This window comes from Nitrosomonas sp. (assembly GCF_024282095.1).
Taxonomy (GTDB): domain Bacteria; phylum Pseudomonadota; class Gammaproteobacteria; order Burkholderiales; family Nitrosomonadaceae; genus Nitrosomonas.
Genome location: NZ_JAMWZS010000008.1, coordinates 1 through 57671, shown reverse-complemented (window position 1 = coordinate 57671; position 57671 = coordinate 1). Strand labels below are relative to the sequence as shown.

Below are 57671 nucleotides of genomic sequence, written 5' to 3'. Positions count from 1 at the left end.
CTTAAGTCGTTAGAATCAAAATAATTAATAGCACCGCTATGAAATCATTGGTCAAATTCTTAAATAAATCAAACTTACCTGGAATAACGTTATGAAAATTCTTGTTAATTTCAAATCTGGATTTAAGCAAACATTCATTGTTCCCAAATGTATGCTCGCAGTGGAGTTCAGAAATATGGCTAAAGCAATTGGTGGCAGTATAGAAAGTATTGAATTTTCATTACCTCCCCGTCGCCAATCAAGTATCTCTGGATCAGATTTCCGAGAAGGAATACTTCAACTCCCTGACAGACATTAAATTACACTGATTCGCCCCGTTCGCTTAGAACGGGATATCATCATCCATATCATCAAATCCACTGGCACCCTTGGCTGAAGAAGATCGATTAGGAGCAGAATTGTCTTCTTCATGATCAGGTGATTCGAAGCTACCGCTTCCTGATCGATTGCCCAGCATTTTCATATCGTTTGCAATAATATCCGTCGTATAACGTTCCACGCCGTTTTTATCCGTCCATTTTCTGGTTTCCAGTCTGCCCTCAATATAAACAGAGCGACCTTTCTTTAAGTATTCTCCTGCAATTTCTGCAAGTTTGCGATAAAACGTCACACGATGCCATTCAGTCTTTTCCTGCTTTTCACCATTCTTGTCTTTCCAGGTATCCGTCGTCGCTACTGTAATATTGGTCACTGCATCACCATTTGACATGTAGCGGGTTTCCGGGTCTTTTCCCAAGTTACCAATGAGTATGACTTTATTGACTGATGCCATTTATGTTTCCTCCTCAAGCAATTTAATCACTTTTTCTTCATCAAAGCCTTCCATATCCACTTTTAGATAGGCGACGCCTTCGTTAGCCAGCACCAAGGCTTCATATACACCTGATATTGCCGCAAGCTGACGTGATAACTCTCTGGATTTATCCAAATCCATTTCTTGCACATGATACATCTTGGAACGCACCGCAGCTGGGGCTTTCATCGTGACTGCAAGTATCAACCATACGATCAGTAATGATCCGCAAAATGTGTATAACGCGTAGCTTCCATACACTCCAAATAAATAACCACCCGCTGCTGCTCCTGCAAAAGCACCCAAAAACTGCGTGCTACTGTAGACACCGATCGCTGTTCCCTTTGCACCAACCGGTGCAATCTTCGAAATCAGAGATGGCAAGCTGGCTTCCAGCAAATTGAATGCCGTAAAAAAAACCAATAATGCAAAGGCTGTACCCCAGATTGAATCAAAGTTAATTGCCAGCAATATCTGTCCTATCAACAACATAGCGATAGCCGCAATAAATACAAATTTTAACTTTGCTTTTTTCTCGGCGTAAATAATTGCCGGAATAATTAATACAATCGACAACAACAGAACCGGTAGATAAATCTGCCAATGATCGTCGGCTGCCATCCCTGCCTGGCGTAAAGTGAGTGGCACAACCAACCATAACGCCATCAACGTGGCATGTAAAGCGAAAATGCCGTAATTTAAACGCAACAACTGTGTATCGCGCAATACGCTGCCAAAACTTGCAGGCGATGCCTCCGTATCCGAATGAAAACGGCTGATTTGCGGATCAGGGATAATTTTGTTGACCACAATCATTGCTAGCAACGCTAATACGCCCGTCATGGCAAAGATTCCTGGCACACCGATCCATTGATTCAATACTGGAGCGGCAATTAAAGAAATGGCGAAAACAGTGCCAATGGTCATACCGATGGTTGCCATAGCTTTAGTGCGATGTTCTTCGCGTGTAAGATCCGCTGCGAGCGCCATCACAGCAGCCGAGATTGCGCCGGCACCTTGAATGATACGTCCCAGTATTACCCAGTAAATATCGATTGCGACAGCAGCAATCAGACTGCCAATCGCAAACAAAATCAAACCCAAATAAATGACGGGCTTACGCCCGATACGATCCGACAACCAACCGAAAGGAATTTGCAAAATGGCTTGTGTCAAGCCATATGCCCCTAGGGCAATGCCGACCAGCGTGTAGTTGTTTCCACCGGGCAAGTCTTCAGCATAAAAAGCAAATACCGGCAAAATGATAAATAATCCAAACATTCGCAAGCCATAAACGCCTGCCAGACCGATGGTCGCGCGCAGTTCCTCTGGAGACATTTTTTCAGATGAAGTTGATGCAGACATGAATCAGGTTGTGATATTTCCAAAAAGTTGGGTATATTAGCAGGTTGACTCATACATAGATAGTTCATGGAATCCATAAAAATACGCGGGGCGCGCACCCACAATCTGAAAAACATTCAGCTCGATCTGCCACGTAACAAGCTCGTTGTCATTACCGGGCTATCAGGGTCGGGCAAATCCTCACTGGCATTCGATACGCTCTATGCGGAAGGTCAGCGCCGCTATGTGGAATCACTTTCAGCCTATGCGAGACAGTTTCTTCAACTCATGGAAAAACCCGATGTTGATTTGATTGAGGGGCTTTCACCTGCAATTGCCATCGAACAAAAAGCAACTTCGCATAACCCACGCTCGACGGTAGGCACAGTGACTGAAATTCATGATTATCTGCGTTTGCTGTTTGCCCGGGTCGGTGATCCGCACTGCCCAGAGCACAATATTATCCTGACCGCACAAAGCGTTTCGCAAATGGTCGATCATGTGCTGCAACTTCCACTTGACACGCGCTTGATGATTCTTTCACCGTTGATCGTGGAACGCAAAGGTGAACAGGTTGAGTTATTTGATGAGCTGCGCGCGCAAGGTTTCATCCGCTTACGGATTGACGGAGAAGTGTATGAAATTGATGCAATGCCCAAATTGCAGAAAACTAAGAAACATACGATTGAGGTTGTCATTGATCGCCTGAAGGTTGCTCCGGATGCCAAGCAACGGCTTGCTGAATCATTTGAAGTGGCATTACGCCATTCCGATGGACGTGCGTTAGCAGTTGAAATGGATACCGGCCAGGAACACCTTTTTTCCGCCAAATTCAGTTGTCCCGTGTGCAGTTATTCGTTGTCCGAATTAGAACCCAGGTTATTTTCATTCAATAACCCATTGGGCGCTTGTCACAAATGTGACGGTCTGGGGCAAATCACCTTTTTTGATCCAGCGCGCGTAGTCGCTTTTCCACATCTTTCACTGGCCGCAGGTGCGGTAAAAAATTGGGATCGACGCAATCAGTTTTACTTCCAACTATTAACAAGTCTCTCCAAACATTATGAATTTGACTTGGAAACGCCATTTGAAAATCTGGATGACTCTATTCAGAACATCGTTCTGCAGGGCTCCGGTAAAGAAAAAATACATTTTTCCTATTTAACGGAAGGGGGGAAGAAGCACCAGGAGACACATGCTTTTGAAGGAATCATCCCCAATCTAACAAGGCGTTATAAGGAAACAGAATCGCAGACCGTGCGTGAAGAGTTATCAAAATATCTCAATGCACAAACCTGTCCGGAATGCCAGGGTACGCGTTTATGCCGGGCTGCGCGTCATGTGCATGTTGCCGGGCAGGCGATTTTTGAAATTAGTGCTTTCCCGTTGAAAGCAGCCAAACTATTTTTTGACCAAATCCAATTATCAGGTCAGAAACAATCGATTGCTGAGCGGATCATCAAGGAAATTTCCAGCCGCCTGCAATTTCTCAACAATGTCGGATTGGATTATTTATCGCTGGATCGGTCGGCGGATACGTTGTCTGGCGGTGAATCCCAGCGTATCCGCCTCGCCAGTCAAATCGGCTCCGGCTTGACCGGTGTCATGTATGTTCTGGATGAACCTTCCATTGGTTTGCATCAACGCGATAATGGTCGCCTGTTGGATACGCTTAAAAATCTGCGTGACCTCGGCAATAGCGTCATTGTGGTTGAACATGATCAGGATGCCATACAAATTGCGGATTATGTGGTGGATATGGGGCCCGGCGCTGGAGAGCACGGTGGCTTTATTGTCGCTCAGGGCGATCCGCAAGCTATCCAGGAAAATAGCGATTCTCTGACCGGCAAATACTTATCGGGGAAATTATCGATCAAAATACCGGAGCAACGTCACGAGCTGATTAAAGATCGAATACTGCGCATTGATGGTGCATCCGGTAATAATCTCAAAAACGTCACACTGAATCTACCGGTAGGATTGTTTGTCTGTGTGACTGGCGTTTCTGGATCCGGCAAGTCGACGCTCATTAATGAAACACTGCATCGCGCAGTGGCCCGGCACCTGTATGCCAGCAATGCCGAACCCGCACCCTATCAACACATTGAAGGTCTGGCTTTTTTCGATAAAGTCATCAATATGGACCAAAGCCCTATCGGACGCACGCCCCGTTCCAATCCTGCGACTTACACTGGGCTATTTACACCCATCCGCGAGTTGTTTGCCGGTGTACCACAGGCGCGCGAACGCGGTTATGCGCCTGGCCGGTTTTCCTTCAATGTCAAAGGCGGACGATGCGAAGCGTGTCAGGGCGATGGCGTGATCAAGGTGGAAATGCATTTTCTGCCGGATATCTATGTCACCTGCGACGTATGCCATGGCCGACGGTATAATCGTGAAACCCTGGAGATTCAGTATAAAGGCAAGAATATCAATGAAGTACTGCAGATGACTGTGGAAAATGCATTTGAATTTTTCAATGCAGTACCGGTCGTTGCACGTAAATTACAAACACTTCTGCAAGTGGGGCTTGGCTATATTACGCTGGGACAATCCGCTACGACGCTCTCCGGTGGTGAAGCGCAGCGGGTAAAGTTATCGCTGGAGCTTTCCAAACGTGACACGGGACGTACGCTGTATATTCTGGATGAACCGACTACGGGTTTGCATTTTCAGGATATTGATCTACTGCTGAAAGTGTTACACAGACTGCGGGATCATGGTAATACCGTGGTAGTGATTGAGCATAATCTGGATGTCATCAAAACTGCGGACTGGATTATTGACTTAGGGCCGGAAGGCGGCGACGGCGGCGGTTGTATCATCGCTGAAGGCACGCCTGAAGCAATCGCAGCCAATAACAACAGTTTTACCGGCCATTACCTGCAACCCATGCTCGCAAAATGAATCCGCGCAGCTGCTTGCTGGAAAGTTTCTCAGTCGCGGTTAAAGCAGCCGATCCGCTGCATATCATACCACAACATCTACCGGATCCTCCGCGAGGTCGCACGCTCGTTGTCGGTGCTGGTAAAGCATCTGCGGCTATGGCGTTGGCGGTTGAGAATTCCTGGCCTGCCAATGCGCAACTGGATGGTTTGGTTGTCACCCGTTATGGGCATGCACTCCCCACGCATAAAATCAGGGTGATCGAAGCCGGGCACCCCATTCCTGACGAAAACGGGGAACTGGCATCACGAGAGATTTTGGCTGCGGTCAAAGCGTTAAAATCCGAAGATCTACTACTATGCTTGTTCAGTGGCGGGGGATCCAGCCTGCTTTCTCTACCGATCGTTGGTGTTTCATTGCAGGAACTCCAAGAGATTACTCAGCAATTATTGCGATGTGGTGCCAGCATTCAGGAGATCAACACCGTCCGCAAACACTTGTCGGCCATCCAAGGCGGCAAGCTGGCTGCAGCTTGCAAGGCTCCCATACTGGCGTTAATTATCTCGGATGTGACCGGAGATGCAGCAACCCATATTGCTTCTGGTCCCTGCGCACCAGATCCAACCACCTTCTCTGATGCACTGGCTGTGCTTGATCGCTACCATTTGGATGTATCGCCAGCGGTCAGGCAGATTTTATTGACAGGAGCGGAACGCGCAGTCGATGAAACGCCTAAGCCCGATGCTTCCATTTTCACCCATGTTGAAAACAGAATTATTGCCAATGCTCATCAATCACTGATGGCAGCAGCGGATTATTTCCAAAGTCTCAACATTGCCACCTTGATACTCGGCGATACAGTAACTGGGGAATCCCGGGAAATTGCCAAAGGCTATGCAGCGCTTGCCAAAGAAATCCGCTTACATCCGCAATTGTTAAAGGCGCCAATAGCGCTGTTATCAGGTGGCGAAACGACAGTCACTATCCGGGGCAAGGGACGCGGAGGTCGTAATTCAGAGTTTTTATTGTCACTGCTGATTGAGCTTGCTGGTCTGGAGAAGATTTATGCACTTGCTTGTGATACCGATGGGATAGATGGCACAGCAAACAACGCCGGGGCACTCATGACGCCTGATTCACTCATTCGCGCCAAGGCGCTTGGATTGAATGCTGCCGCATTGTTAGCCAATAATGATGCTTATACATTCTTCCGGCACCTAAATGATTTGGTGGTGACTGGACCGACCTATACCAATGTCAATGATTATCGCGCCATTCTTATTCTTTAATCGAACAGGCGCGACCAACGAAATCGGTTCGTGGATTCCGATCAATTTGTATGGATGATAAGATCAATCCCTGCTGAAACCATCTTTTGATGACGTACTCATAAAATTCCTGATTTCTTGGTGTTTGATAAGTCAAAGCCAATTTTTTGCCGCGCTCTGTAAGCACGACATGCCCTAAATCCAGGTAATTATTTGCATCATGCTGGAAACCTATTTTTGTCGGCTTACCGCAGTAAAATAGCCGTGTATGCTTACCAAATCCCTTTTTAACGAAACCATTGGTGTCGAAAATAAGTAAACCAATTGCTTCAAGATGTTTTAATGTTGCTGATGTAATCCCTTGTTTTGTATAAACCACATCCGCCACGTCAAAGATCAGTGGCAATGGACCGCCCTGGATCCACAAGAATTGACACAAAGCTTCAAAAAGTTGGCGGTCATTTTGGTTCAAATCCGATGTAAGATTTATGTTACCGTTAGATAAGCTATTTTCTGCGTGAGATGTTCTGAAGGTAATGAATTGCACAAATGTTGCCAATAAATTACTTATTTTCATACCTGAACTAATTCCCGGATTTTTCTTCCACTTTCTCAAGCGTCTTTTCGGTAGGTTGGGATTCTGTTACGGATGAATCCTCCCGAGAATTTTCTTTAATCTCTTTTGCTGTCGTATCGGTTTTATCTTTATGTTTCGGCGTATCTTTTACCTTGCGAGATTTAATCTCCTTATTGATCTCAGCAAGAAATGCAATATTATCTTTACGCTGTTTTTCACTTTTATACCAAGATGCACATGTGACCGTACCCATAATTATTAATAGGACATTCATGACATCAATGCCATCAAGAAAGAAAAATGCTACTCCGGTTGAAATGGCAAATGCCCCTAAGAATGCTGTAAATAACCATAATTTTGAACCGGATCCTGAACTATTATTTCGACTGTTCCATGCTTCAAGGCTATCACGCGTAGTGATCAGTTCTTCATCAGTCCATTTTTTCATACTCATAACTACACAATCTCCGCTAAAAGTTTTTCAGTAATTTCCTGAAGTATAAATTTACAGCAGGAAAAAGACTAATCAGATTTACTATATTTCTTTCTAAAAATAAAAAAGGCACCAATTGGTGCCTTTTTTATTAAGTCAACTCTGCTGATTAGAAATTGTGACGCATACCCACTGAATAGGTATTGCTATCTCTGAATAATGAATTTCTATCATCTACCATTGCGCGTTGGTAACCGCCAAAAAGGCTAGAGCGTTTGCTGAGATTATGTATCAAACCAACCGTGAAGCTGCTCACTTCGCGTTTTGCTGCGAGAGCAGTTGCATTGGCATCTGTCATACCGCCTTGAGCGATAAAGCTGGTGTTGCCCCAATCATACTGACCACCCGCAAACCACAGATGTCCATCACCACCCAGATTCATCGCTGAATTACACTGTCCGCGTGAATCACCCAAGCCTGTTGCTGGATTGCCTAATGCAGCAGCATTGGTACAACTTGCTGCACCCACCGCGTTGCTAACTCTTTCGTATTGACCGCTGAGTTTGAAGTTTTGGAAACCCCACATCAAACCACCACGCCACACATGCTCATTGTTAGTCAAACCTAAATTTGTTCTTTGACGGGTACTGATGTTATCACGAGAGTATCCACCAAACGCACCTAGGTTATGTCCTGCTACTTTCGCTTCATATTTACCTGCGACTTGGAAGTCCCATTCACCATCTTCACCACCAGAATTAGAGTTGCTTCCAGCGTAAGGGCCTGTTGCAGCGATAATGTTAGCTGGGTCTAATCTGTTGGAGTCGCCTGGCATCAATATACCTGCGAAGCTGAAGCCTTCAACTTTTGGTGAATCATAACGAACAGCACTGTTCACGAAACCATTCGCACCTGATCCTAAACCATTGGCTGATGCAGTCATGGTACCGCCGCTGCCGGAAGCTTGCAGAGTTGTGTATGAAAATGCATCAATGGTATTACCACCGGCAAAATCTTTAAATGGAGATTGAACGCGACCAAATTTCACTTCACCCCAGTTGTCGTTAGCCAACCCAACCCATCTTTCCCGTGCAATACCTAGAGCACCACTGCCTGTACTGAAGCCATATTCAACATGTGCTTTCGCTTTTAATCCACCGCCCAAGTTTTCGGTGACATGCATACCCCATCTTGATTTGCCGGTATCATCACCGATATGGGCTTGACTACTTTGTTTATCGCGGTTAACCGTAGCATATTCAGCCTGAACACTACCGAAAAGTGTTACATTGGTTCCTTGTGCTGATGCAACCATTGGGACTGCAAGTGCACCGGCTACTGCCAGCGAAATAAGTTTCTTCTTCATACGGAAGTTCTCCTTTAATGTTAAAGCGACTGGGGGTGTCTCTTTTTGCCTTGCTACACTCCGATGGAATGTACCCCGTTGTTCGGACCCTCCATGTTGGAGGGTTTGATTGGATTGTGCCCAACACGGAAGTGTATCGCAAGGAAAACAAGCAAATTTTGTAAATTAAATAACAACTATGTTGTAAATAGACAACATGGCTGTTGCTTTTCTGGCTATAAGATTTGCTTATTTCTTTAATTATCAATTAAATACAATGCATTTGTCATCTTATTCAAGATAATTCCGGTCTTGGACCCAACAGACCTGTATTGTTTCTAATTGAATCTGCTGTTTTCTGTTCAGGAATTTAATTCAATAGGCAGTATCTTATTGTATTTATAGATGTATTTGTGGTCATTTATTCACAACTACTGCGCAATTAGGGGATGATATTGATTGATCAGACCTGAAGAAGATTTAACTTGCGATTCCCCGTGGTCTTGCCACGGGGATTGTTTGTGCAGCATTTGGACGGGTTGCCCTCCTTGGTGGCTTATCCTCGAAAATTTTGTTGGCAGCTTTTTCAGATTCATGCAGATACTTTTTGTGCGCGCCATCGATGACTGCTTCGAAATGTGTCATTTCGCTCTGGTTCGCAGGGGCGGTGTGAATTTTGCGCACATCATCCGCCAGTTTTGTCCTGCTTTTCGCCGTGCAAAGATCAATTGGTCAATTCTGAATTAGCAGAAGGAAGCAGTTTTTAATTAGCATCAATATCTTGTCATCACGGTAAATTTCATTTATTCAGAGAACGCGAAATTTATTACTATTTCATTTTCTTATGATTGTGATAATTCAGCTTATTAGTTTAGACTGCAGTAATTCTAATTTTGATTTGTGAGTATGTATAAATGGATGAACCGAAAGTGAAGAATGAGGGTTGGGAAAAAAATTTATTAGAAAATATTGTCTTGGCATCCGTACGTGAGCAGCGTCGTGCACGTAATTGGGGGATATTTTTTAAGTTATTATTCTTTATATATATTTTTGCGTTGTTATTTGCTGCATTAGGGTGGATTGATAATGGAAAAATACGAATCACTGATAAACATACAGCACTCATTGACTTGCGAGGAATCATAACTGCGGATAGTGCTAGTAGTGCTGATAAAATCAATGCCAGCCTGCAATCTGCGTTTAAAGACAAGAATACTCAGGGAGTTATATTACGAATTAATAGCCCCGGTGGAAGCCCGGTGCAAGCGGGTTATATTTATGATGAAATAAAGAGACTGCGGGTTAAATACCCTGAGATACCGCTTTATGCAGTGATTGGGGATATTTGCGCTTCAGGCGGTTATTATGTGGCTGCTGCTGCAGATAAAATCTTTGTAGATAAAGCAAGTTTGGTAGGTTCAATCGGTGTTCTAATGGACGGTTTCGGTTTTGCCGGCACTTTAGAAAAATTAGGTGTTGAGAGGCGTTTACTAACGGCGGGTGAGAATAAAGGATTTCTTGATCCTTTTACACCGATGGATCCAGTTCAGAAAAATCATGCGACAGCTATGTTAAAAGAAATTCATGAACAATTTATCCATGTAGTGCGGCAAGGTAGAGGCGAACGTTTAAAAGATGCACCGGATATATTCAGCGGTATCGTATGGACGGGGCAAAAAAGTATTGATTTAGGGCTTACTGATGCGCTAGGTAGTGCGGAATATGTTGCACGTGAAATAATTAATGCGGAAGTATTGGTTGACTTCACACCTCACGAAGGTTTTGCAGATTTATTTGCGAAACGATTTAGCCAAGTTGCACTGAATATTCTGGCTAATAGTGAGTGGTCTTTTAGATAAGACCAGATCCTAAAAGTGCTTGAAATCGATTCTTTATTCGTTTAACGTCTCAGCTAATTGCCAATCATTACACTGATTCTGGGCATCCGTCGGTCAGAAAGGGGCAAGCAATATGTTCAATTTAGGTTCTATGCTCAATTTAGGCTCCACCGAGCCGGTCATAGGTAGAGCGCATACTGTCGTGGAGTGTCCGGCCGGTGAAATTTTTCGGTATCTTGGAGACGGCCTGTTCGAAAATTATCCCAAATGGTCGCCAGAAGTTAAAGAACTTCAACAGATCACCCCAGGCCCGGTAAAGTTAGGAACCGAAGGGCGGCAAGTGCGTATCGACCAAGGGCGTCGTACCGAATCGAAATTTAAAATTTCTACGTATGAGCCCGGCGTGCGTTTAACACTGGTCGGGATTTCCGATCCTTTTCGTTGTACGTATGAATTACAGGTTATCAATCCTGAACATTCAACCAAACTGACATTCTCTTTTGAGCTGCTTGAAATTCTGGCGATCATGCGACCTTTCGAGGGATTAGTCCGTGCTGCCATCAAGGATGGCGCTGAGCGAACGGTCCAGAATATCAAGCGCTTGGTGGAAACGGAAAAATCCATGAAAGCTTCCACCCATCAAGAATTACTGTGAATCATGCGGCACAGCGAGCAACCTGAGTATCTACCAATAAATTAAATAATAAATACTTGCGATTGGTGTATTGGGTAAGCCAATTAAAGGTAAAGGAGGATTGATGGCACAAGATGCTTTTTCCAACATTCGGGCGCCGCGAGTCGATGATCGTCCGGTATGGGATGTGGTTTTTGCGGTATATGGTTATCCGGCATTGCTGCTGGCGCATCGACTAAAAGTTTTTTCTTTGCTGGCAGATGGTCCGCGTACATTAACAGACATTTGCGATTCTCTCAGTATCAAGCAACGTCCGGCAGAGGCTATCTTGACCGCAGCTACCGCATTGGGTTTTTTATCGTTGCAGGAAGAGCGTTATTCTCTGACCGTAGTATCAGAGGAATATTTACTGGAAAATAGCCCCAATTATTTCGGATTTTTCTGGGATCTGATGATAGACAACTATCAGGTATCTTCCTTCGCAAGCTTGGAAAAAGCAGTGTTGACAGATTCTCCACAAGCTTATGGCGGCGGTGATATTTTTAAGACCCATGAAGAACAAATTGAATTGCTGCATCGCTTTACGCGCGGCATGCATAGCATCAGTATCACATCAGCATTCGTTTGGCCCGAGGTCCTGGATTTTTCCCGGCATCGCGTGATGCTTGATGTTGCGGGAGGTTCTGCGGCACATTCGATTGGTGCAGCAATAAAGTTACCCGACCTGAAAGTAATATTTCTGGATTTTCTTCCGGTATGCGAGCTTGCCCAGGAATATATTAGTCAGTATGGCTTGCAGGAACGGATCAAAACACATGAAACCAATATTTGGAGTGATCATTGGCCTTCAGCTGATCTGCATTTTTTCTCAAACATCTATCACGATTGGGCACCGGAGAAGTGTCATTTTCTGACCGCAAAGAGTTTTAATAGTCTCGAATCCGGCGGGCGCATCGTCATCCATGAAATACTCTATGATGATCAGAAGACAGGTCCTTTCGCCTCTGCAGCTTTCAGTATGTTGATGATGGGCTGGACCGAAGGCAAGCAATACTCCGGTCTGGAATTATCATCGATGCTCAAGGAAATAGGATTTGAGGACATTCAGATTCACAAAGCTTTCGGCTACTACAGCATCGTAACTGGTCGCAAACCCTAGCTCTTGCTTGTTTCATTCCACCAGCATGGAGTTAGTTTAATTTTTGTTGGATATTAATCGGGGTCGTTTATCTGGGTAGCAAGATCCATCGCAAGACCCTTGAGTGTGTCACCATCGTCAAGTCCGTCAAGAAATCGTTGCGGAATACCGGAAAAGCCTACTTGAGCGCCGACAAGTGCGCCGGTAAGAATGGCGCGTGCCTGATTCTGTCCGCCACCATTGACCGCATGCAGCACGGCAGACTCAAAATTATCCCGAAAACGGGCGGCAAGATAATAGGCGGCAGGGAGCTGGTGATAGATGGCACAAGGCATGCCGTAAACAATCGACACCTTCCACGCCGGTTCTATGCGTATATCTGCATCAGCCGCAGCTTCAGCCATATAAGATGGCGTGAGCAGGGCATCTGGTGACGCGAATCGTCCGGCACGAGGCGGATCGGGATCACCCGGGCGGGGTGGTTGCAAATCGGCAAAGGTGACGGCATGGAAGGGTAGTTTTCCGGTTTTTACCAGTCCCATCAGTTTCCCGGATAGCGTTTTATCCAGCGCATGTCCTCTTACCAGCATACCCAGCACCGCAGCATACGCTACGGTCATCGAAATCACGGTATCATCGATCTGGGTCAGGCGGGTATTGCTTGCGACTGTGGTAGCAAGCTCGGTAGGCTGAAATGCGTAGCGAACTGCAAGCGCCAGCGTGCGCTCAATTGCTTCCGTGTCATCCGCATGACCGCCGGTTTGTCCCCACGGCAATTTCTGCTCCACCCGCCGCCGCCATGCTTCTCGAATTGATTGGCTGGTGTAACCGCCTGGTCCACCCATCGGCGTGCCATCGAGAAACGGGAAGAGGTCTTCATCCATGCGGCGGCAAAAATCCGCTTCATTGTATTCGCCCTGCGCAACCAGGGAGCGCAGCATGAGTGTGAGAATAATACCTGCTTGAGAGGGTTGGCCAGCTTTGCGTTCGCTATGATAGCGACCAGGTTTGGGATCGGTATAGGTAGTAATCCATTCGCCATAGTCACGCCGAAGCTCAGCGAGATCGTAATACCAATGAGGGCCAAGTGCCAATGCGTCACCGACAAATGCGCCCATGATGGCACCGGCAGCGCGCTGTTGAGTCATCGTGTCCGGCATGACGCTCTCCTAACGGGCTGTTGATTAAGACGGTTACTCAGGAATGACGTAATTACTGGCGGCGTTTCTTATCATTCTCAATCAGCGCATATGCTGAATGATTATGAATCGACTCAAAATTCTCCGACTCGACCACATAGGCATCAATACGCGCATCATGATTCAGCACTTCCGCGATATCTCTGACGATATCCTCCACAAACTTGGGATTATCGTAGGCCTTCTCGGTCACATATTTTTCATCCGGCCGTTTCAGTAAGCCATAAAGTTCACACGACGCATTATTTTCGGCAATCCTGATAACGTCTTCGATCCATACAAAACTGTTGGTACGCACGGAAATGGTGACATGTGAGCGTTGATTATGTGCGCCATAATTGGATATTTTCTTGGAACAAGGACATAAGCTGGTAACGGGCACCACGACTTTCATGGTAAAGAGGTATTCATTATTTTTAATTTCACCTATGAATGTCACTTCATAGTCCAATAAGCTTCTTACTTGTGAAACAGGTGCGGATTTATTGATGAAATAAGGAAAAGTCATCTCAATATGACCGGAATCCGTTTCCAATTTCTCGATCATTTCCCGCAAAATTACCTGGAATGACTCAACAGAAATTTCCCGTTCATGACCATTGAGTATCTCGACGAAGCGAGACATATGTGTGCCCTTGAAATTGTGCGGCAAATTCACATACATGTTGAAAACTGCAATGGTATGCTGTATTCCACCATCCTTATCCGCTACAACCACAGGATGACGTATGGCCTTAATGCCAACCCGGTCGATCGCAATACGCCGGGTATCGGGTGAACTCTGTACATCAGCAATCGGTAAGTCTATCTGTTTATTCATGTTTATCTCCTGTGCAACAAGATATGCCTGGCAGCAATCCGATCAAACATGACCGACTCCCAGAAACCTACTCAGGCAATATTGATCGCACTGATTTAATAAGTCCATTTTTGTCCAATCCGCAATCTACAAGCATCTGCGCAGGATCACCCTGATCGATAAAAATGTCCGGTAATCCTAATTGTAACACTTGGGCACCAATTCTCTGACTGTTGAGGGATTCTGTCACAGCACCGCCAGCTCCACCCATCACGGTATTTTCTTCCACGGTAACCAGCAGATCATGGCTGGCAGCCAGAGATGCCACTAGATCATCGTCCAACGGTTTGATAAAGCGCATATTAGCCACCGTGGCATTCAGTTCTTCTGCTGCTTCCAGACACGGTGTCAGCATGCTGCCAAATGCCAGGAAAGCAATCTTTTTCCCCTGTCGCCGGATTTCGCCCCGGCCGATCGGCAATGCCTGCATTTCCCTTTGAACCTGTACACCGGTTCCAGTTCCCCGTGGATAACGTACCGCTGATGGCGTGTCCAGTTTAAAGGCGGTATATAACATCTGCCTGCACTCATTTTCATCAGAGGGTGCCATGACAGTCATGTTTGGAATACAGCGCAAGTAAGACAAATCAAAACTACCCGCGTGTGTTGGGCCATCCGCGCCCACCAAGCCGGCCCGGTCGATGGCAAATACCACCGGTAAATTCTGGATGGCGACATCATGGATCAATTGATCATAAGCACGCTGCAGAAAGGTTGAATAAATCGCCACGACCGGCTTTAAGCCGTCACATGCCGCACCAGCCGCGAATGTCACCGCATGTTGCTCGGCGATACCCACATCGAAATAACGCTCAGGATATTCCTGTGAAAAGCGCACCAACCCGGATCCCTCGCGCATTGCCGGAGTAATGCCGATCAAGCGGGAGTCTTGTGCCGCCATGTCACACAGCCAATCACCAAATATCTGTGTATAGGCGGGCTTTCCGGCTGATTTGGCAACAATTCCTTTTTCCGGATCAAACTTGCCAACACCGTGATACAGAATGGGATCTTCTTCCGCCACCTTGTAACCGGCACCTTTACGGGTAACCACATGCAGAAACTGCGGTCCCTCCAGGAGCTTGATGTTGTTCAGTGTAGTAACCAGAACATCCAGGTCATGGCCGTCGATCGGGCCAATGTAATTAAATCCGAATTCTTCAAATAGCGTACCGGGTGTGACCATACCTTTGACATGCTCTTCCGCGCGTTTGGCCAATTCCAGCATGGGTGGCACGACACCAAGTACTTTCTCGCCGGCACGGCGCGCCGTGGCATAGAATCGTCCGGACATCAACTTGGCTAAATAGTTGTTGAGTGCTCCGACCGGCCGTGATATCGACATGTCATTGTCATTCAGGATAACCAGCAAATTGGCATCCATCACACCGGCATTGTTCAGTGCTTCAAATGCCATGCCTGCACTCATCGCACCGTCGCCGATAATCGCCACTGCACGCCGATCCGTCTTGTTTAATCGCGCCGCAACCGCCATACCCAGCGCGGCGCTGATCGAGGTACTGGAATGCGCGGTGCCGAATGCATCATATTCACTTTCATCGCGGCGTGGAAATCCGGCTATGCCGCCCTGCATGCGCAGCTTGCTCATGCCATCTCGCCGGCCTGTCAGAATTTTGTGCGCATACGTCTGATGACCGACATCCCACACCAACTGATCATACGGTGTATTAAAAACGTAGTGTAGTGCAACGGTCAATTCGACGGTACCCAGATTGGAAGACAAATGTCCACCGGTTTTTGCGACCGATTCAATCAAGAAGCTACGGAGTTCCTTGGCAAACTGCGGTAATTTCTTTTGATCCAGTTCACGTAATTGGGATGGTGAATTAATGATATCTAACAGTGGATACATTCAAAACCTGAAAATAAAAATAATGAGGAAAATGCTAGAACTTACGTTTAATTATAAAATCGGTTACTTGACGCAACCTTAATGCAGCTTCACCAAAACCATCTAAAGCCTGATCGGCATCATGCTGTAATTTTTCCGCCAATTCACGCGCTTGGCTAATACCCAGAATACTGACATACGTGGGCTTGTTATTTTCAGCATCTTTACCGGCGGTTTTGCCCAATGTGGCCGTCGTTGCTTCAGCGTCCAACAGATCGTCAACCACCTGAAATGCCAAACCGACACATTTGGCGAAATGATCCAGCTTACTCAACTGATTATCATCCAAGCGGTTGCTGCAACGGGCTCCCAGCATCACGGCAGCACGAATCAACGCACCGGTTTTATGGATATGCATGAACTCCAGTTCCGGCAGACTGAGTGCCTTGCCGACACTGTCCAGATCAAATGCCTGTCCTCCTGCCATACCACGCGAACCGGAAGCCAGTGCCAATTGTGTGATCATCGCTAATTGCGTCTCGGGCGTATCAGCCAGACGTTTTTCCGCCAGCAACTCAAACGCGAGTGTTTGTAAACTATCACCCGTCAACAATGCCGTGGCCTCATCAAATTCGATATGACAGGTAGGCTTGCCACGTCGCAGAATATCATCATCCATACAAGGCAGGTCATCATGCACTAGAGAATACGCATGAATAAGTTCTGTCGCCGCAGCAACAACCGTCACGCGTTCGACATCCGCATGTGCAAGTTCTCCCGCTGCAAAAGACAATAAAGGCCGCACTCGCTTTCCGCCGCCCAAGACAGCATAACGCATTGCCTTATGCAATCGAACAGGAACACAATCAGCGGCAGGTAATCGGGACTCAAGAAACGTTTCGATACTGGCTTGACAATTACTGGCCCAGCTTTGAAAGTCAGCGCTCATCACTGTCAGGTCTTGTAAAATTTTTTAACATGTCTGCTTCAAGTATTTTTACCTGTTGTTGCGCACCTTGCAGTGTATTCTGACAATATTGCAATAATTCAACTCCGCGCTGATAAGCTGAAAGGGAAGCTTCCAATGACATTTGTCCTGTTTCCATGGTTGCCACTATTTTTTCCAGCTCAGCCGATGCCGCCTCAAAACTTTCTGGCTGAGATGCCGCAGCATTTTTAGAAGACTTGGATACCATACATACAAAATTAAATAAATTAAGTGCTTCTCAGCTATTACAAAACAGGTAAAAATAACGCAATAAGCACTATCAGGTCAATTCAAATTTAGTAATGCGAGTTATTATCCCCCTTACAGGCTCCGCATCACTATCTGAAAAACCACATGAATCAACAGGTATGCGCAGTTATTAATTTTTTACAGGAACTATATGTTGCATATCAGCATAATTTTTTAGTTGGCAAGCTGTTAAACAGTGCAAAATAACAATATTGATACATAGATTTTACTATGGCAAGATAATGCGCTGCACAAACATTAACAGAATCAAGTAAGCATTCAATTAATTAACTACTTGAGTTTGTTTTTTCAATATACTTAAAACTGGATTGAGACGACCTTGGACGAAAATATTAATCAAATCACCGGATATTTTGAGACTGTACCGTTATGGCCATTTGTTTTGTTTGGCTTTTTGGGGTTAGTGGCTGTATTTGTTGAAATTCTTAATCGCAAACGCCGCGCCAATGCGATTGATAATTTTCGCTATACCATTGAAACACAATTGGAGCTTCTGTATCCAACCCATAAAGGCTGGCCCAGAAATATCAATACTTACCTGTGCTCTCGTCTACCCGAAATGCAGCAAAACTTTGAGGTTTTGCGCGTATTCATTCCACAGGATCGCCTGCTGAGTTACAACACGGATTGGAATAATTTTTGTGATTTCTGCCGGAATATCACTGATGAGAAGTGTGCTGTTGCTGAACAACCTTCAGCATCCGATCATGCTGCGCCTACCAAACAATCCACAAATAAGGAACCGGATCCCAAAGAAACTTTTCATCGATTGGTATCGAATTTACTCAAACATACTAATTTATAAAAAAACCTTCTTTTTTATCATACTTAACTGATGCAGTGAACTGGCTGCATTACTGATTTAAACTATTTAGCGAACCGATCAGTTATTCTTGATCCAATGATCATTCAAACGACAGCGCTCATCTGCTATGAATAAACACGATAAACCGGGCAATTCCAAAGTAACGGTGCGTCCGGTCATGTCTTATCGTGATATGGGCAAATTCATTGACGTACCTTGGCATGTTTATGCCGATGATCCGTTGTGGGTACCGCCTTTACGTTTGGAGCGGCGCTTTCACTTTTCCCGTTTCAATCCTTTTTTTAAACATGGCGAATGGCAAGCCTGGGTAGCCTTTCAAAATGGCCAAGCGGTTGGACGCATCAGTGCGCAGATCGATTCCTTGCACCAAGAGCGCTACGGTACAGACAGCGGTCATTTTGGCCTGTTCGAATGCATCGACGACGCAGAAGTATGTGCTGCACTGATGCTAAATGCAGAAGCATGGCTGGCATCCCGGCAAATCCGCCGAGTCAGCGGGCCATTCAACCTTTCCATCAATCAGGAGTGCGGCATTCTGGTCGATGGATTCGACACGCCGCCGGTCATCATGATGCCCCACTCACCGCGTTGGTATGGACGCTTGCTGGAAGAACAAGGGTATCAGCCGGTAAAAGATTTGCTGGCCTATAAAGTCAGAGTCGATTTTGAAATACCGCGTGTCATGCAGATATTGATCAATCGATTTTCTCCAAAAATAAAATTACGTACACTGAACCGCAATCAATTCGATGCGGAAATGGAAATGCTGCGGGATATTTTTAACGATGCCTGGTCTGAAAATTGGGGATTCATCCCCTTCACACGAGAAGAATTTGCTGAACTGGGCAGCAGTCTGCGTTTGTTGTTGCCCGATGAATTCATTCAAGTCGCCGAAGTCGATGGCAAGCCTTCAGCATTCATGGTGGGATTGCCTAATCTCAATGAAGTCTTGACTGAATTAAACGGTAGCCTGTTTCCATTTGGCTGGCTCAAACTGGTCAACAGAATCAGAAATCATCAGATCCGCACAGGCCGCATACCGCTGATGGGCGTACGTAAACAATTTCACAATACGCCACTGGGTCTGGCATTGGCTTGCCTGGTCATTGATGCGCCACGGCAAGCGGGAATCGCGCGCGGCATCCAGGAAGTTGAAATGTCATGGATACTGGAAGACAACGTCGCCATGCGCAGTATCCTTGACAGCATTGGCAGCGAACAATACAAACGCTATCGTATTTATGGAAAAACATTGTGAGCGCTGAATCCTATCCAACGCCGCAGCGTTTCGCCGCACTGGTTCTGGCTGCTGACCGCACCAATAAAGATCCCATCACGCAACACACCGGCGCAGCCTGCAAAGCCTTTGCACCTGTTGGCGGCGTTCCGATGGTTATCCGTGTTGTGGATGCGCTGGCAGCTTGCGATCTGATTACCTCGATTACTCTCTGCGGCCCTTCCGAATCCTTGCTCCTGCATTGTCCGGAATTAAAACAACGGATCGCATCCGGACAAGTAACCTGGCTGCCGAATCTGGATTCGCCCAGTCGCAGCGCTGAAAGCGGTCTCAGTCATGTACCGAGCGATACGCCGGTATTATTGACTACTGCCGATCATGCCTTGCTCACACCCGATATCGTGCAACGTTTTTTACACGACGCCCTGGCAACGCAGTGTGATGCTGCTGTTGGCACGATCAGGCAGCAAGACATCGCCGCCGCATTTCCAGGTTCAAAACGCACCGTCATACGGCTGCGCGACGGTGGATTCTGCGGCTGCAATCTGTTCATGTTCAATCCTCAGGGGCGGATGCTGGTCGGATTCTGGCGGCAAGCTGAAGAGCTGCGCAAACGTCCCTGGCGCTTGATCGGACAAGTGCTTGGATTCAAAATGGTACTGTCTTATTTGTTTGGGTCGCTCACACTACAGCAGGCATTAGCCGCCGTATCAGAAAAATCAGGGGTAAAAATACAGGCCGTTGTGCTTGATAATCCTCGTGCTGGCGTAGATGTTGATAAAGTAGAAGACTTAGTGCTTGCTGAGTCGATACTCAAAACCGATATATGAAATTAATTGAGCGGTACATCGCGCGCGAAATATCGCTGCCCTTCACGGTAGTCATTTTGATTCTGGTTGGCTTATTCGCCAGCTTCAGCAGCGCCCGGCTTTTGGCTGGCGCTGTTACCGAAACATTGGGCATCGCCGCACTGCTCAAACTGGTATTTCTAAAAACGCTGATTGCACTGGAAGTACTCATTCCTATTGCACTCTATATTTCTGTCATTATCGGTCTGGGCAGACTCAACAAAGATCAGGAATTGAATGTAATCCGCTCTGTCGGCGTCAGTGGTACGCGCATTGTCCTTACCGTACTGACTGTGGCAATACCGGTTGGTATCGCCAGCGGCATGCTGTCATCGTATGTACGGCCTTGGGCTTATGCGGAAAGTTACATATTGGACGCGCAGGCTGAAGCGGACTTAAATACCAACCGCTTTCAGGCCGGGCGTTTTTATGGCAGTGAAAAGACCGGCAGGGTGGTCTATGTGCGCAGCAAAAGTGATGTTGATCAGCAAATGCAGAATATTTTTCACTATATCAAGAAGCCGGACAGCAGTGAAATCGTCATTGCCAGGCAAGCTCGCCAGATTCAGCCAACAGCGGAAGAACTGAGACCGCATATTCAATTATCCGAGGGTGTGGTATATCAATTAACCAATGCAGCAAGCATTGATGAGGTCATTCAGTTCAGGAACATGACTTATTTCATTGATAATGACTTTGTTCTGAATTACCGGCGCAAGGCCGCCGCCACGAGAACGCTGTGGGAATCCGATCAGCCGCGGGATATTGCGGAATTGCAATGGCGCATTTCCCGCCCGCTTGCTACCATCCTGCTGGCTTTAATCGCGGTGACGTTTATTCGCACCACGCCGCGCCACGATAAAACCGATCGAACGTATCTGATCGCAGCGCTTGTTTTCGCCGCCTATTATAATTTGACCGGACTGGCCAAAACCTGGGTCGAACAAGGCGTTGTGGGTAGCGTGCCGGGCGTTTGGTGGTTATATCTGCTGATGTTAGTCGCGCTTGGCATCTATGCATTGAAATCAAAGCGCAAACGATTCCCGCGTCAATCATGATCATTTATCGCTATATCGTTTATCAAGTGGCGATCGGTTTCATGATTGCCACAGCGGTTTTGTTACCGTTATTCAGTTTCTTTGATTTATTGGATCAATTGGAAGATGTCGGCAAAGGCACCTATCGCATCAAAGATGCATTTTTATACACAGCCATGTTGGTGCCGCGCAGACTTATCCAAATTGCACCTTTTGTTGCTTTATTGGGTACAGTGATTGCGCTTGGAAAACTGGCAGTTCATTCGGAATTGATCGCTTTACGGGTTGCCGGAATTTCACCTCTGCGCATCAGTCTCGCACCTTTAAGCGTTGGTATATTACTGTTGCTGAGTGTCGCGATCCTAGAGCAATTTGTCGCGCCCCAGTTGCAGCAAAAAGCCATTACCAATCGTGCTATCGCGCTGGAGCTCAGTGCCGAATTAGGCAGGAATCTGGGAATCTGGACGCGCAATGAGCACAATATTCTGCGCATCGGCCAGATGATGCATGCCAAAAGAGCAGCCGATATTGAAATCCTGCAACTAGATCAGGAAGGTTTTTTACTCTCGCACACCCTGGCCCAATATGCAGATATCAAAGATGACGATAGCTGGGAATTAAACAATGTAATCGTCAGAACATTTAAAGACGACGAGATTTCAGCGACCCGTCTTGCTTCATTAAACTGGTCGTCGTTTCTAAACCCGGACGATATTCTAACCCTCACCAAATTACCCGAAAGCCTGTCACCGCTTGAATTGGTAAGGCATGTGGAATTCCTGCGCAGCACCGGTCAGGATACGGATTCGTATGCGTTGGCGCTATGGCGTAAATTGGGCAGTGCACTGATGACGATTGCAATGCTGCTGTTGTCGATTCCGTTTGTATTTGGATCGATTCGCACCGGCTTGAGCAATAAACTGGTGTTTGCTGCGTTGATCGGCATTGCCGTTTATCTGCTGGATCAAATTATTGCGAATACGGGTTTGATATTACGTTTAAACCCGGCATTCATCGCACTGGTACCGGGTTTTGCCATGATCATTCTAGCAACTTTATGGTTACGCAGAACTTTTTAACACGAATGGGTTAGTGTAGTATCAATGCCTATATAATTGCGCAGTCTTGTTTTATCCATGACAGATCTTTCATAACTCAGACAAAACCCAATCACTACAACACATGTCGACTTCAACCTATATCTATATCTTCGGTGAAATTGAAACCAAAATTTGGGGACTAACCGGCCGTGAGCGTTTGCAGCGCATGTTGAAAACGAGAGAACATATCATCCTTACTGAGGATGTAGAAAAAATTCCTTCCGGTGCTGCTGTATTATTCCTGAACGCCAATTTTCTGTTTGATGCCCGGGTACTCACCGCATTGCTCGGCATGGAGAAAAAAACAGCGCTATACAGCGACGAAAATTGTCCCGCCGCGATACGTACCGATGGCGATCAAGCGCAGCAATTACTCAGGAATCTCAACAATAACAAGAGCCAGAATTATCGCTTTGTGCTGCTGACCATTCCGCGCATTGGTTTGAAGGATCTGCAAATAGACTTCCAGCAGAATCTGAAAAAGAAAGATCCGCCTTATATTTTGCCCATCAGCGAAGAAAATCGCCCGTTATTGGAACAGGAGCTGTTTTCCGGGTCGTATAAGGGCGTGACCGATCTGGTCACCAAATGGCTCTGGCCGGTACCGGCATTCTGGGCGACACATTACTGTGTCCGGGAAGGCTGGCAACCCAATCATGTCACGTATCTCAGCGTCGTTTTGGCCGTGTTGGCTGGGGTCGCATTCTGGTTCGGGTTTTTTGGCATGGGTCTGCTCATGGGATGGTTCATGACCTTTCTCGACACCGTGGACGGGAAACTGGCACGTGTTACCGTGACGTCAAGCCGACTCGGCGATGTACTGGATCATGGTCTGGATATCATTCATCCACCACTCTGGTATCTGGCTTGGGGAGTCGGTTTGGCAAGCACGCTCACGCCCATTACCGGCTTGGGAATACTGATGTGGCTTATGTTCATCGGCTATGTCGGCGGACGTTTGTGCGAAGGCATGTTCCAGTTCTGGTTGGCACACTTTGATATGTTCATCTGGCACAAATGGGATTCCTTCAATCGGCTCATCACCGCCCGGCGCAATCCGAATCTTTTGTTGCTCACGTATGGATGGTTGACCGGCCAACCGGATTTCGGGCTTTTGTTGGTCGTTGCATGGCATTTGATCTCAACGGGTATACTGGTATGGCGCTTGATGACCGGCTGGAAAACCAAGCAAAAAGAAGGATCACTGAAATCCTGGCTGCAGGATATCGATCCGGCACGTGACCGGGAAATATGGGCGGTCAAAATATTCACGCGCGCCCCGATCAATCTCAAAAAGCCCTATCCGGTATCATCCAATTAATCGTTTATCACACCCAATGACATTACAAGCACGGATTGACCGCTTGAGAAGCGGGACAGCCAAAGTTGGTTGCCTGCTCAACCCACTGGGAGGCCAGACACGTAAATGTCAACCGGCTATCCGGCAGGCATTGAGCGAAATACCCGGTATCATGGTCTACGAAGCTACCGATGCGATCACTTTCAAAAGTGCAATTGATCAATTGCTCCGAGCGAATATCGATTTACTGGTGATTGTTGCGGGAGACGGTACGACGCATGCGATCCTCGGTCATTTGTTTGCTGCATTGGCGCCTGCGAAATGGCCTGTGCTGATGGTCATACCGGGCGGTACCACCAATATGACGCCATTGGATCTGGGAATGCGTGGCAAACCCGAACAAATCCTGCGCCGCTTGCGTGATTATCTATTACGGCCAGTGGAACCCAGGCTGGTACAGCGTCCCGTACTACGTATCGAGCAGGCAGGAATGGGGGCAATCTATGGCATGTTCTTCGCTGTCGGACTGATTGCACGCGGCGTCAAATTCTCGCGCAGCCCGGTCAAGCAAATCGGAATTACCGGCGGCATTTTTACTTCTTTGATCATGCTGCGCTCGCTCGCCGGCATGATGATCGGTATGCTATCTGGCCGCCATCAGAATGAATGGGCGCCGGTCACAATGACCATGATGCAAGCCGATGGGCGAACTCATCAAGGCACTTATCTGTTCGCACTGGTCAGTGCATTGGATTGCCTGTTGCTTAACATTCGTCCCTACTGGGGAAAAGAACCGGCGCCGCTGCATGTGACATTGGTCGATCAACACCACAAACGCTTGTGGCGCTCAATATGGCCGTTAATTTCAGGCGGCGGCGAAGTGCTGCGGGAAAAAGATGGTTATTACAGCCATAACACCCGTTCCTTAACGCTGCAAATGGATGATGAGTATATTGTGGACGGTGAATTGTATCGATCTGCCAGTACCAACAAACCGCTACGGATTACTGCCACCAATCCTGTGACATTCTTAGTGCTGGAAGGCGCTGTTAAGACTATGACTAATACTAAAGCCACATCCACCGAACAACTGCCCATCCGGCTACTCAACGAAGTCGCTTGGGAAAGCAACAAGGCGGTATCTCCCGATCTCGTCCCGTTGGTGGATGTGCTCATCATGCGCTTTGGCGAGTCACTGGATGCCGTGATTCTGTATGGCTCCTGCTTGCATTCCGCCATTAGCCTGGAAGAAGGCATTGTCGATTTGTATGTCATCGTGGATAGCTACCACAAGGCTTATCCCGAGCGCTATTTGGCCAACTTAAACGCTTGGCTGGCACCGAATGTTTTTTATGTGGAAGTACCGCATCAGGGAAGAACGTTACGCGCCAAATACGCCGTCATTTCAACACACGACTTCAGGCGTGGTGCGCAGCATTGGTTTCATCCGTATATTTGGGCGCGTTTTGCGCAACCGTCACGGTTGCTGTACTGCCGTGATGATGCTGTGCGGGAACACATTTATGCTTCGCTGGCGCACGCTGTTGTCACTTTTTTAAAATCGGGAGCCGCAGCACTCGAGGCAGGTATATTCGATGTGGAAGAAATCTGGACCCGCTGTCTGATGCTTACCTATGCCGCTGAATTGCGGGCAGAGCGCGAAACGCGCGCGCGCCATCTGGCGCAGGCCAACCTGGGTGCATTTACCCGCCTGACAGAAGTGGCAGCTCCCATGCTGCAAGGCATATTGGAAAAACTAGACAATGGAAAATACCGCTGCCTGACCGATCCAGCGACACAACGACAGGCACTGTGGCGCTGGCGTTTGCGCCGTTGGCAGGGAAAAATTCTGTCGATCCTGCGCTTATCCAAAGCCACGTTGACTTTCAACAATAGCGTCGAATATGCGGCGTGGAAAATTGAGCGGCACACCGGTGTGCGCGTCGAAATTACCCCGATGTTGCGTCGCCATCCCATCTTATGGGGTTTGAAAGTAGCTTGGCGGTTGTTACGGCGAGGTGTGTTACGTTAAATCCGACCACTTCGTAGCAGACAATAAAAATCAACAACCTGTAGACCTTTTAATGGAGAACAACATGAACACTCTGTCCCGTTTATTCATTCTTTCAATAGTGCTGATGCTGACAGCCTGCACCACGATGTATCTCGAAGGCCTGGAAAAAATCGGCATTCCGAAACGCGATGTGATGGTGTCGCGAGTTGAGAAAGCACGCGATACGCAGGAAGAAACCAAGGAGCAATTCAAATCCGCACTGGAACAGTTTACTGCCGCCACCAACTTTAGCGGCGGTGACCTGGAAGCTACCTATAAACGGCTTAATGACGCGTATGAAGCCAGCGTCAGCAAAGCCGACGAAGTCAAAACACGAATTGCGGACATAGAAAGTGTTTCCGAAGCGTTATTCACCGAATGGAAAACGGAAATCACGCAATACAGCAACGCCTCGATGAAACAAAGCAGTCAGAAAAAACTTGATAGCACGCAAGCGCATTACCGTCAGTTAATCGCTTCGATGAAACAAGCCGAAGCCAAAATCGAACCGATCCTTACCGTGTTTCACGATCAGGTCATGTTCCTCAAACACAACCTCAATGCCCGCGCCATTGCTTCGCTCAAAGGCGAATTGGGCACGATCAAATCCGATGTATCCGCGCTGGTTGCTTCGATGGAAAAATCAATCAATGAAGCGAATGCATTCATTAGCACGATGGAACAAAAGTGATGGATGTAAAAATTGCAAGCTGTAAATGCGGGTAAAATTGTACTCAATTCTCAAAAACCAACCGTGCGAATGCCTGTAAACTGCCACCGCCGCAATCCACATCGATTGTCTCGCTGTGGATTGGTATAAAAATCATCAAATTAATCGGTTTTCAGTATTACTGGCATGCTGATATTTTGCAGAGGAAATTTTTTATGAATAAATGCGTTACTTCACTATTATTTCATGGCACTGTTGCTTTTATCACACTAAATTCCTGTGTTGCCCTCGCGGGAACAGGCAATGCCGTCCACTATCACGATAAGTATCAAGGTAAGAAAACAGCGAATGGGGAAGTTTTTGATCAAAATAAACTGACCGCTGCACATAATAAATTTCCTTATGGGTCGCAAGTCAAGGTCACTAATTTAGCAAATAACCAAAGTGTCATCGTCAAAATCAATGACCGCATGGCACAACATAATCAAAATATCATCGATGTCACAAAACATGCAGCTAAAAAGCTGGGATTTTTTGGAAAAGGGCGCGCACAAGTCAGCCTTGAACAAATAAGATAAATATGTCATTAACGGCCTGTTAAACAAAACGCATTGACAGATCGATTGCCTGAATATTTTTAGTTAAGCCGCCGACGGAAATCCGGTCAACCCCCATTTCAGCCACCTGACGCACATTATTCAGTGTGATATTGCCGGATGCCTCCAAGATGACTCGTTCACTGCTCCGCTGGCGAGTCAGCGTAACTGCATCGCGCAACTGATCCAGCGTAAAATTATCCAACAACACCATCGTGGCGCCAGCCGCCAGCGCCTCATGTAATTCCTGCAACGATTCCACTTCAATTTGAATAAAAACATCCGGCGGCGCGATTTCCCGCGCTTTCATCAAAGCCGGTTTGATGCCACCCGCTGCGATGATGTGGTTTTCCTTGATCAGAATGCCGTCATACAGGCCGATGCGATGATTGACGCCGCCGCCGCAGGTTACCGCGTATTTCTGCGCCAATCGCAAACCTGGCAGGGTTTTGCGCGTATCGACGATAAGCGTTTTTGTGCCGGCGATGGCATCGGTAAAGCGCTTGGTGTGTGTTGCTACGGCGGACAGCATCTGCAGAAAATTCAGTGCGGAACGCTCCGCGGTCAACAGTGCGCGGGCTGGCCCTTTGATCGTGCAAAGTTGTTGCCCGGCTTGAACATAATCCCCATCCCGGGCAAGCCAGTCGATCGTTGTTTGCGGCGCCAACGTCAGAAAACAGATCTCAAACCACTGCATTCCGCACAATACCGCGTTTTCCCTACTGATTACCAATGCGTTTAATTCCTTGTCCTGCGGAATCAATGCCGCCGTCAGGTCGCCCGTACCCATATCTTCCGCTAACGCACGTTTTACATTGTCATTAATTTCATCGAGTAAATTGTTCAATTTCTTTATGCACCCAAGCTGTTCACTTACTATGGTCGAACAGATAGTATATAGGCTCCCGCGATAGTAAGTTGCAAGGAAGGAGATTATATGGCTCACGTGATTGATTTGATCATCCATGGCATTGTCACGATACTTGGTGTTGCCATCGTCGTGATGATTATTTTTTGGTTCATCCAGGATGTCACACAGAAAAAGCACACAGTACTACGCAATTATCCTGTCATTGGGCGTTTGCGCTACTTTTTCGAAATACAGGGAAAATATTTCCGGCAATATTTCTTTGCCAATGATCGGGATGAAATGCCGTTCAATCGTGCCACGCGCGGCTGGATCTACAAAAATGCAAAGAATAAAGGCAGTCTGGTCGGTTTCGGTTCCACCAATGATTTGCGTCAACCGGGATCGATCATTTTCGTCAACGCCGCTTTCCCGATTCAGGAAGAAGATCAACTGCCAACACCCTCATTGCACATCGGTCAGGGCTATTGCGAACATCCTTTTGAAGCTAAATCCATCATTAACATCAGCGCTATGAGCTACGGCGCCATTTCGAAACCTGCCGTGCGCGCTTTGTCACGCGGCGCGGCACAAGCGGGTTGTTGGCTGAATACCGGCGAAGGCGGGTTGGCTCCGTATCATTTGGAGGGCGATTGCGATGTGATTATGCAAATCGGCACCGCCAAGTACGGTATTCGCGATGAACACGGCAATTTCTCCGCGCAACGCGCCAAAGAATTGAGCAAAGTGGTCAAAGCGTTTGAGATCAAATTGTCGCAAGGTGCAAAACCCGGCAAAGGCGGGTTATTGCCGGGCACCAAAGTGGGAAGTGAAATTGCCGCAATACGCGGCATCCCTGAGCATCAGGATTCCATCAGCCCGAATCGCCATAAAGACATTAATAACATCGATGAGCTGCTCGATAAAATCAATTATATCCGTGAACTGACCGGACGCCCGGTCGGTATCAAAACGGCGATCGGCGGATGGAATTTTATTAATGAGTTGTGCGACAACATCAACCGTCGTGGGCTCGAATATGCTCCCGATTTTCTGACCATAGACGGCGGTGAAGGCGGCAGTGGTGCCGCACCGCAGACGCTGCTTGACCATGTTAGCTTGCCGATTGCGGAAGCCTTGCCGCGCGTGGTGGATGCACTGATTCAGTCCGGCCTGAAAAACCGCATTTATGTCGTTGCTGCGGGGAAATTGGTTACTTCTGCGGAAGGTGCTTGGGCGCTTTGCGCCGGCGCTGATTTTGTCAATACGGCGCGAGGCTTTATGTTCTCATTGGGTTGCATCCAGGCGATGCGCTGCCATCTCAATACTTGCCCCACCGGCATCACAACCCACGATGTGCGCTTGCAAAACGGCCTGGTGGTTGAGGAAAAATATCTGCGCGTTGCTAACTACGCCAAAAATGTTAACAAGGAAATTAACATGATCGCTCATTCATGTGGTTTGCATCACGCACGACAGTTTAAGCGTGAGCATGTGCGCATCGTTGAAACAGCGGGTAAAAGTGTGGCACTGAATATTTTGTATCCTTATCCCGAGTTACTAAAGAAAAAAATATAAATCATTTCCTTCATTCGGTCGTTCTCCCAAAACGCAGTCAGCTTTGAATCGTCATCCCCGCGTTGTTGCGTCTGTTTATTCATCAATTTACGACAAGCTATTTTCAGCAAGCTTCAGATAAAGGGGTAAAAAAGTGCCTAATTGCAGCTTAAGTATAGAAGCCGCTTACCGATAATAGTTCGTCGTTCTTTGAATAGTCCTCACTTAATCACGGGTCGTCATAAAAATCTCTGTTTCTTGGAAATGCTAATAGACAATGTTTCGTTTTTTTATCAATCAAGATGATCGCAGAATTATTACCATCAGTGGATTGACACTGGTGACTCTCATCTTGTTAACAGGTTTCTCTGTCTATAGGATCATGCAACCACAGACTGAAGCGATGACGACTTCGGGTCTGAACGTGGCATTAGAAAATATGGTTAAGCTGATCGAAAATCAGATGACACATTCCATATCACATACAAAAACAGCATCCACTCGTATTTCTCTGGTTCAAAGCTTGGAAAAAGCCAATTCGAATGCACTCAAAGACGAAGGGGCTATCAATTTAATTAAATCTTCAGAAACAATGCTGAAGAATAACTTCTCAGGTGTCAGTATCTATGGCCCTGCAGGCAACTTGATACTCAGATCGGGTCTTCATTCCAATTACTCGGATCTCATGATTGAGTTAGATACTGGTCCGGATATCCGCAGCAATTTATTGTGGGATGATGGGAAATTTATTTTGCGTAATTCCATGCCTGTTCTGAATGATGAAAATAAATTCATTGGCCGTATCATAACGGAGGAACCGCTACCCGCTCTCACCAGAATATTTACAGAAATCACCCTGATTGGCATGACGGGTGACTTTCTGCTGTGTGCTCCTGTGAAAGGAAATAATCTGGAGATGGACTGTTTTCTACGTGGGTTTGATGGTAATCATTTTAAACGTATGCAGCGCATCATGGACAACAAACCGTTACCGATCCACTATGCGCTAGCAGGGCAAACCGGTATTAAATTCACCAAGGACTACCGGCAAATCGATGTTGTCGCAGCGCATTCGCCTGTTGCCTATGGATTAGGCGCTGTACTCAAAATTAATGAACACGAGTTGTACGATCATCTGACGGATCAGATTAAAACGATCTTGCTGTATCTGGGGCTATTTGTAGCATTTGGCATAGCAATTCTGTATTGGTTGACCTTGCCGCTGATTCAAAAATCCATTAAATCCAGAAATGCATTGATAAAAACGCATAGAAAGTTAATACAGGCTAGAAACCATGCCGAGAAAATTTCTTCTGAACTGACTGCCTATATCAACGCTATTGGCAGAATTGCTTTAATCGCCTTTATCGATCGCCATGGAAAGATTATACAAGTCAATGATAAATTGTGTGAAATCAGTGGTTACTCCGCAGAAGAACTGATAGAACAAGATCATCGCTTATTGAACTCACAGATACATCCAGAATCATTTTTTGTTGACATGTGGGCAACTATTACCAAAGGTGAAATCTGGCACCAGGAAATCTGTAACCGCAATAAAGCAGGAACACTCTATTGGGTGGATTCAGCAATCATACCGATTGTGAGTGCCCCTGGGAAAACCGATTGTTATTTGTCGATCAGTGTCGATATTACCGCACACAAACAAAAAGACTGTGGCTTGAGCGAACGGCTTAAAGAAAGTAATTGCCTGCAAATTATCAGAAATTATATGGGACAGGATCTCAGTACAGAAAAGATATGCCAGAACATATTGGAATCCCTCATCCTGGCCCTGCATTCTCCTGAAATGGCAGTTGCCATGATTGAACTGGGAAACAAGCAATTCGCTACAGCGGGATACCACGCAAACCTTCGCAATGAAATCAGCGCAAAAATTATGTCGAATGGAGAAGTATGTGGACTGTTAAAGGTATCTTACTTGCAAGACCTGGCATTCACATTTCCCTATGAACAGAATCTGATTGACACCATTGCACATGACCTGGGTCGTTGGTACGAACGCAAAGAGGCTGAACAGCGCATTATTCAAATGGCAACGCATGACGCGTTAACAGGCTTACCCAATCGGCACTTGCTGCAAGATCGCATCGAACAAGCACTGGTCCATGATACACGCCATCAAAGGCAAATGGCTGTGCTGTTTATCGACTTGGATCATTTCAAAACTATCAATGATTCATTAGGCCATGACATCGGTGATCTTTTACTAAAGGCGGTAGCCAAGCGATTGTCGGCATGTGTCCGCAATGAAGACACTGTTGCGCGTCAAGGCGGCGATGAATTTATTGTGGTGCTAAATTCCATCGCGGAATCCCTGGATGCTGCAAAAGTGGCTCAAAAGATTCTGGATTCGATGATACAGCCTTATCATATCCATGAAAACGAGCTACATATCGGCGGCAGCATCGGCATTGCGGTATTCCCGGATGATGGAACCAGTGCGGAAGCATTATTGAAGAACAGTGATGTAGCCATGTACTATGCCAAAGAAAATGGACGCAATAATTATCAGTTCTTTACCGATGAACTCAACAAATCAGCTCACGAGCGGCACACTCTCGGTCTTGATTTACGCCATGCGCTAGAGCGTGACGAACTGGTTCTATACTACCAGCCTGTCATGGATATGCCGGATCATCAACTTTATAGTGTGGAAGCGCTGCTGCGTTGGCGGCACCCTGAACATAAATTGATTTCTCCGGATAAATTCATTAGCTTGGCGGAGGAAACCGGGCTGATTATTCCGATTGGTGAATGGGTTCTGAAAACAGTCTGTATACAAATCAAAACGTGGCAGAATCAGGGTTATACTGTTCCAAGGGTGGCCATTAATCTATCAGGAAGACAGTTCCGGGATAAAGATTTAACAAAAAATATTTCTCGAATACTGAATGAAACCGGGGTGGAAGCAAAATATATCACCCTGGAGATCACCGAGAGTATGCTGATCGATAACATTGAGAAAGTCGTCGAAACACTTAAATGTTTGAGTGACATGGGCATACATATCTCAATTGATGACTTTGGTACTGGCTATTCAAGCCTCAGTTACCTGAAACGTTTCCCAATTCATACGCTTAAAATAGACCGCACATTCGTTCGTGATATCGTAACCGATAAGAACGATCACACGATTGTCGCCGCTATCATTGCGATGGCACACAGCCTGGAAATGGATGTCATTGCAGAAGGTATTGAAACAGCAGAACAGCTTAATCTATTAATCGCACAAAAATGCAATCACTATCAAGGCTATTATTTCAGCAGACCGGTACCCGTTTCTGAGATCGAAAACATTTTAAAGAAATTCATACCAGAAATAAGCAAGATACACGCACTTCGCATAGCCAAATAATCCGCTCTTGAAATTCCGGCACCGCCCCCCACGTAGGAGCCAATAACCTACGGAGGGAGAATTTCATGCGTTTTGACAAACTAACCACCAAATTTCAACAAGCCTTTGCAGATGCTCAAAGCATCGCTGTCGGTCAGGATAATCCGGCAATTGAGCCGCAGCATCTACTACTGGCGCTCCTGCAACAGGAAGATGGCAGTACACTCTCTTTGCTGCAACGTTCCGGCGTCAATACCGCTCCATTGCTGGAAAGCATCAAGCAAAGCGTGCAGCGATTACCCAAAGTTGAAAATTCAGGAGGGGAAGTAAATATTTCTCGCACGCTGAATAACCTACTGAATTTGGCAGACAAAGAAGCGCAAAAACGCAACGATCAGTTTATTGCTTCAGAGGTGTTTCTTTTGGCAATCCTGCAGGACAAAGGCGAGATTGGTACTTTACTCAAGCAGCATGGTGCCAATCACACAGCTTTGGAAAAGGCCATCAATGCGATACGAGGCGGTGAACAAGTCAGCAGCGCTGAAGCTGAAAGCAGCCGCGAAGCCTTAAAAAAATATACCCTGGATCTTACCGAACGCGCACGTCAAGGCAAGTTGGATCCAGTCATCGGACGTGACGATGAGATTCGCCGTGCGATACAAGTTTTGCAACGGCGCACTAAAAATAATCCTGTCCTGATTGGTGAGCCGGGTGTCGGCAAAACCGCCATTGTTGAAGGCTTGGCGCAGCGCATTATCAATGGCGAGGTACCTGAAAGCTTGAAAGATAAGCGTGTGCTCTCTTTGGATATGGCCGCACTCCTGGCAGGTGCCAAATACCGGGGGGAATTTGAGGAGCGTCTCAAATCAGTGTTGAAAGAACTTGCACAAGACGAAGGAAAAACCATTGTATTCATTGATGAGCTGCATACCATGGTGGGCGCAGGCAAAGCGGAAGGCGCAATGGATGCGGGTAATATGCTAAAGCCCGCATTGGCGCGCGGTGAGTTGCACTGTGTCGGTGCCACTACCTTGGATGAGTACCGCAAGTATATTGAGAAAGATGCTGCGCTGGAGCGACGCTTCCAAAAAGTATTGGTAGAAGAACCTACTGTGGAAGCCACCATCGCGATACTGCGCGGCTTACAGGAGAGATACGAAGTACATCACGGTGTTGATATTACCGATCCGGCAATTGTCGCTGCTGCGGAACTGTCCAATCGTTATATCACTGATCGTTTTCTGCCTGACAAAGCCATTGATCTGATTGATGAAGCCGCAGCGCGCATTCGTATGGAAATTGATTCCAAACCCGAAGCACTGGATAAGCTGGATCGACGCCTGATACAGCTCAAAATCGAGCGTGAAGCAATAAAAAAAGAAAAAGATGAGGCTTCACAGAAACGCCTGCAATTACTTGAGGATGAAATAAAGCAAAAAGAACGTGAGTATGCTGATTTGAATGAAATCTGGAAAACTGAAAAATTCCATGTGCAAGGTTCCCAGCAAATCAAGGAGGAGATGGAGAAGATCAAGCTGGAAATCGAAGCGGCCACTCGCAAAGGCGATTGGCAAAAAGTCTCGGAATTGCAATATGGCCGCCTTCCACAATTGGAAGCGCAATTGCAATCCCAACTCAGTGACCAAAAACAGCAAAGCGTAAAAACTGAATCAGGTTCTGCAGCCGCACCTAAATTATTGCGCACCCAAGTTGGTGCTGAAGAAATTGCGGAAGTAGTATCGCGTGCCACCGGTATTCCTGTGTCTAAAATGATGCAAGGTGAACGTGAAAAATTGTTGTTGATGGAACAAAAATTACATGACAGGGTAATCGGTCAGGATGAGGCGGTACGTTTGGTATCCGATGCGATCCGGCGCTCCCGTGCCGGATTGGCTGACCCTGACCGGCCTTATGGATCATTCCTGTTTCTGGGACCGACCGGTGTAGGTAAAACTGAATTGTGTAAGGCGTTAGCCGGATTTTTATTTGATTCAGAAGACCATTTAATACGTATCGATATGTCCGAATTTATGGAAAAACATTCGGTAGCACGTCTGATTGGGGCGCCGCCCGGCTATGTCGGTTATGAAGAAGGCGGTTACTTAACTGAGCTCGTGCGCAGAAAACCCTACGCCGTCATTTTGCTGGATGAAGTGGAAAAAGCGCATCCGGATGTATTCAATGTGCTGCTACAAGTTCTGGATGATGGTCGTATGACGGATGGTCAGGGGCGTACCGTCGATTTCAAGAATACGGTGATTGTCATGACGTCCAACCTGGGCTCGCAAATGATCCAGGAAATGTCCGACAGTCCATATGAATCGATCAAGCATGCAGTGATGGGTGAGGTAAAAGCTCATTTCCGCCCTGAATTTATTAATCGTATTGATGAGGTCGTGGTGTTTCATGCTTTGGATCAAAAACATATTCATTCAATTGCGCAGATACAGCTTCACTATCTTGAAACCAGACTGGCCAAACTGGAAATGAAACTTGAGGTTAGCGATGCAGCATTATCCGTGATTTCTCAAGCTGGTTTTGATCCGGTATTCGGTGCGCGACCTTTAAAGCGCGCGATCCAGGCGCAAATTGAAAATCCGCTGGCAAAAGAGATCCTGGAGGGTAAATTTATTGCCAAAGATACGATTAAAGTTGACTGCAGCGATGACAGAATCAGTTTTTCTAAAATGAATGGATAGAACGCTGATATCGATTGATTAAAACATAGCGTCTCAACGAGATTCGGGTAAAATATATTTTTTTTACTGGATAAGTTGTCATGTTTAAAGGTAGCTTGGTTGCCATCGTTACTCCGATGGATGAAGAGGGTGGATTAGATCTGGAACGTTTCCGCTCTCTTCTTGATTTTCATATAGACCAGGGTACCGATGGTGTTGTGGTAGTTGGCACTACAGGCGAATCTCCCACTGTGGATTTTGAAGAACACCATCTACTCATGCGCACTGCAGTGGATCATGTTGCTGGACGCATACCGGTCATTGCAGGTACGGGTGCTAATTCAACCCGTGAAGCGATTGATTTATCGATTTACGCAAAAAATGCCGGAGTAGATGCCTGCCTCTCGGTTGCCCCTTATTACAATAAGCCCACTCAGGAAGGGCTATATCAGCACTTTAAGGCAATTGCGGAGGCGGTTGAAATTCCGCATATCTTATATAACGTTCCCGGTAGGACCGTTGCAGATATCCACAACGATACCGCATTACGTTTGACACAGATTCCCAATATTGTGGGTATTAAAGATGCAACCGGCGATATTGGACGAGGCTCTGATTTATTAGCGCGCGCGCCAGCGGGTTTTTCCATCTATAGCGGAGATGATGTCAGTGCATTAGCACTGATGTTATTAGGTGCGCATGGTGTTATTTCAGTCACAGCAAACGTAGCTCCCAGAATGATGCACGACATGTGCATGGCCGCATTTGCTGGCAATCTGAAGACCGCTCGAGCGCTCAATAATCAGCTGTTACGCTTACATATCGATTTATTTGTCGAAGCTAATCCGATTCCTGTGAAATGGGCTGTTGCACAAATGGGCTTAATGGGTCTTGGAATTCGCCTTCCCCTCACACCGTTATCCGCTCAGTATCATCAGCTTATTCGCGAAGCCATGCAATCGGCCAATATCCGTGATTTGAAGGAGTAAGATGTCAAAAATGAAATGGCGGAAAGTAACCGTGCCGTCGCTAGTATTGGTGCTTTCATTGACAAACACGGGCTGTAAGATGCTCGATCTGTTTCCTGAAACCAAGAGTATTGATTACAAGTCGGCTGGAAAACTTCCCCCCTTGGATATTCCGCCTGATCTGATTCAACCTGCGATTGATGAGCGCTACTCAATTCCTGAGTCCAACTCGTCCAGTAGTAGCACAACGTTTTCTGCCTATAGCAGCGAACGTGGCGGGCAACCCAAGGCTGGCACGCCTTCCTTTATACCGTCATCGATTCAGAATGTACATATTGAGCGCGCCGGCACGCAACGCTGGCTGGTTGTACCGCAATCACCTGAAATGGTATGGCCGGTAGTCAAAGAATTCTGGCAGGAATTGGGTTTCCTGATCAAAATGGAAGTCCCTGAAGCAGGTATTATGGAAACAGACTGGGCCGAGAATCGAGCCAAGATTCCACAAGACATTGTACGAACTTTTCTCTCCACTTTCCTGGATAGTATCTATTCCACTGCTGAGCGTGATAAATTTCGTACCCGTCTAGAGCGCAATGAAACGGGTAGCACTGAAATATATATCAGTCACCGCGGTATGAATGAAGTGCTGGAAGGAGGCAGTCTTAACCGCACCATCTGGCAGCCTCGTCCCGCTGATCCTGACTTGGAAGCTGAAATGCTATCCCGGTTGATGATGCGTTTTGGTGTAGCAGAAGAACAAGCCAAGTTGGAGTTAACTACGGGTAGAAGCACTACTCAAGAACGCGCCTACATTGACCGGGAAACAGGAAGCACACTGATCATCAATGAAGCGTTTGACAGATCATGGCGACGCGTCGGGCTGGCGCTTGATCGCATCGGTTTTACCGTTGAGGACCGTAATCGGGTGGAAGGTGTTTATTTTGTTCGCTATGTCAATCCTGATAACGATAGTAAGAAAAAAGGCGATGGCGAAGGTATTCTGTCGGGAATTATGTTCTGGCGTAGTGATGATAAGGCAGATGCAAAAGCTGCAAAATACCGCATACACGTTGATAATACCGGAACCAATACCAGCAAGGTTACTTTGCTCAATGATGATGGAACGGCAACAAATTCTGCTACTACCAGTCGTATTCTGAAGCTATTACATGAACAGCTTAAATAGCAGAGGAGAGCAGGCTGGCATAAACTTCCTGGAAAGATAGCTGAATATTTTATTTTCTCCTTGCAGTGTTCTAGAGTAAGGCAAATTTTCAACAATTCAAGTCAAATACGCTAGAAAATGAGTTTGTAAATTTAAAAAAACAAAACCGCCTTGAAAGGCGGTTTTTTATTAATTCCTCAAACAGAGGGATTATTTTTTGCTATCTGCTTCTCCACCGCTCATGATTTTCTCATAGTTTGCTTTTTCGGTTTCAGGCAGCGCTTGGCTAGGTTTGCCACCGCATGCAGACAATGTTAGAAGAGCCAGTAAAAATGCAGCCAGAAGAGTATATTTCATTGTGTAATTTTCCTTATAAAAAAGTTCTCTTTTTCTTTAACTATTAGTTAAAAAAATGAGTATATAACGAACTTAACCAATCATTCAAGCAAGTTTTTGTTTTTGGTTTAACCGAGAGGCTCTTCATATTTACCTTCGGTATATCAACCGAAACAGGCAACTATATACATATTGCCCCTTACGAAATCTATCCGATTGACTGAAATACAGAACTCAGGAAGCGCAGGGAACACTCGAAAGAAATACGATCATCGGCCTTGCGGATGTAGCGGAAGGTTAAACACCGAGCGCATCATATTTCCTTGCTTAGAATCTCAGTCAATGTACGAGATACGCCCGTTTGCCAAGCGGGCAGATTTAAATTAAATCTCTTTTCCAGCTGACAAGTATTTAAGCGTGAATTCAATGGGCGTTTTGCAGGCAAAGGAAAATCACAACTCGTTATGGGCAGAAGGGCATGCGGTTGAATTTTTAATGGAAGATTTGCGTGTCTCGCATGCTCCAAGATAAAACGGGAAAATTCATACCATGATGTATATCCTTTGGCTACCAAGTGATATAAGCCGGAAACCTCATGCTGATGCCTTAATGAAAGTAACGCGTAGGCAGTAATATCCGCTATCAATTCTGCACCGGTGGGTGAACCAATCTGATCATTGACAATTGTTAACTTGTCACGTTGCTGTGCTAAACGCAGTATCGTTTTAATAAAATTATTGCCATGCGTTGCATAAACCCAACTGGTACGGAATATTAAATGTGAGCATCCGGACGCAACAATATTGTTTTCACCTTCCAGTTTGGTTTTTCCATACACATTGAGGGGATCCGTCGCATCTGTTTCAAGGTGCGGTTGCTCACCACTGCCGTTAAAAACATAATCTGTAGAATAATGAACCAACCAAGCGTTCAATTGCTTTGCTTCTTGTGCAAGCACGCCAGGGGCCTGCGCATTTAAGATATGTGCTAATTCCGTTTCACTTTCAGCTTTATCCACAGCAGTATAAGCGGCGGCATTGACAATGATATCGGGTGCAATTTTTCGTATCGTTTGTTTGATGCCTGCAAGATTGGTAAAATCACCACAGTACTCATCGTTTGCTGAATTTAATGCAATTAGTTCGCCTAAAGGCGCTAAACTCCGCTGCAGCTCCCATCCTACCTGACCATTTTTACCGAATAGCAAAATTTTCATTGCGATGACTGTAACTCAGCGTAATTCTTTTCTATCCATTCCCGGTATGCACCAGTTTGAACATCAGCAATCCATTGCCGGTTTTCCAAGTACCAATGAATAGTTTTACGGATGCCTGTTTCAAAGGTTTCCGCTGGCTTCCAGTTTAGCTCGCGTTCAATTTTGGTGGCATTGATGGCATAACGACGATCGTGTCCCGGCCGGTCTTTGACGTAAGTGATCAGATGATGAAAGATAGAACCTGGATATAATTCTTCCAATAAATTACAGATTGTTTGCACAATTTCAATGTTGGGTTTCTCATTCCAGCCGCCAATATTATAAGTTTCTCCCGGATTACCTGCTGCTAAAACACGGCGAATCGCACTGCAGTGATCGGTCACGTATAGCCAGTCACGAATTTGCAGACCATCACCATATACCGGTAAGGATTTCCCTGTTAATGCATTAACAATCATCAAAGGGATCAGTTTTTCCGGAAATTGGAAAGGACCATAATTATTCGAGCAATTTGTAGTCAGTACAGGCAGACCGTAGGTATGGTGATAAGCCCGCACCAAATGATCACTGGAAGCTTTGCTGGCGGAATAGGGGCTATTGGGCTCATAGCGATGTTCCTCAGTAAATGCGGGCTCATTCTGGCTCAACGAACCATATACTTCGTCGGTTGAAACATGGAGAAAGCGGAAATTCTGTTTTGCGGTTGTTTCGAGTTCGTTCCAGTAAGCACGTACCGCCTCCAATAAGCGGAATGTGCCCAGAATATTGGTCTGAATAAAGTCTTCCGGACCATGGATCGAACGATCTACATGACTCTCAGCGGCGAAATTAATAATGGCCCGGGGCTGATGCTGAGCCAATAATCGTGAAACGAGTTCGATGTCCCCGATATCCCCATGCACAAAAATATGTCTTGGGTTTCCCGTTAATGAGGACAGGTTTTGCAAATTACCCGCGTAAGTTAATTTATCAAGATTTACAATTTTTTCATCAGATTGCGTCAGCCAATCCAGAATAAAATTACTGCCGATAAATCCCGCGCCACCCGTGACCAGAATCATGAAGCATCCTTAGAGAATAAATTGATTGTATGAATAATCTTTAAAGTTCCTATTGTTTCCAAAATTACATAACCTACTCTCACTCACGATTCCAGATAGGTAGCGTTCCCAGTTCACCGGATTTTACTTGAAATTCACAGTCAATGCCGATTCCCGGTACCCATATGAGCTTATCATCACAAAACAGCAATGGCATCATAGTACGCTCCCATGGCGGTATCGAAGCTTCTTGTAATAGGTTCTTTAAACTTCGTCGCGGACGGTTACAAGCCGGTGTAAAACGTTCTCCACCGCTACGCGAACGCACAGTTATTACTTTATTTAATATTTTCTGTTGATCGATACCTTGATTTTCTGCCTGGATAAAACGAACGGTGCCACTCAAATGTTGCAGCGTTAAAAACGCTCCGCCGCGCCATATGTATTGGCATTGTTCGGGTTGCTCCGAAAGTTTTTTTCTAGCTAATATGTAGACAGCGCCTTGATAACAACGAATTTCAGTAGTGCCAAAGCTGATATGGAATTGATTATCCGAAGATAGCGATAAAAGTTGATGCAAAATTTCTTCTAATTTCGCTGTGCTGGGGAGATCCGCACCCTGTTGCAACAAAGTATAGCGAAACAGATTTTTGGCGCGCGGAAAACTCAGTTGACGTAGGCCATCGACTTGAAGCTTACCGGAAACCAGGCAATCTTCACTATCGATTGCAGCCAGCTCATCCAATAACAACGATGCTTCGGACAAGTGACGACTGGTGCGTAACAGCGTTTGAGAGTAATTGGGGTATCGCCCTCTCAATATGGGCAGGATGTCATGACGCAGAAAATTTCTATCGAAAGTAATACTGTCATTACTTTCATCGTTGATCCAGTTCAATTTATTTTGCCGTGCGTAGGATTCGATCCTGCTGCGAGAAACTTCCAGTAGCGGCCGGAGTATTTGCGGTGCATTATCAGAGAGTTGTTTTCTCACAACCGGCATGGCACTTAATCCTTTAATGCCTGCACCACGAAATAATTGTAATAACAATGTTTCGGCTTGATCGTCCAAATGCTGTGCGAGCACCACATAATCAGCTTGTACGTGATTAAAAATGCGATAGCGTTCGTCGCGAGCAACCGCTTCAAGGCTTATACCGGATTCTTTGGGGATGTGTATATACGCAACGTAGACAGAAATGCCATAAGCGTAACAAAGATCACAGCAAAATCTGCTCCACAGTACTGCATTGCGACTGATGCCATGATTAACATGCACAGCAGAAAGCGTAAATTGCATTTGCTTGGATAGCATGACAAGTACATGCAGTAATACGATCGAATCTATACCGCCACTCAAGGCAATCGTTAAATGATTACCCTGTTTAATATGTGCAAGTAATACTTTTTTAGTATCACATACCAGGCTATTCGACTTTGACTTCCTTATATGAGCCATATGCCATGAGTCGCTCGATGCGTTTTTCCAGAAGTGTCTCGGTAGAATGATCTTGAAGTTTGCGGAGCGATTCCTGTAAAACGGTTTTTACCGATTGCATCACTGCCGGATAATCGCGATGCGCTCCGCCAATGGGTTCAGTAATAATACTATCGATCAAATTCATTGCTTTCAGCCGATCGGCGGTAATACCCATAATCTCTGCGGCTTCCGGTGCCTTGTCTGCACTTTTCCATAGAATGGAGGCGCAACCTTCAGGAGAGATGACGGAATAGGTGGCATATTGCAGCATGTGTATCACATCACCGACCGCTACCGCCAAGGCACCGCCGGAGCCACCTTCGCCAATAATGATGCAGATCACAGGCACTCTTAATTCTGCCAGGACGTAAAGATTCTTACCGATGGCTTCAGATTGTCCCCGCTCTTCTGCATCGATACCCGGATAGGCACCCGGCGTATCGATAAAAGTAATCAGCGGGATGGAAAATTTCTCAGCCAAACGCATTAGGCGCAACGCTTTACGATAACCCTCCGGCTTCGGCATGCCAAAGTTACGATAAATTTTTTCCCGGGTATCACGTCCTTTCTGATGACCGATGACCATAATGGTTTGGCCGTTGAAACGTGCCAAACCGCCCACAATCGCATGATCATCAGAAAAATTCCGGTCGCCGTGTAATTCTTCGAAATCTGTGAATAGATGTTCTATATAGTCCAGCGTATAGGGGCGCTGCGGATGTCGGGCGACTTGCGAAATTTGCCATGGGGTCAATTTTGCATAGACATTTTTTGTGAGTGATTGGCTTTTTGCCTGTAATCGTGTGATTTCAGATGAAATGTCCAGTGCAGAGTCATCTTGAGCAAAGCGTAGCTCATCTATTTTTGATTCAAATTCTGCAATATTTTGTTCAAATTCCAGAAAAGTGATTTTCATGTAGACTAAGATATAATCCTAAAACCGTGATGATACAGGATTTGTAGGTAAATCTGCAGGGCAGAGTTAATCAAAATGATGCCAATCCTGAGCTAGCGTCTTCAATTACGAGTAACACCCGTTTGATCGGTTGAGGTTAATTTTTGTGCAATGCAGTATCGGACTTCATTAACTCAACGAGGAGCTTCTTATGAAACGACGCATCTTTCTTCAAGGAATGAGTGTAGTTACTGCTTTACCCGCGCTTTCATTTTTGTTACCGGCACAATTGGTCGCGGGTGATATTAATCCGCAAACTGCAATCGAGCCACTCAACAAACCCCATGAAGCATGGCGTGGATTGGTGTCGCCGGAAGCCTACCGGGTTTTATTTGAAGAGCATACCGAGGAACCTGGAAGCAGCGAATTAAATCATGAGCATCGAGCAGGGACCTTTATCTGTGCCGCATGCTATTTGCCGCTGTTTGAAAGTCAATATAAGTATGAGAGCGGGACTGGATGGCCGAGCTTTACACAGCCCATTCCTGGGCATATGGGGACAAGACGCGACTTTAAGCTGATTTTTCTGCGCACTGAATATCACTGTATACGATGCGGAGGGCATCAGGGGCATGTCTTCAAAGATGGACCGCCACCGCGAGGTGAGCGCTGGTGTAATAACGGACTGGCGCTAAAGTTTGTACTGGAAACCGATCAACTGCCGGCACCGAGGGGGTGAGTATATGTGGACGTGGCTTTGTCGACGGCATTTTATGATTGTCTTATTGCTGTCCATATTAGTATTGAGTGCTTGCCAGCAAATGGATACACCCATCGCAGAATCAGCAACTGCACAGGTACCAAGCGAGAATCTAGAGGTGGCAATTTTTGCCGGCGGTTGTTTTTGGTGCACTGAATCTGATTTTGACAAAATACCCGGAGTCGTTTCGACCACATCGGGTTATATTGGCGGTACAGTGATAAATCCAACGTATAAACAAGTATCTGCTGGCAGAACGGGGCATGTGGAAGCTGTGCAAGTTCATTTTGATAAGTCAAAAACCAGTTTCTCTAAATTATTGGCAGCTTATTGGTTAACGATTGATCCGCTGACACCTAACCAACAGTTTTGTGATATTGGCTCACAATATCGCAGTGCGATTTTTTACCTTAATCCTGACCAAAAAGAATTGGCAGAGGCTTCAAAAAAGGCGCTGAAAGCATCCGGTCGATTTACTCAGCCTATTGTGACGGAGATTCTATCCGCCTCCGAATTTTACCGTGCAGAAGAATATCATCAGGATTATTACATCAAGAATCCACTTCGATATGGATATTACCGAAAAAACTGTGGACGTGATAAACGCCTGGAAGAATTGTGGGGGACTGAGCATTAATAAAATACAGGCTATCGCTTTGGCGGGAATGACGCCCAAAGATTTTTTACGTGATTATTGGCAAAAGCAGCCTTTGTTGATAAGAAATGCTCTGCCCGGTTTCGATGGTTTGTTAACACCCGATGAATTAATGAAGCTGGCATGTGATGAAGATGCACAATCCCGCCTTGTCGTTCAGAAAAATGGTAAATGGCATCTCAGGCATGGCCCGTTCAGTAATAATGATTTGTCAAAATTGCCTAAAAAGCAATGGACGCTGCTCGTACAGGATGTGAACCATTTTCTTCCATCTGCGCGTGATTTATTATCAAAATTTCGTTTTATACCCCATGCTCGCCTGGATGATTTAATGGTGAGCTATGCGCCTAAAGGCGGTGGAGTCGGGCCGCATTTTGATTCCTATGATGTGTTTTTATTACAAGGAATGGGATCCAGGCGCTGGCAGATATCCGCACAACAGGACGATCAATTCATTGCTGATGCGCCACTGAAGATTTTGAGGAATTTTCAACCCGAACAGGAATGGGTGCTGGAAGCTGGTGATATGCTGTATCTGCCGCCTCATTATGCGCATAACGGTATTGCGGAAGGTGACTGTATGACCTATTCCATTGGTTTTCGCGCACCGAGTCATCATGAGTTGATAACGCAATTTCTGGATTATCTGCAAGATAATGTTGCGGTGGAAGGCAGGTATTCCGATCCTGACTTGCAATTGCAACCCCATCCGTCAAAAATCAATGCAGCAATGCAGTCTCAGGTGAATTCGATATTGAAGAAAATTAAATGGAACCGCAGTGATATCGAAGATTTTCTGGGTATTTATCTTTCAGAACCTAAAACGCATGTTTTTTTTGAACAACCTGCGAAGCCTTTGGCACCCACTATATTTCAGCAGCAGATTAAAGAAAATGGTGTGCAGCTTAACTTAAAAAGTAGAATGTTAAGCGGTAATAACAAAATTTTCATCAATGGTGAAGTCTATAAAGTAAGTATTAATACATACAAAGAACTCATTAAACTTGCTGACAATCAGGAATTTCTGCCATCTTCAGAAACTGGGAATGAGACTAAAAAAATCCTTTATCAATGGTATGTTAGCGGTTATATCATGAGTAAGAATTAAGCAGCTAACAAACCTCCTGTCATTTGATATTTTATAGATTTCTCTAATTTTTCTGGACAGTATTATTGTATTCTGGTATTAAGGTTGTGGTCATTTATTATTTCTGAATGATCGATGAGCTGTTTTACATAATTTATTTTTTCGTCAAAAATTTTTTTGAATATAGGAGATAAAGAATATGAAATACTCTCTATTGATTGCTGCCCTTTTAGCGACTTTTTTGGTTGGTTGCGGTGAGCCAAAACCAGGTCAATATCCACCCAGTTTTATGGATGATCGTGAAGGCACACCTAAATAATGAAATATTGGTTTATTTTTAGTTTAAAACAACCGCCTTTAGAGGGCGGTTGTTTTTTTGGAAGTATTTAAGACCGCAGATTGCCAAGCAATATTTTTTATTTGCGTGTCAGATAGAAGGATGTTGAGCATATCCAACTTTACACTTTGTAGCTATTCAATCATTTAACTCAAATTTGTATAATCAAACTACTTCGATTATGCTATTACACACAAGTAAACAGAAAAACACGGAGATTAAATGATTAAATTTTCACTATTAGCCACGGCATTTGCAATATTAGTATTAACTGCTTGTGAAGGAAAGAAAAGTCTGGACGGCTACCCGATGGATAAACCACCTCCATCTGCTTATGCACCGAGAGACTCTGAACCTGCTCCTGATAAACCCTGAGAATTTCTAAATATTGTCACTTTAGGAGTATGTTGGATTGCTGGAATCGAGGCAAATGCTGAGTTAATAGACATCCTATCCGTTTCGTTGAAAAGACGAACTTGTCTTTTAGCAGAGCAGCAAATTGATGGGTTGTTAGAAAAGGCACCCCGGTATACCGATCCGGTTGATGGTGGAGCGCTATCTGAAGCCAGTAATCCAACGAATCGAATGAAGTTGTGGTAGTTTGCTGAGAAGAGGTTTTTACTAGCGATAAAAACGCTGGTGAAGCAAGCGAAATAACTGAGAATTGCCTTGCCGAAGCAGATTGAACGGTCTCAAAGTGTGTGTTCCTGATGAATACATACAAGCTGTGTACTACGCGTGCGGCAGATTTAATGAGCTAGGCGCAAATAACAGTGGTACGAATCTACGTTGAAAGAATGATTCGTGACATTGCAAGCTGTAAACCATCGATCGACACCCTCTAAACCATCCTCGGTTCAATTGGTTGCCGGGATTGCCAAAAGAATCCACGCTACAACGCAATGATAAACGTACGGTGTTACAGTGTATATATGCCTTGGTAGTGAAAGAAAGAGTAAGGTGTATAGACGCTATGAATTTGGCGTAAAGGCTGGAGCACTATAAGGAAAGCCGCTTCGTCGTGGGATGAAACCCTTTCTGGTATGTCTAGCGGGCCGTTGAAAAACGCTTTCGGACAACCGATACCAGACAAAAACAGGTGAGAAAGCGTAGTGTATGTATGCTAAATGAGCATGTTGAGCCTGTTTTTACACCGTAGCGGCAACGCAGATAGTTTTTCAACGGTCTGCTAAAGAGGTTGTCACGATGGCTTTCTTGGCTAACTATTCAAATTTGCATTTGTTTTTCTGCTTTTATCAAGAAGATTTCAGTTATTATTCCATTTGTCGTAGTTATTTCTTTCGTTGATACTGTACGATATGACTTATGTATAGATTTTCCCTGCTTATTTTTGCCACAATTAATTTTGTTGTTGTTTCTGCTATTCGTGCTGAAACATGGGTGCTTCCGCCACATGATGTCGATATTTTTGGCCAAATACGAACTACTCATGCAAGTCGTGAGGAGACGCTACTGGATATAGCACGTCAATACGATATTGGCCAGATTGAGATTCTGCTGGCCAATCCGACGGTTGATCGATGGTTACCCGAAGATGGTGCAAAAGTTGTTTTGCCAAGTCGATATATTATCCCTCATGCTGATCGCAAAGGCTTGGTACTCAATCTACCTGAAATGAGAATTTACTACTTCCCGGAACCTGTCAGAGGAGAGAAGCCTATGATTATTACGCATCCGGTGGGGATTGGTCGAATGGATTGGGTGACCCCACTGGGCGTGTCAAAGATCGTTGATAAAAAGAAAGATCCAACCTGGACACCGCCGAAATCACTTCAAATGGATCGGATAGCTAATGGGGAGCAGCCTTACCCCAGTGTGGTGCCACCGGGCCCAACTAATCCCTTGGGTCGGCATGCTATGCGCTTAAGTATCGGTGGCGGTAGTTATCTGATACATGGAACAATCAAGCCGTTCGGTGTTGGCATGCGTGTTTCAGCTGGGTGTGTCCGCATGTACCCTGAAGATATCGAAGCATTATTTGATAAAATTCCATTGGGAACGCAAGTGCAGGTCGTTAATCAGCCTATTAAAGTCGGCTGGCTGCTGGACTCACTGTTTATTGAACTGCACCCACCATTGGAAGAAGATGAAGAGAAATTTGCTAACTACAAACAAATGACAATAAATGCTATCAATGACTTTCTTGCATTAAAAAGTAGTAAGAAAAATATAACTGAGGATTTTGAAATTGATCAGGAAGTTTTAAGAAAAGCAATCATCGAGAAAAATGGAATACCGGTTTTAATCTCACGTTCACGCCATCAAATTCAATTCCATACACAAAATAATTAAAGAGTGAAGCGAGGTGATTCATAAAAAAGCCCCTCAGATGAGGGGCTTTTTTGATTCTTACTGTGAATACTAACTGATTACTTATGCATTGCTTTTTTGAACATCCGATCAATTTTTGATTCTGTTTCCATTGAACGATTGTTTGCTTCATTAGCAATACGTACTGCATCATTTGCTTTAGCGCTTGCAGCGGCTGCTTCTGCTTTAGCTGCTGCTGCGTCAGCTGCAACAGCATTAACTTTAGTCTGTAATTCTTCTAACTGACCTGTGGTTGCACAACCTGTTAATCCAATAAAAGCACCTGCTATTGCTGCCAGTGTTAAAACGCGAACTGGATGCTTGATTTTTTCTTTCATTCCGATCTCCTCAGTGTTTATTCTATTTAATGCTTTAATGCGCATAAACATCCGCCACTTTACTAGCTACTGATACCTACATATCAGCAACCCGTTGGAATCTTATCTGATTTTTTCTGCAAAATAAATGGATTCTGTGACAAATTTACAAGAACGCTCATCCCAAAACCATGGATTACCTTGTAACTATATGACGTAAATTATTATTTAATTCGAGTGACCAATTCAAGTATTTAGCAACATATCGAATGATATCAATAGGCTGACTGCCCGGGTTTCTAGCGAATATTCACTAAGATACCGGGTTTTATCCATTTACCAAGCTGGTCGATCTGCTCATTTGTGAGCGCAATACAGCCATTTGTCCAGTTGTATTTATGATGAATTTCTTGATCGCCCCTGCCAATTCCATGTATTCCGATGTGACCACCCAATGGTGTATTTTGAGGTGGCGTCTTTCCCAAGTTCTTTGCTTCTAAAATTGATAACCAAATTTCTTCAGAAATTCTGTTTTCATCCAATGCACGTTTAGCTGTATCGAGATTTGGATAATTCAAGCCAAAAAAACGATAATAGCGGCTTTTTTCGTTGACCCAGCCGACTCTGAATCTACCTAATGGGGTTTTGTCGTCTTTTGTCATCTTGGACCAAGTGGTACCATAGCGCCCGATAGCTACATTCTTAAATACTGCTTGAATAGTACTGCCCTGCATCACCGATAACGTGTGTTCAATGGTATCAACATCAATCCATATTCCATTATCGGCTCGAACAGGGTTGTGTATTGCTGATAGGCCAAACATGCCAACCAAAAAAAATATCGAATAATGAATAAAAGAATTTTGCTTGGTCACTTTTAGATCATAAATAGTTAGGACGGCTAATTATGTCATAATTTAAGCATCCGGAAACTCACATTAAACCGAATGGAATTACTACGGAGGTACGGAAGTCGGGGTTAAGGCTCGCTATCGACAAGAGGGGCAGGAGAAGTTGATTGGCAGATGCTGTTTAATCGAAATGATTGAGTGGTTTGTCCGAGCTACAGCTAATGAACCGATCACCGAGTGCCAGAAAAACTCTATTTCTCCCTGCATTCTTAGCGGCGTAAAGTGCCTTATCAGCAGTATTGACCAAATGCTCCTCGTTCTTCATGCTCGCTTCTTTTAAGGCAACGCCGATACTGACAGAAATATTAATGTGAGCTTCATCAATATGAATTTGTTGCTTACTGACATGTTGGCGGATTCTCTCTGCAAAAAGAACAACAGATTTTGCATCGGTATTTCCATTATGACAAACAATCAGAAACTCTTCTCCCCCCATGCGACAAAAAGTATCGCCTTTTCGCGCAGTGTCTTTCATCGATATGGCTACTTCTTTGAGCACCTTGTCGCCAATGGCATGCCCATAGGTGTCATTGATATTTTTGAAGTGATCAATATCAATCAGCATGACAGCCATCAGTTGACCCGATCGGTTCGCAACACTCCATACATCGGTTAATGCTTCCATACCTGCACGCCGATTAGGCAATTCAGTCAATACATCGGTTAATGCAAAATGTTCCAGCTTACGATTGGTGACGGCCAGTTCTGCAGCAAAACGCTTGAGTTGCTCCCGGTCACGCTCCCAGGATTCTTGCAACTTTCGATAATGCCACGCTGCCCGTAATCTGGCTCGGAAAGCACGTGAATTGATCGGTTTTGTCACATAATCATCGACGCCTGCATCAAAGGCCTTGACGACTTCTTCCTCGTCTTCAACGCCAGTCAGCATAATAATATATAAATTCTGACCCCATTCGGTAGCACGCAAAGATTTAGTTAATTCCAGCCCGCTCATCACCGGCATAATCCAATCAGTGATGACAATATGCGGCGAGATTTCCATCGCTAAAGATAAGGCTTGTTGGCCGTTACTTGCGGTAAATAATGTGTGCCCACGAGTACTCGCCAGCAATCCCTCGATAAGAATGAGGCTGGATGGATCATCTTCTACTGCGAGGATCCGCAGTGGAGCAACATCTGTGTCATTTTCCTGACGCGGCGCAGCCGCATTTATCATCTTATGAAACGGCGGGAGAAGCTCTACAGCGGATATCTTGAGTATTTTCCCCCACGACTGCCATTCCTGCATAACCTGATCTATCAATGCGCCAAATGACTCGGCATCCAAACCGATTTTTCCACCCAGCAGCATCAACTCGGAAATTCGTTGGTTACGCTCTGACTCCTCGGCCAATCCAAAATCAGCAATCTGCTTTCCTAAATAAAATAAATGTACCAGTTGAAACGGGCGGGACCCTTCAGAAAAGCCCGACTCATCCGGCGTTTCATGGTAATAGACAGATTCAACAAAAATCTTGGGAACACCAAAATTAATCAACATTGCTGCGGTCAATTCGTTGTGATCAGTCTTCAGATGCTGTTGTTCCAGCCTGATCAGCGGTGTATCGAGCGTTTGTTGCGCTATTAATTCACTGTACTTATCCGGATAAATTGTAGCTAACGCTAAACAACCGATGCGCGCCATCAAACCGCAAGCGAACAATTCATCCGATGCAGATATCCGTGTCGACTTACCTAATTCTTGCATCACAATTGCCATGAGGAGCGAATGTGACCAGAATTCCTGGTAATCGAATTCCTTGCAAGAGCCTTTTTGATATTGATCGATCAGTGAGAATCCCATTGCCAGTTGTTTAACTGACAGTAAACCGACACGAGAAATCGCTTCTGTCACAGAAGTGATAGCACGCGTAGTCTGATTGGTCGAATTGGCCCGCTGGATCAAACGACCCGAGAGTGCAGGATCGGTTTGGACAAGTTTAGTGATCTCATTGATCGTTACGTCTTCTCGCCGACAGGCTTCCAATAAGGCAAGCGCCACGCCTTTGGGACTGGGTAACAACGTGCTAATTTTTAACTGATTAATATCAGCTACTTTCATAATTTATTCCTGTGGATTCAGCTGCCTGGATGAGTAACCGCTTTCCGAAAAGGAAAAATCCTTCATCAATTTATTGATGACGATAAAGTTTCAGTAGATTCTACGGTCATCATTGGTCGAGTATTTTTCTAATTTCGGTTATTACTTGTTGATAATGTTGCTGCAAGTTTTTCTGTAGCAATCTTGCATTTACTAATTCCCCAGCTTTCCCACAACTTTCCAGCTGTTTGAATATTGCCGATAAGTCTTCAGCACCAATATTAGCTGAACTGGACTTCAGTGTGTGTGCGGTTCGATATAGAGTATTTGTATCACCATTTATTATTGCTTGCTCAAGCTGACGAATATAACCTCAGTAGACTCAAGAAAGGTATGTAGAATTCTTTGAAGCAGTCTATGCTTTCCAGAAATATCCAGACTCCGAATTTGATCAAGTTGCGCCGGGTTGAGTACGGACGCATCATCAGTTCGACCCTTTATTTCAGCCAGTTGGATTTCCATCGTATTCATCCAGCCCATTTCTCCTTTAGATAATCAACGTATAATAACCGATGCAACCGATTTATCGAGTAGGATTGAAAAATCTTCCAATCAAGCATTTAAGCAATTTTTATGATCATTTTCAGCAGCCGGTACGCTCATTCCTGATACACCTCGGTGGCGAAACGGAGCAGTTGGGCGCTAAGTCTTAAACCGCTTTTTCTTGCTGCAGCGAGGTTGGCCTCAAATATCACTTTACCTTCTTTGATAGCCATGTTGAGCGCAACACCTTGCTGACCGACACCGGGGGTATCAGCAATCGTCAATATCGGTTTTCCGTCTAGTAGATTGATGATGTTGCCAAGACTATCTACAACAGAGCGGGTAATAAAAACAATCTGACAGCCGGGAAGTTCGTCGACATTTTTGGTATGGCGAATTAATAGTTCTTGCTCATGGACCTTCTTTTGCCGTATGTGCTGTAAATTCTCACCAAACGGGTCTTCGCCATGAATACATAGATTTAACACTGAATTATGCGCATTGGGCCATTCGGTGTAAGCAGCAAAATTATAGAGGAAAGCCACTTTCAATCGATACTCTGACGGGTGTTCAGCTTGTGCCGAGGGTGAATAACTCAATAATAAGAGCCAATGGAGTAGAACCGCAGAATAAATGACAACTATTGATTTCCTGGCAAAACGATTACGCTGTACGCCAATCGCTTTCAGCTTTTTGAGTATCCAGCCGTCGCCGCATATCCGCTTGGATATTCGTTGGTCGAGATAACAGAGAACCTTGTGCAAGTATGCCATACTAACAGGTACTTAGAAGCGATAGTCCATTCTGAAACGCAAGGTTCCGTCCGGTTGCAAAAAAATGTTTTGCCAGTTGGAGGCTGTGGTTGGATGCTGGTAATTCTCGTCAAACAGATTGTAGATGCTTAGCGATGCTTCAAGTCCCTTTACCCATCGAACATCGGTCACTAAATTAAGGTTGGAAAGAAAGTAGCTGTCTGTATTGGGGCCATCCACTGTTTTGCGCTTGCCGTAGTATTGCAATTCATAGCCGGCACGCAAGTTTTTCATCAAAGGTATCGGAACGGAAAGATTGAGTTTGCCAAGATGATAGGGAGAATTGGGAAGATGAGAATGGTGCTGATCCGCATCTTGAATACCGAAGCTAGCGCGCGTGCGCGCTCCCCAGTCCCAGGTTTTATCCACTGACAATTCCGTTCCTTTAGCTATTATTCTATGGGGGGTGGGTTGATAGACGAAGTTATTGGTAGCCAAATCGAATTGTTCTGTGATGATGCCATGCATATTCCAATAATAGGCGGAGGCACGCACAATCATATTGGTTATGGGCTGATAGTCCGCCACCAGTTCGGTGGTATCTACAGTTTCACCGTTTAATCCCGAGTTCACAGCACCGGTTACTGCGACACTACTGAAGTCACGCTCATAGGAATTCGGCGAGCGATGAGCACGACCGTACAATACCTTGAATGTTGTCTTCGGCGTAGCCTGCCAGACTAGTGCGCCGCGTGGACTTAACCGGTTACCAATCCAATTATTGTAATCATAACGCAGTCCAACCGTCGCAGATAACGTGTCGGTGATGCGCCATCCATCCTGCGCATACACACCGATACGTACGACAGCGCTATTAGTGACAATAAGGTTCTCATCGGTCGCTGAATTTTGGAAAGTTTGCTTGATGCTTGTACTATTTTGATATTCGACTCCCATCATCAACTGGTGATTAGTGATGGCTGTTGAGAGCAGGCGTAATTCAGCGCCATGCCAACTGCTGGGGCCGGTGACCCTGAATTTCTCTCCACCGAGAAAAAATGATTGCGAGAAATCATATTGCCCCAGAAACACCCGTGCTAATACATTCAGCGTGTTATTGGCAAAACTCTCGTTATACTGAAGCTGTGTTTGCAAGTGCGGATTGTTGAGCACTGTGCGTGTCAAAGGATCGCTTAAGAGTGACGAAGTAGGGTCTTCCTTATGACGATTGCCATAAAGAAAGTCGAACGAAAGCGATTTATACGATAGCCGCGCGAATCCCTGTTTAACATCTTCGCCATTCAAACCATTTGCTGTGCCGGAAATCCCGGAGCTGCCAAAATCAAAGAAGCGATCAGCCCCGCGGGCTTGCAAACCGGAAAAAGAAATCAATGCATCAATGCCATTGTCAAGTTTTTTCCCCATGCTGAGACGCTCTTGTACCATGCCCTCTGTTGTTTGATAGGAACTGGAAAACTCCGTGCCGTTTATACCGGAGCCATTGCGTGTAATGACGTTGACAACACCCATCATAGCATTCTCCCGTAAACCGCGCTGCCGGGCCCAGGAATAAACTCAATTCGCTCAATCAAATCAATATCCAATGGGAAATCACGTCCCACGGAACCCTGATCGTAAGTTGCATCGTTGATGCGGATCCCATTGACTAAGATCAGGATACGAGTGTTGAAATCCCCTGGTAAACCAAAACCCCGTACACCAGTATATTCATAGCGGTAGTCATATGTCGTATGAATTCCCGGGAGACTGGCGAGTGCTTCATTTAGAGTGCGCCAGCCATAAGTTCTGATATCCGCACGTGTAATCACACTGACAGCTGCGGCAACTTTCTGTTGGCTTTGTTCATATTTTGAAGCACCAATGATGCGGATGTTCATCAATTGTTCCAGGCTCATGTGTTCCAGACTTTTTGTGGCATGGGCGAATGGCATGTGACTGAGGAACAAATAAAACAGTAAGCTTCTCGCAGGGAAATTGTCTTTAAATGAATTGACTTGAAAGAAATTCAACATGATGAACTGGTATGACAACTAATGAGCCGTTTATGAAAAAGCCGTTTGCTTTAGCGGTCAAATTATAGAGTTGATGTAACGCGAATCATCAATCGATAAGCGCCACGCTAGTGCGGCATTTCATGAAGATTGTGGCTTGCAGCACTTTGACCGAACCCGTAAACGGATCCCCTTTCTGCTACACTCACTTGACTAGAAACAATGCATACTGCCAGTTTCTATTTTCCGCAAATACCTTGTTGTGTCAATATCTGTGCGGGTGCAATGGTTTTGTGGCGTGTGCTAACGACAAGATATGACACCCTCAATATGCTGCGGAAAAATAGTTTCGTGCAGCGAATTCTGATGTTTTTTTGAGGAAATTGACTTCTCAGGCAGACGCTAAAGTGTCTGAATACAGCAACACTCAGTATGAAACATCACTCAATTCATCTGGCAGACCGCTAGAAACGATAATCCAGCCTAAAACGCACAGTCCGACCAGCTTGAACAAAGCTATTTTGCCAATTGGTATCCGCAGCCGGATGTTGATAGCGCTCATTGAACAAGTTGTAGAAGCTCAATGATGCCTCCAATCCTTTTACCCAGCGCACATCAGTCACCAGATTCAGGTTGGAAATAAAATAATCATCGGTATTCGTGCCGTCGAGTGTTTTGCGTTTGCCGTAATATTGCAGCTCATAACCGGCTCGCAGGCCTGTCATCAGCGGTATGGGCATGGAAACATTCAGCTTGCCCAGCTGATAGGGAGAATTGGGAAGGTGTGAATGCTGCTGCTCGGCATTCTGAATGCCATAACTACCACGCAGCCGTGCGCCCCAGTCCCAGGTTTTATCAAACGATAATTCAGCTCCTCTGGCGAGTACTTTGTTGGATGCCTGTTGATATTGCGGAATTCCACTGAGCGGATCCACGCCTAACGTGATGATGTTGTACATATCCCACGCATAAGCGGTAGCACGTACATTCATATTAGGCAGCGGCAGATAGTCTGCCACGAGTTCAGCCGTATCGACTGCTTCACTGCGCAATCCCGGATTCGCAACTTGAGATACACCATCATTGAAGTCACGTTCATACGAATTGGGCGAGCGGTGAGCGCGACCATAAAGCGCCTTCAGTGTCGTCTTGGGAGTGGCTTGCCAGATCAGCGCACCGCGCGGGCTTAGTCGGTTGCCAATCCAGTCGTTGTGGTCATAACGTAAGCCTACCGTTGCTGACACAGTATCGGTGATGCGCCATTCATCCTGGGCATATACACCCAGGCGCACGACAGCGCTATGGATTGCCACATTTTCATCAGGATTGGCAAAATTCTGGAAAGTCTGTTTGATGCTGGTGTTATTTTGATACTCGAACCCGAGCATGAGCTTATGACCGGTCAAGGCAGTGGACAGCAGGCGCAATTCAGCGCCATGCCAGTTACTGGGGCCGGTAGTAAACGTTTTCTCGCCGTTGTAAATACTTGGCTGATCGTAGCGATATTGACCGAGAAACAAACGGCCCAATACATTAAGGGTATCGTTGGCAAAATTGTCGTTATACTGGATCTGTGTGTTGAGACGACGATCGTTTATTGACGCACCACTTGCCAGCGGATCGGAAAAGTACATGCCGGTGGGATCATCCTTGCGACGGTCACCATAAATGAAATCAAATGCAACAGGGCCGCGCGCTGCTCGCGCGAATAATTGTTTAACATTTTCTCCGTCCATGCGGTGCGCTACGCCTGAAACACCGGAATCGCCATAATTGAAGAAACGGTCTGTGCCACGGGATTGAAGGCCCGAAACGGAAATTAGCGCATCAATTCCGTTGTCGAATTGCTTACCAAAAGTAGCACGTTCCTGTGGCATGACCTCGGCTGTTTGATAGGAAGCCGAAAGCTCGGCGCCTTTCACACTGGAACCGGTGCGCGTAATAATGTTGACGACACCCAGCATGGCATTTTGACCATACACGGCACTACCCGGTCCCGGAATAAATTCGATGCGTTCGATCAGATCGATATCCAGTGGAAAGTCACGTCCCGTCGGCCCTTGATCATACGTGGCATCGTTGATGCGATTGCCGTTGATGGTAATCAGCACGCGGGTGTTGAAATCCCCCGGCAGGCCAAAACCGCGCATGCCAAGATAATCATATTGGTGATCATAGGTGGGATGAATCCCCGGCAGACTGGCGAGCACCTCATTCAGCGTACGCCAACCATATGCTCTGATATCTTTGCGTGTAATGACGCTGACTGCCGCCGCGACTTGCTGTTGCTTCTGCTCATACTTTGAAGCCCCTACGATAGTAATATCCATCAGTTGCGCCAGGCTCAGTTGTTCTAGATTCTTGGTTGCAAAAACGGGTAGCGATGGCATGAAAAGCAAACCAAACAGTAGCGTTTTTCTTACAGAGGAATTGATATTCAATGCGCTGAACTTTTTTGGAATAAACACGGTGAGTAGGATTAATCTTTCAATTATCCAGATTTAAACATGCCGGGTTATTGATTAAAAAGCAGAGAAATAAGACTTTATTAGCTTAATTTGTGAAATAAAGAAATAAACATGCGCTTGTAGAATAGGCGGCATTAACGTAAGAAGTTTATTACGACAGAGAGATGCAAGAATTGAATTGTGATTTTTGTTGATTACTGATGCACTTCGGTAGCAAAACGCAATAACTGGGCATTCAAATTCAAACCGGCTTTTCTGACCATAGATAAATTGACTTCAAATGTCACTCGATTATCTCTGACGGCCATATTGATCATTACACCGCGCTGACCGGCGCCGGGATTGTCCGCTACCGTGAGTATGGGCTTGTTTCTCAGCGTATCGATGACGCTTGTCAGGTTGTCAATCGCTGAACGGGAAATAAAAACCAGCTGACATTGCTCGAGCTGATCAACATTGCTTGTTCTGTAAATGGTAATGCTGCGCTCATTTACTCGCTTCTTCTTCATCAATTCATCAAGATCCTTGCCGAAAGGATCTGCGCCGTAGATACATAGATGAAAGGCATCCAGATTATTATCAGGCCATGTTGTAAAAATCGCGAAATTATACAAGAAAGCCGATTTTACGGTGTACTCCGCCATTTCTTCCGCCACAGCAAGCGGCGAGTAACTCATGATCGCCCAGCACAGCAGCAAGCATAATCTCGCGTTGCGCATTCTATGTTAGAACACCCTGCTAAATTGATGGATCAATAACGTCAGTACAAAAACCATAGCATTCTAAAAAATATTTGCTTGATATCTATCGGATAGTGCTTAATTTT

51 protein-coding genes are annotated in these 57671 nt (G+C 45.6%); 25 read left to right on the top strand and 26 right to left on the bottom strand.

Annotation, left to right across the window (positions count from 1 at the left end; all coding sequences use genetic code 11):
- Positions 1-91 precede the first annotated feature (91 nt).
- The gene (locus tag Q0K92_RS03945; protein ID WP_297324506.1) at positions 92-298 is read left to right on the top strand and encodes a hypothetical protein; all 207 of its coding nucleotides are present in this window, start codon (positions 92-94) and stop codon (positions 296-298) included.
- A gap of 24 nt (positions 299-322) precedes the next feature.
- On the opposite strand, the gene ssb is transcribed toward Q0K92_RS03945, so the two are convergent.
- Positions 323-772 carry a single-stranded DNA-binding protein gene (gene ssb / locus Q0K92_RS03940; protein ID WP_297324505.1) on the bottom strand — a complete coding sequence of 150 codons (450 nt, stop codon included), beginning with the start codon at positions 770-772 and terminating at the stop codon, positions 323-325.
- Positions 773-2131 (bottom strand): MFS transporter, encoded by a 1359-nt coding sequence (locus Q0K92_RS03935; protein ID WP_297324504.1) that lies wholly within the window; start codon positions 2129-2131, stop codon positions 773-775.
- A gap of 93 nt (positions 2132-2224) precedes the next feature.
- Between Q0K92_RS03935 and uvrA the strand changes: the two genes are divergently transcribed.
- Together uvrA and Q0K92_RS03925 are read left to right on the top strand one after the other, a co-directional pair.
- Positions 2225-5044, top strand: coding sequence for an excinuclease ABC subunit UvrA (uvrA, locus tag Q0K92_RS03930; protein WP_297324503.1), 2820 nt, complete (start codon positions 2225-2227; stop codon positions 5042-5044).
- Positions 5041-6312 carry a glycerate kinase gene (locus Q0K92_RS03925; RefSeq protein ID WP_297324502.1) on the top strand — a complete coding sequence of 424 codons (1272 nt, stop codon included), beginning with the start codon at positions 5041-5043 and terminating at the stop codon, positions 6310-6312. Before uvrA ends, Q0K92_RS03925 begins: the two co-directional genes overlap by 4 nt.
- Here the strand turns inward: Q0K92_RS03925 and Q0K92_RS03920 are convergent.
- The 4 genes from Q0K92_RS03920 to Q0K92_RS03905 form a co-directional block, all read right to left on the bottom strand.
- Entirely contained in the window at positions 6302-6868 is a 567-nt protein-coding gene (locus tag Q0K92_RS03920) for a hypothetical protein (RefSeq protein ID WP_297324501.1), read from the bottom strand. The two genes, Q0K92_RS03925 and Q0K92_RS03920, sit on opposite strands and share 11 nt — an antisense overlap.
- Positions 6869-6875: 7 nt before the next feature.
- Complete coding sequence (locus tag Q0K92_RS03915) at positions 6876-7322, bottom strand: hypothetical protein (RefSeq protein ID WP_297324500.1); 447 nt, start codon at positions 7320-7322, stop codon at positions 6876-6878.
- Between the two features lie 148 nt (positions 7323-7470).
- Positions 7471-8667 carry a porin gene (locus Q0K92_RS03910; protein ID WP_297324499.1) on the bottom strand — a complete coding sequence of 399 codons (1197 nt, stop codon included), beginning with the start codon at positions 8665-8667 and terminating at the stop codon, positions 7471-7473.
- 459 nt (positions 8668-9126) lie between these two features.
- Positions 9127-9291, bottom strand: coding sequence for a hypothetical protein (locus tag Q0K92_RS03905; RefSeq protein WP_297324498.1), 165 nt, complete (start codon positions 9289-9291; stop codon positions 9127-9129).
- 269 nt (positions 9292-9560) lie between these two features.
- Between Q0K92_RS03905 and Q0K92_RS03900 the strand changes: the two genes are divergently transcribed.
- The 3 genes from Q0K92_RS03900 to Q0K92_RS03890 all read left to right on the top strand — a co-directional run bounded on the left by Q0K92_RS03900 (position 9561) and on the right by Q0K92_RS03890 (position 12277).
- A complete protein-coding gene (locus tag Q0K92_RS03900; RefSeq protein ID WP_297324497.1) occupies positions 9561-10505 on the top strand; it encodes a S49 family peptidase in 945 nt (314 codons plus the stop codon).
- 112 nt (positions 10506-10617) lie between these two features.
- Entirely contained in the window at positions 10618-11139 is a 522-nt protein-coding gene (locus Q0K92_RS03895; protein WP_297324496.1) for an SRPBCC family protein, read from the top strand.
- A 103-nt stretch (positions 11140-11242) separates the two neighbouring features.
- Positions 11243-12277 (top strand): methyltransferase, encoded by a 1035-nt coding sequence (locus Q0K92_RS03890; protein WP_297324495.1) that lies wholly within the window; start codon positions 11243-11245, stop codon positions 12275-12277.
- Positions 12278-12330: 53 nt separating this feature from the next.
- Here the strand turns inward: Q0K92_RS03890 and Q0K92_RS03885 are convergent, their stop codons facing one another.
- The 5 genes from Q0K92_RS03885 to Q0K92_RS03865 form a co-directional block, all read right to left on the bottom strand.
- Positions 12331-13416 (bottom strand): ADP-ribosylglycohydrolase family protein, encoded by a 1086-nt coding sequence (locus Q0K92_RS03885; RefSeq protein WP_297324494.1) that lies wholly within the window; start codon positions 13414-13416, stop codon positions 12331-12333.
- A 52-nt stretch (positions 13417-13468) separates the two neighbouring features.
- Positions 13469-14275 (bottom strand): GTP cyclohydrolase FolE2, encoded by an 807-nt coding sequence (folE2, locus tag Q0K92_RS03880; protein WP_297324493.1) that lies wholly within the window; start codon positions 14273-14275, stop codon positions 13469-13471.
- Positions 14276-14342: 67 nt separating this feature from the next.
- Complete coding sequence (dxs, locus tag Q0K92_RS03875) at positions 14343-16187, bottom strand: 1-deoxy-D-xylulose-5-phosphate synthase (protein ID WP_297324492.1); 1845 nt, start codon at positions 16185-16187, stop codon at positions 14343-14345.
- 34 nt (positions 16188-16221) lie between these two features.
- Positions 16222-17115, bottom strand: coding sequence for a polyprenyl synthetase family protein (locus tag Q0K92_RS03870; protein WP_297324491.1), 894 nt, complete (start codon positions 17113-17115; stop codon positions 16222-16224).
- Positions 17105-17362, bottom strand: coding sequence for an exodeoxyribonuclease VII small subunit (locus tag Q0K92_RS03865; RefSeq protein ID WP_297324490.1), 258 nt, complete (start codon positions 17360-17362; stop codon positions 17105-17107). The genes Q0K92_RS03870 and Q0K92_RS03865 overlap by 11 nt, the downstream gene beginning before the upstream one ends.
- Positions 17363-17743: 381 nt before the next feature.
- On the opposite strand from Q0K92_RS03865, the gene Q0K92_RS03860 reads away from it, so the two are divergent.
- The 9 genes from Q0K92_RS03860 to Q0K92_RS03820 all read left to right on the top strand — a co-directional run bounded on the left by Q0K92_RS03860 (position 17744) and on the right by Q0K92_RS03820 (position 27073).
- Positions 17744-18229: a hypothetical protein gene (locus Q0K92_RS03860; RefSeq protein ID WP_297324489.1), complete on the top strand. Its 486-nt coding sequence runs from the start codon at positions 17744-17746 to the stop codon at positions 18227-18229.
- Between the two features lie 127 nt (positions 18230-18356).
- Positions 18357-19508 carry an N-acetyltransferase gene (locus Q0K92_RS03855; protein WP_297324488.1) on the top strand — a complete coding sequence of 384 codons (1152 nt, stop codon included), beginning with the start codon at positions 18357-18359 and terminating at the stop codon, positions 19506-19508.
- Entirely contained in the window at positions 19505-20317 is an 813-nt protein-coding gene (locus Q0K92_RS03850; RefSeq protein WP_297324487.1) for a nucleotidyltransferase family protein, read from the top strand. Before Q0K92_RS03855 ends, Q0K92_RS03850 begins: the two co-directional genes overlap by 4 nt.
- A complete protein-coding gene (gene lptF, locus Q0K92_RS03845) occupies positions 20314-21393 on the top strand; it encodes an LPS export ABC transporter permease LptF (RefSeq protein WP_297324486.1) in 1080 nt (359 codons plus the stop codon). Before Q0K92_RS03850 ends, lptF begins: the two co-directional genes overlap by 4 nt.
- Positions 21390-22451, top strand: coding sequence for an LPS export ABC transporter permease LptG (lptG, locus tag Q0K92_RS03840; RefSeq protein WP_297324485.1), 1062 nt, complete (start codon positions 21390-21392; stop codon positions 22449-22451). The genes lptF and lptG overlap by 4 nt, the downstream gene beginning before the upstream one ends.
- Positions 22452-22554: 103 nt before the next feature.
- Positions 22555-23793 carry a CDP-alcohol phosphatidyltransferase family protein gene (locus Q0K92_RS03835; protein ID WP_297324484.1) on the top strand — a complete coding sequence of 413 codons (1239 nt, stop codon included), beginning with the start codon at positions 22555-22557 and terminating at the stop codon, positions 23791-23793.
- A gap of 16 nt (positions 23794-23809) precedes the next feature.
- A complete protein-coding gene (locus tag Q0K92_RS03830; RefSeq protein WP_297324483.1) occupies positions 23810-25804 on the top strand; it encodes a diacylglycerol kinase family protein in 1995 nt (664 codons plus the stop codon).
- 64 nt (positions 25805-25868) lie between these two features.
- On the top strand, positions 25869-26516 hold the full coding sequence (locus Q0K92_RS03825; RefSeq protein ID WP_297324482.1) for a DUF2959 domain-containing protein: 648 nt from the start codon (positions 25869-25871) through the stop codon (positions 26514-26516).
- A gap of 194 nt (positions 26517-26710) precedes the next feature.
- On the top strand, positions 26711-27073 hold the full coding sequence (locus Q0K92_RS03820; protein ID WP_297324481.1) for a septal ring lytic transglycosylase RlpA family protein: 363 nt from the start codon (positions 26711-26713) through the stop codon (positions 27071-27073).
- 19 nt (positions 27074-27092) lie between these two features.
- Here the strand turns inward: Q0K92_RS03820 and nadC are convergent, their stop codons facing one another.
- Complete coding sequence (nadC, locus tag Q0K92_RS03815; protein WP_297324528.1) at positions 27093-27947, bottom strand: carboxylating nicotinate-nucleotide diphosphorylase; 855 nt, start codon at positions 27945-27947, stop codon at positions 27093-27095.
- 81 nt (positions 27948-28028) lie between these two features.
- Here nadC and Q0K92_RS03810 point away from each other — a divergent pair, with 81 nt between their 5' ends.
- The 5 genes from Q0K92_RS03810 to bamC all read left to right on the top strand — a co-directional run bounded on the left by Q0K92_RS03810 (position 28029) and on the right by bamC (position 37685).
- Positions 28029-29516, top strand: a complete 1488-nt coding sequence (locus Q0K92_RS03810; RefSeq protein ID WP_297324480.1) for an FMN-binding glutamate synthase family protein — start codon at positions 28029-28031, stop codon at positions 29514-29516.
- A 256-nt stretch (positions 29517-29772) separates the two neighbouring features.
- Positions 29773-32874, top strand: a complete 3102-nt coding sequence (locus Q0K92_RS03805; protein WP_297324479.1) for an EAL domain-containing protein — start codon at positions 29773-29775, stop codon at positions 32872-32874.
- 65 nt (positions 32875-32939) lie between these two features.
- Positions 32940-35552, top strand: a complete 2613-nt coding sequence (clpB, locus tag Q0K92_RS03800) for an ATP-dependent chaperone ClpB (protein ID WP_297324478.1) — start codon at positions 32940-32942, stop codon at positions 35550-35552.
- An 80-nt stretch (positions 35553-35632) separates the two neighbouring features.
- Positions 35633-36520: a 4-hydroxy-tetrahydrodipicolinate synthase gene (gene dapA, locus Q0K92_RS03795; RefSeq protein ID WP_297324477.1), complete on the top strand. Its 888-nt coding sequence runs from the start codon at positions 35633-35635 to the stop codon at positions 36518-36520.
- Position 36521: 1 nt separating this feature from the next.
- Positions 36522-37685, top strand: a complete 1164-nt coding sequence (gene bamC, locus Q0K92_RS03790) for an outer membrane protein assembly factor BamC (protein WP_297324476.1) — start codon at positions 36522-36524, stop codon at positions 37683-37685.
- Positions 37686-37874: 189 nt separating this feature from the next.
- Here bamC and Q0K92_RS03785 read toward each other — a convergent pair whose 3' ends face one another.
- The 5 genes from Q0K92_RS03785 to Q0K92_RS03765 all read right to left on the bottom strand — a co-directional run bounded on the left by Q0K92_RS03785 (position 37875) and on the right by Q0K92_RS03765 (position 42652).
- Positions 37875-38021: a hypothetical protein gene (locus tag Q0K92_RS03785; RefSeq protein WP_297324475.1), complete on the bottom strand. Its 147-nt coding sequence runs from the start codon at positions 38019-38021 to the stop codon at positions 37875-37877.
- 292 nt (positions 38022-38313) lie between these two features.
- Positions 38314-39216 carry a dTDP-4-dehydrorhamnose reductase gene (gene rfbD, locus Q0K92_RS03780; protein WP_297324474.1) on the bottom strand — a complete coding sequence of 301 codons (903 nt, stop codon included), beginning with the start codon at positions 39214-39216 and terminating at the stop codon, positions 38314-38316.
- On the bottom strand, positions 39213-40277 hold the full coding sequence (rfbB, locus tag Q0K92_RS03775; protein WP_297324473.1) for a dTDP-glucose 4,6-dehydratase: 1065 nt from the start codon (positions 40275-40277) through the stop codon (positions 39213-39215). Before rfbB ends, rfbD begins: the two co-directional genes overlap by 4 nt.
- A 79-nt stretch (positions 40278-40356) precedes the next feature.
- Positions 40357-41715, bottom strand: a complete 1359-nt coding sequence (gene tilS, locus Q0K92_RS03770) for a tRNA lysidine(34) synthetase TilS (RefSeq protein ID WP_297324472.1) — start codon at positions 41713-41715, stop codon at positions 40357-40359.
- Positions 41684-42652: an acetyl-CoA carboxylase carboxyltransferase subunit alpha gene (locus Q0K92_RS03765; RefSeq protein ID WP_297324471.1), complete on the bottom strand. Its 969-nt coding sequence runs from the start codon at positions 42650-42652 to the stop codon at positions 41684-41686. The genes tilS and Q0K92_RS03765 overlap by 32 nt, the downstream gene beginning before the upstream one ends.
- Positions 42653-42842: 190 nt before the next feature.
- On the opposite strand from Q0K92_RS03765, the gene msrB reads away from it, so the two are divergent.
- The 5 genes from msrB (at position 42843) to Q0K92_RS03740 (ending at position 47783) form a co-directional block, all read left to right on the top strand.
- Entirely contained in the window at positions 42843-43370 is a 528-nt protein-coding gene (gene msrB, locus Q0K92_RS03760; protein WP_297324470.1) for a peptide-methionine (R)-S-oxide reductase MsrB, read from the top strand.
- A gap of 34 nt (positions 43371-43404) precedes the next feature.
- A complete protein-coding gene (msrA, locus tag Q0K92_RS03755; protein ID WP_297324469.1) occupies positions 43405-44028 on the top strand; it encodes a peptide-methionine (S)-S-oxide reductase MsrA in 624 nt (207 codons plus the stop codon).
- Positions 43961-45154, top strand: a complete 1194-nt coding sequence (locus Q0K92_RS03750; protein ID WP_366084008.1) for a cupin domain-containing protein — start codon at positions 43961-43963, stop codon at positions 45152-45154. Before msrA ends, Q0K92_RS03750 begins: the two co-directional genes overlap by 68 nt.
- 538 nt (positions 45155-45692) lie before the next feature.
- Positions 45693-45845, top strand: a complete 153-nt coding sequence (locus Q0K92_RS03745; protein WP_297324468.1) for a hypothetical protein — start codon at positions 45693-45695, stop codon at positions 45843-45845.
- 951 nt (positions 45846-46796) lie between these two features.
- Positions 46797-47783: a L,D-transpeptidase family protein gene (locus Q0K92_RS03740; protein WP_297324467.1), complete on the top strand. Its 987-nt coding sequence runs from the start codon at positions 46797-46799 to the stop codon at positions 47781-47783.
- Positions 47784-47860: 77 nt separating this feature from the next.
- Here Q0K92_RS03740 and Q0K92_RS03735 read toward each other — a convergent pair whose 3' ends face one another.
- The 9 genes from Q0K92_RS03735 to Q0K92_RS03700 form a co-directional block, all read right to left on the bottom strand.
- Positions 47861-48139 carry an Lpp/OprI family alanine-zipper lipoprotein gene (locus tag Q0K92_RS03735; RefSeq protein WP_297324466.1) on the bottom strand — a complete coding sequence of 93 codons (279 nt, stop codon included), beginning with the start codon at positions 48137-48139 and terminating at the stop codon, positions 47861-47863.
- 278 nt (positions 48140-48417) lie between these two features.
- Positions 48418-48993, bottom strand: coding sequence for a L,D-transpeptidase (locus Q0K92_RS03730; protein ID WP_297324465.1), 576 nt, complete (start codon positions 48991-48993; stop codon positions 48418-48420).
- 157 nt (positions 48994-49150) lie between these two features.
- The gene (locus Q0K92_RS03725; protein ID WP_297324464.1) at positions 49151-51091 is read right to left on the bottom strand and encodes a diguanylate cyclase; all 1941 of its coding nucleotides are present in this window, start codon (positions 51089-51091) and stop codon (positions 49151-49153) included.
- A gap of 109 nt (positions 51092-51200) precedes the next feature.
- Positions 51201-51437: an Hpt domain-containing protein gene (locus Q0K92_RS13040; RefSeq protein ID WP_366084019.1), complete on the bottom strand. Its 237-nt coding sequence runs from the start codon at positions 51435-51437 to the stop codon at positions 51201-51203.
- Between the two features lie 292 nt (positions 51438-51729).
- Entirely contained in the window at positions 51730-52386 is a 657-nt protein-coding gene (locus Q0K92_RS03720) for a YfiR family protein (protein ID WP_297324463.1), read from the bottom strand.
- Positions 52387-52398: 12 nt separating this feature from the next.
- The gene (locus Q0K92_RS03715) at positions 52399-53898 is read right to left on the bottom strand and encodes a TonB-dependent receptor (RefSeq protein ID WP_297324462.1); all 1500 of its coding nucleotides are present in this window, start codon (positions 53896-53898) and stop codon (positions 52399-52401) included.
- A complete protein-coding gene (locus tag Q0K92_RS03710) occupies positions 53895-54398 on the bottom strand; it encodes a Plug domain-containing protein (RefSeq protein ID WP_297324461.1) in 504 nt (167 codons plus the stop codon). Before Q0K92_RS03710 ends, Q0K92_RS03715 begins: the two co-directional genes overlap by 4 nt.
- 443 nt (positions 54399-54841) lie before the next feature.
- Positions 54842-56845 carry a TonB-dependent receptor gene (locus Q0K92_RS03705; RefSeq protein ID WP_297324460.1) on the bottom strand — a complete coding sequence of 668 codons (2004 nt, stop codon included), beginning with the start codon at positions 56843-56845 and terminating at the stop codon, positions 54842-54844.
- 194 nt (positions 56846-57039) lie between these two features.
- Entirely contained in the window at positions 57040-57522 is a 483-nt protein-coding gene (locus tag Q0K92_RS03700) for a YfiR family protein (RefSeq protein WP_297324459.1), read from the bottom strand.
- Between the last annotated feature and the right edge of the window lie 149 nt (positions 57523-57671).

Coding starts and splice junctions, on each gene's coding strand:
- Q0K92_RS03945 (WP_297324506.1), top strand. CDS start 92: ATGAAAATTCTTGTTAATTTCAAATCTGGATTTAAGCAAACATTCATT.
- ssb (WP_297324505.1), bottom strand. CDS start 772: ATGGCATCAGTCAATAAAGTCATACTCATTGGTAACTTGGGAAAAGAC.
- Q0K92_RS03935 (WP_297324504.1), bottom strand. CDS start 2,131: ATGTCTCCAGAGGAACTGCGCGCGACCATCGGTCTGGCAGGCGTTTAT.
- uvrA (WP_297324503.1), top strand. CDS start 2,225: ATGGAATCCATAAAAATACGCGGGGCGCGCACCCACAATCTGAAAAAC.
- Q0K92_RS03925 (WP_297324502.1), top strand. CDS start 5,041: ATGAATCCGCGCAGCTGCTTGCTGGAAAGTTTCTCAGTCGCGGTTAAA.
- Q0K92_RS03920 (WP_297324501.1), bottom strand. CDS start 6,868: ATGAAAATAAGTAATTTATTGGCAACATTTGTGCAATTCATTACCTTC.
- Q0K92_RS03915 (WP_297324500.1), bottom strand. CDS start 7,322: ATGAGTATGAAAAAATGGACTGATGAAGAACTGATCACTACGCGTGAT.
- Q0K92_RS03910 (WP_297324499.1), bottom strand. CDS start 8,667: ATGAAGAAGAAACTTATTTCGCTGGCAGTAGCCGGTGCACTTGCAGTC.
- Q0K92_RS03905 (WP_297324498.1), bottom strand. CDS start 9,291: ATGACACATTTCGAAGCAGTCATCGATGGCGCGCACAAAAAGTATCTG.
- Q0K92_RS03900 (WP_297324497.1), top strand. CDS start 9,561: ATGGATGAACCGAAAGTGAAGAATGAGGGTTGGGAAAAAAATTTATTA.
- Q0K92_RS03895 (WP_297324496.1), top strand. CDS start 10,618: ATGTTCAATTTAGGTTCTATGCTCAATTTAGGCTCCACCGAGCCGGTC.
- Q0K92_RS03890 (WP_297324495.1), top strand. CDS start 11,243: ATGGCACAAGATGCTTTTTCCAACATTCGGGCGCCGCGAGTCGATGAT.
- Q0K92_RS03885 (WP_297324494.1), bottom strand. CDS start 13,416: ATGCCGGACACGATGACTCAACAGCGCGCTGCCGGTGCCATCATGGGC.
- folE2 (WP_297324493.1), bottom strand. CDS start 14,275: ATGAATAAACAGATAGACTTACCGATTGCTGATGTACAGAGTTCACCC.
- dxs (WP_297324492.1), bottom strand. CDS start 16,187: ATGTATCCACTGTTAGATATCATTAATTCACCATCCCAATTACGTGAA.
- Q0K92_RS03870 (WP_297324491.1), bottom strand. CDS start 17,115: ATGAGCGCTGACTTTCAAAGCTGGGCCAGTAATTGTCAAGCCAGTATC.
- Q0K92_RS03865 (WP_297324490.1), bottom strand. CDS start 17,362: ATGGTATCCAAGTCTTCTAAAAATGCTGCGGCATCTCAGCCAGAAAGT.
- Q0K92_RS03855 (WP_297324488.1), top strand. CDS start 18,357: ATGAATAAACACGATAAACCGGGCAATTCCAAAGTAACGGTGCGTCCG.
- lptF (WP_297324486.1), top strand. CDS start 20,314: ATGAAATTAATTGAGCGGTACATCGCGCGCGAAATATCGCTGCCCTTC.
- lptG (WP_297324485.1), top strand. CDS start 21,390: ATGATCATTTATCGCTATATCGTTTATCAAGTGGCGATCGGTTTCATG.
- Q0K92_RS03835 (WP_297324484.1), top strand. CDS start 22,555: ATGTCGACTTCAACCTATATCTATATCTTCGGTGAAATTGAAACCAAA.
- Q0K92_RS03830 (WP_297324483.1), top strand. CDS start 23,810: ATGACATTACAAGCACGGATTGACCGCTTGAGAAGCGGGACAGCCAAA.
- Q0K92_RS03825 (WP_297324482.1), top strand. CDS start 25,869: ATGAACACTCTGTCCCGTTTATTCATTCTTTCAATAGTGCTGATGCTG.
- Q0K92_RS03820 (WP_297324481.1), top strand. CDS start 26,711: ATGAATAAATGCGTTACTTCACTATTATTTCATGGCACTGTTGCTTTT.
- Q0K92_RS03810 (WP_297324480.1), top strand. CDS start 28,029: ATGGCTCACGTGATTGATTTGATCATCCATGGCATTGTCACGATACTT.
- Q0K92_RS03805 (WP_297324479.1), top strand. CDS start 29,773: ATGTTTCGTTTTTTTATCAATCAAGATGATCGCAGAATTATTACCATC.
- clpB (WP_297324478.1), top strand. CDS start 32,940: ATGCGTTTTGACAAACTAACCACCAAATTTCAACAAGCCTTTGCAGAT.
- dapA (WP_297324477.1), top strand. CDS start 35,633: ATGTTTAAAGGTAGCTTGGTTGCCATCGTTACTCCGATGGATGAAGAG.
- bamC (WP_297324476.1), top strand. CDS start 36,522: ATGTCAAAAATGAAATGGCGGAAAGTAACCGTGCCGTCGCTAGTATTG.
- Q0K92_RS03785 (WP_297324475.1), bottom strand. CDS start 38,021: ATGAAATATACTCTTCTGGCTGCATTTTTACTGGCTCTTCTAACATTG.
- rfbD (WP_297324474.1), bottom strand. CDS start 39,216: ATGAAAATTTTGCTATTCGGTAAAAATGGTCAGGTAGGATGGGAGCTG.
- rfbB (WP_297324473.1), bottom strand. CDS start 40,277: ATGATTCTGGTCACGGGTGGCGCGGGATTTATCGGCAGTAATTTTATT.
- tilS (WP_297324472.1), bottom strand. CDS start 41,715: ATGGCTCATATAAGGAAGTCAAAGTCGAATAGCCTGGTATGTGATACT.
- Q0K92_RS03765 (WP_297324471.1), bottom strand. CDS start 42,652: ATGAAAATCACTTTTCTGGAATTTGAACAAAATATTGCAGAATTTGAA.
- msrB (WP_297324470.1), top strand. CDS start 42,843: ATGAAACGACGCATCTTTCTTCAAGGAATGAGTGTAGTTACTGCTTTA.
- msrA (WP_297324469.1), top strand. CDS start 43,405: ATGATTGTCTTATTGCTGTCCATATTAGTATTGAGTGCTTGCCAGCAA.
- Q0K92_RS03750 (WP_366084008.1), top strand. CDS start 43,961: ATGGATATTACCGAAAAAACTGTGGACGTGATAAACGCCTGGAAGAAT.
- Q0K92_RS03745 (WP_297324468.1), top strand. CDS start 45,693: ATGATTAAATTTTCACTATTAGCCACGGCATTTGCAATATTAGTATTA.
- Q0K92_RS03740 (WP_297324467.1), top strand. CDS start 46,797: ATGTATAGATTTTCCCTGCTTATTTTTGCCACAATTAATTTTGTTGTT.
- Q0K92_RS03735 (WP_297324466.1), bottom strand. CDS start 48,139: ATGAAAGAAAAAATCAAGCATCCAGTTCGCGTTTTAACACTGGCAGCA.
- Q0K92_RS03725 (WP_297324464.1), bottom strand. CDS start 51,091: ATGAAAGTAGCTGATATTAATCAGTTAAAAATTAGCACGTTGTTACCC.
- Q0K92_RS03720 (WP_297324463.1), bottom strand. CDS start 52,386: ATGGCATACTTGCACAAGGTTCTCTGTTATCTCGACCAACGAATATCC.
- Q0K92_RS03715 (WP_297324462.1), bottom strand. CDS start 53,898: ATGATGGGTGTTGTCAACGTCATTACACGCAATGGCTCCGGTATAAAC.
- Q0K92_RS03710 (WP_297324461.1), bottom strand. CDS start 54,398: ATGTTGAATTTCTTTCAAGTCAATTCATTTAAAGACAATTTCCCTGCG.
- Q0K92_RS03700 (WP_297324459.1), bottom strand. CDS start 57,522: ATGAGTTACTCGCCGCTTGCTGTGGCGGAAGAAATGGCGGAGTACACC.